The organism is Streptomyces sp. NPDC006463 (genome assembly GCF_042870715.1).
In the GTDB taxonomy this organism is placed as follows: Bacteria; Actinomycetota; Actinomycetes; order Streptomycetales; family Streptomycetaceae; genus Streptomyces.
This window is the reverse complement of sequence record NZ_JBIAHP010000004.1, coordinates 1-56,453: the sequence shown is the minus strand read 5'-3', so window position 1 is coordinate 56,453 and position 56,453 is coordinate 1. Positions and strand designations below refer to the sequence as shown.

At 72.2% G+C, this 56,453-nt stretch carries 44 protein-coding genes, 1 tRNA gene and 1 rRNA gene; 21 read left to right on the top strand and 25 right to left on the bottom strand.

Translation table 11 applies throughout. The annotated features are described in order from the left end of the window. Positions 1-168: 168 nt before the first annotated feature. Both ACFYOB_RS09485 and miaB read right to left on the bottom strand, forming a co-directional pair. A complete protein-coding gene (locus ACFYOB_RS09485; protein WP_388556933.1) occupies positions 169-876 on the bottom strand; it encodes a class III extradiol dioxygenase subunit B-like domain-containing protein in 708 nt (235 codons plus the stop codon). Between the two features lie 34 nt (positions 877-910). Next, on the bottom strand, positions 911-2,428 hold the full coding sequence (gene miaB / locus ACFYOB_RS09480) for a tRNA (N6-isopentenyl adenosine(37)-C2)-methylthiotransferase MiaB (RefSeq protein ID WP_388556931.1): 1,518 nt from the start codon (positions 2,426-2,428) through the stop codon (positions 911-913). A gap of 82 nt (positions 2,429-2,510) precedes the next feature. On the opposite strand from miaB, the gene ACFYOB_RS09475 reads away from it, so the two are divergent. Next, a complete protein-coding gene (locus ACFYOB_RS09475) occupies positions 2,511-3,506 on the top strand; it encodes a TAXI family TRAP transporter solute-binding subunit (protein WP_388556927.1) in 996 nt (331 codons plus the stop codon). 13 nt (positions 3,507-3,519) lie between these two features. Here ACFYOB_RS09475 and ACFYOB_RS09470 read toward each other — a convergent pair whose 3' ends face one another. Next, complete coding sequence (locus ACFYOB_RS09470) at positions 3,520-4,545, bottom strand: ROK family protein (RefSeq protein ID WP_388556924.1); 1,026 nt, start codon at positions 4,543-4,545, stop codon at positions 3,520-3,522. 21 nt (positions 4,546-4,566) lie between these two features. After that, positions 4,567-5,658 (bottom strand): LacI family DNA-binding transcriptional regulator, encoded by a 1,092-nt coding sequence (locus ACFYOB_RS09465; protein WP_388556921.1) that lies wholly within the window; start codon positions 5,656-5,658, stop codon positions 4,567-4,569. 285 nt (positions 5,659-5,943) lie between these two features. Here ACFYOB_RS09465 and ACFYOB_RS09460 point away from each other — a divergent pair, with 285 nt between their 5' ends. Then, the gene (locus ACFYOB_RS09460) at positions 5,944-7,197 is read left to right on the top strand and encodes a glycosyl hydrolase (RefSeq protein WP_388556918.1); all 1,254 of its coding nucleotides are present in this window, start codon (positions 5,944-5,946) and stop codon (positions 7,195-7,197) included. A 21-nt stretch (positions 7,198-7,218) separates the two neighbouring features. After that, positions 7,219-9,402, top strand: coding sequence for an endo-beta-N-acetylglucosaminidase (locus tag ACFYOB_RS09455; RefSeq protein ID WP_388556915.1), 2,184 nt, complete (start codon positions 7,219-7,221; stop codon positions 9,400-9,402). Between the two features lie 5 nt (positions 9,403-9,407). On the opposite strand, the gene ACFYOB_RS09450 is transcribed toward ACFYOB_RS09455, so the two are convergent. Together ACFYOB_RS09450 and ACFYOB_RS09445 are read right to left on the bottom strand one after the other, a co-directional pair. Next, positions 9,408-10,820, bottom strand: coding sequence for an ATP-binding protein (locus ACFYOB_RS09450; RefSeq protein ID WP_388556912.1), 1,413 nt, complete (start codon positions 10,818-10,820; stop codon positions 9,408-9,410). A 12-nt stretch (positions 10,821-10,832) separates the two neighbouring features. After that, the gene (locus tag ACFYOB_RS09445; protein WP_388556909.1) at positions 10,833-11,549 is read right to left on the bottom strand and encodes a response regulator transcription factor; all 717 of its coding nucleotides are present in this window, start codon (positions 11,547-11,549) and stop codon (positions 10,833-10,835) included. Between the two features lie 278 nt (positions 11,550-11,827). Between ACFYOB_RS09445 and ACFYOB_RS09440 the strand changes: the two genes are divergently transcribed. The 8 genes from ACFYOB_RS09440 to ACFYOB_RS09405 all read left to right on the top strand — a co-directional run bounded on the left by ACFYOB_RS09440 (position 11,828) and on the right by ACFYOB_RS09405 (position 18,102). Next, a complete protein-coding gene (locus ACFYOB_RS09440; RefSeq protein WP_388556906.1) occupies positions 11,828-12,613 on the top strand; it encodes an amino acid ABC transporter ATP-binding protein in 786 nt (261 codons plus the stop codon). Between the two features lie 119 nt (positions 12,614-12,732). Continuing rightward, entirely contained in the window at positions 12,733-13,584 is an 852-nt protein-coding gene (locus tag ACFYOB_RS09435; protein ID WP_388556903.1) for a glutamate ABC transporter substrate-binding protein, read from the top strand. 83 nt (positions 13,585-13,667) lie between these two features. After that, positions 13,668-14,342, top strand: a complete 675-nt coding sequence (locus ACFYOB_RS09430; RefSeq protein WP_388556900.1) for an amino acid ABC transporter permease — start codon at positions 13,668-13,670, stop codon at positions 14,340-14,342. Further along, positions 14,339-15,235, top strand: a complete 897-nt coding sequence (locus tag ACFYOB_RS09425) for an amino acid ABC transporter permease (protein WP_388556897.1) — start codon at positions 14,339-14,341, stop codon at positions 15,233-15,235. Before ACFYOB_RS09430 ends, ACFYOB_RS09425 begins: the two co-directional genes overlap by 4 nt. A gap of 153 nt (positions 15,236-15,388) precedes the next feature. Then, on the top strand, positions 15,389-16,978 hold the full coding sequence (locus tag ACFYOB_RS09420; protein ID WP_388556895.1) for an FAD-dependent monooxygenase: 1,590 nt from the start codon (positions 15,389-15,391) through the stop codon (positions 16,976-16,978). Positions 16,979-17,010: 32 nt separating this feature from the next. Continuing rightward, positions 17,011-17,097: a putative leader peptide gene (locus tag ACFYOB_RS09415; RefSeq protein ID WP_311318651.1), complete on the top strand. Its 87-nt coding sequence runs from the start codon at positions 17,011-17,013 to the stop codon at positions 17,095-17,097. A gap of 79 nt (positions 17,098-17,176) precedes the next feature. Continuing rightward, positions 17,177-17,710 (top strand): cysteine dioxygenase, encoded by a 534-nt coding sequence (locus ACFYOB_RS09410; protein ID WP_388556892.1) that lies wholly within the window; start codon positions 17,177-17,179, stop codon positions 17,708-17,710. Beyond that, a complete protein-coding gene (locus ACFYOB_RS09405) occupies positions 17,701-18,102 on the top strand; it encodes a rhodanese-like domain-containing protein (RefSeq protein ID WP_388557664.1) in 402 nt (133 codons plus the stop codon). The genes ACFYOB_RS09410 and ACFYOB_RS09405 overlap by 10 nt, the downstream gene beginning before the upstream one ends. Before the next feature lie 61 nt (positions 18,103-18,163). On the opposite strand, the gene ACFYOB_RS09400 is transcribed toward ACFYOB_RS09405, so the two are convergent. The 3 genes from ACFYOB_RS09400 to recA all read right to left on the bottom strand — a co-directional run bounded on the left by ACFYOB_RS09400 (position 18,164) and on the right by recA (position 22,464). Then, positions 18,164-20,716 (bottom strand): FtsX-like permease family protein, encoded by a 2,553-nt coding sequence (locus ACFYOB_RS09400; protein ID WP_388556889.1) that lies wholly within the window; start codon positions 20,714-20,716, stop codon positions 18,164-18,166. A gap of 71 nt (positions 20,717-20,787) precedes the next feature. Continuing rightward, positions 20,788-21,351, bottom strand: coding sequence for a recombination regulator RecX (gene recX, locus ACFYOB_RS09395; RefSeq protein ID WP_388556886.1), 564 nt, complete (start codon positions 21,349-21,351; stop codon positions 20,788-20,790). A 3-nt stretch (positions 21,352-21,354) separates the two neighbouring features. After that, a complete protein-coding gene (gene recA / locus ACFYOB_RS09390; protein ID WP_388556884.1) occupies positions 21,355-22,464 on the bottom strand; it encodes a recombinase RecA in 1,110 nt (369 codons plus the stop codon). A gap of 272 nt (positions 22,465-22,736) precedes the next feature. On the opposite strand from recA, the gene ACFYOB_RS09385 reads away from it, so the two are divergent. Together ACFYOB_RS09385 and ACFYOB_RS09380 are read left to right on the top strand one after the other, a co-directional pair. Then, the gene (locus tag ACFYOB_RS09385) at positions 22,737-23,060 is read left to right on the top strand and encodes a hypothetical protein (protein ID WP_388556881.1); all 324 of its coding nucleotides are present in this window, start codon (positions 22,737-22,739) and stop codon (positions 23,058-23,060) included. A gap of 46 nt (positions 23,061-23,106) precedes the next feature. After that, positions 23,107-23,862, top strand: a complete 756-nt coding sequence (locus tag ACFYOB_RS09380; RefSeq protein ID WP_388556878.1) for a Clp protease N-terminal domain-containing protein — start codon at positions 23,107-23,109, stop codon at positions 23,860-23,862. Here the strand turns inward: ACFYOB_RS09380 and ACFYOB_RS09375 are convergent. Both ACFYOB_RS09375 and ACFYOB_RS09370 read right to left on the bottom strand, forming a co-directional pair. Continuing rightward, positions 23,816-24,904 carry an AI-2E family transporter gene (locus ACFYOB_RS09375; RefSeq protein ID WP_388557661.1) on the bottom strand — a complete coding sequence of 363 codons (1,089 nt, stop codon included), beginning with the start codon at positions 24,902-24,904 and terminating at the stop codon, positions 23,816-23,818. The genes ACFYOB_RS09380 and ACFYOB_RS09375 overlap by 47 nt on opposite strands. A gap of 273 nt (positions 24,905-25,177) precedes the next feature. Then, positions 25,178-25,372, bottom strand: a complete 195-nt coding sequence (locus tag ACFYOB_RS09370) for a DUF3046 domain-containing protein (protein ID WP_030650223.1) — start codon at positions 25,370-25,372, stop codon at positions 25,178-25,180. Positions 25,373-25,453: 81 nt separating this feature from the next. Here ACFYOB_RS09370 and ACFYOB_RS09365 point away from each other — a divergent pair, with 81 nt between their 5' ends. Continuing rightward, positions 25,454-26,428 carry a hypothetical protein gene (locus ACFYOB_RS09365; protein ID WP_388556874.1) on the top strand — a complete coding sequence of 325 codons (975 nt, stop codon included), beginning with the start codon at positions 25,454-25,456 and terminating at the stop codon, positions 26,426-26,428. On the opposite strand, the gene ACFYOB_RS09360 is transcribed toward ACFYOB_RS09365, so the two are convergent. After that, positions 26,397-26,705: an AzlD domain-containing protein gene (locus ACFYOB_RS09360; RefSeq protein ID WP_388556871.1), complete on the bottom strand. Its 309-nt coding sequence runs from the start codon at positions 26,703-26,705 to the stop codon at positions 26,397-26,399. The two genes, ACFYOB_RS09365 and ACFYOB_RS09360, sit on opposite strands and share 32 nt — an antisense overlap. After that, entirely contained in the window at positions 26,702-27,418 is a 717-nt protein-coding gene (locus ACFYOB_RS09355) for an AzlC family ABC transporter permease (RefSeq protein ID WP_388556869.1), read from the bottom strand. Before ACFYOB_RS09355 ends, ACFYOB_RS09360 begins: the two co-directional genes overlap by 4 nt. 92 nt (positions 27,419-27,510) lie before the next feature. Between ACFYOB_RS09355 and ACFYOB_RS09350 the strand changes: the two genes are divergently transcribed. Beyond that, positions 27,511-30,525: a hypothetical protein gene (locus tag ACFYOB_RS09350; protein ID WP_388556866.1), complete on the top strand. Its 3,015-nt coding sequence runs from the start codon at positions 27,511-27,513 to the stop codon at positions 30,523-30,525. Here the strand turns inward: ACFYOB_RS09350 and ACFYOB_RS09345 are convergent. Continuing rightward, positions 30,461-31,303 (bottom strand): AraC family transcriptional regulator, encoded by an 843-nt coding sequence (locus ACFYOB_RS09345; RefSeq protein ID WP_388556863.1) that lies wholly within the window; start codon positions 31,301-31,303, stop codon positions 30,461-30,463. The two genes, ACFYOB_RS09350 and ACFYOB_RS09345, sit on opposite strands and share 65 nt — an antisense overlap. 107 nt (positions 31,304-31,410) lie before the next feature. Between ACFYOB_RS09345 and ACFYOB_RS09340 the strand changes: the two genes are divergently transcribed. The 4 genes from ACFYOB_RS09340 (at position 31,411) to ACFYOB_RS09325 (ending at position 38,579) form a co-directional block, all read left to right on the top strand. Further along, entirely contained in the window at positions 31,411-36,000 is a 4,590-nt protein-coding gene (locus ACFYOB_RS09340; RefSeq protein ID WP_388556860.1) for an ATP-dependent helicase, read from the top strand. A gap of 156 nt (positions 36,001-36,156) precedes the next feature. Then, the gene (locus ACFYOB_RS09335; protein WP_388556857.1) at positions 36,157-36,867 is read left to right on the top strand and encodes a hypothetical protein; all 711 of its coding nucleotides are present in this window, start codon (positions 36,157-36,159) and stop codon (positions 36,865-36,867) included. A 113-nt stretch (positions 36,868-36,980) separates the two neighbouring features. Next, the gene (locus ACFYOB_RS09330; protein WP_388556854.1) at positions 36,981-37,775 is read left to right on the top strand and encodes an Fpg/Nei family DNA glycosylase; all 795 of its coding nucleotides are present in this window, start codon (positions 36,981-36,983) and stop codon (positions 37,773-37,775) included. Positions 37,776-37,811: 36 nt separating this feature from the next. Then, complete coding sequence (locus ACFYOB_RS09325; RefSeq protein ID WP_388556850.1) at positions 37,812-38,579, top strand: SDR family NAD(P)-dependent oxidoreductase; 768 nt, start codon at positions 37,812-37,814, stop codon at positions 38,577-38,579. On the opposite strand, the gene ACFYOB_RS09320 is transcribed toward ACFYOB_RS09325, so the two are convergent. The 9 genes from ACFYOB_RS09320 to ACFYOB_RS09280 all read right to left on the bottom strand — a co-directional run bounded on the left by ACFYOB_RS09320 (position 38,527) and on the right by ACFYOB_RS09280 (position 52,800). Next, positions 38,527-38,805: a hypothetical protein gene (locus ACFYOB_RS09320; protein ID WP_388556847.1), complete on the bottom strand. Its 279-nt coding sequence runs from the start codon at positions 38,803-38,805 to the stop codon at positions 38,527-38,529. The two genes, ACFYOB_RS09325 and ACFYOB_RS09320, sit on opposite strands and share 53 nt — an antisense overlap. Before the next feature lie 171 nt (positions 38,806-38,976). After that, on the bottom strand, positions 38,977-39,354 hold the full coding sequence (locus tag ACFYOB_RS09315; RefSeq protein ID WP_328927975.1) for a helix-turn-helix transcriptional regulator: 378 nt from the start codon (positions 39,352-39,354) through the stop codon (positions 38,977-38,979). Between the two features lie 109 nt (positions 39,355-39,463). Beyond that, the gene (locus ACFYOB_RS09310) at positions 39,464-39,994 is read right to left on the bottom strand and encodes a CinA family protein (RefSeq protein WP_388556844.1); all 531 of its coding nucleotides are present in this window, start codon (positions 39,992-39,994) and stop codon (positions 39,464-39,466) included. A 24-nt stretch (positions 39,995-40,018) separates the two neighbouring features. Continuing rightward, positions 40,019-40,675, bottom strand: a complete 657-nt coding sequence (gene pgsA / locus ACFYOB_RS09305) for a CDP-diacylglycerol--glycerol-3-phosphate 3-phosphatidyltransferase (protein ID WP_376681679.1) — start codon at positions 40,673-40,675, stop codon at positions 40,019-40,021. After that, positions 40,672-42,165 carry a 30S ribosomal protein S12 methylthiotransferase RimO gene (gene rimO, locus ACFYOB_RS09300; protein ID WP_388556841.1) on the bottom strand — a complete coding sequence of 498 codons (1,494 nt, stop codon included), beginning with the start codon at positions 42,163-42,165 and terminating at the stop codon, positions 40,672-40,674. Before rimO ends, pgsA begins: the two co-directional genes overlap by 4 nt. Positions 42,166-42,291: 126 nt before the next feature. Beyond that, positions 42,292-43,188, bottom strand: a complete 897-nt coding sequence (locus tag ACFYOB_RS09295; protein WP_388556837.1) for a helix-turn-helix domain-containing protein — start codon at positions 43,186-43,188, stop codon at positions 42,292-42,294. 220 nt (positions 43,189-43,408) lie between these two features. Next, entirely contained in the window at positions 43,409-46,171 is a 2,763-nt protein-coding gene (locus ACFYOB_RS09290; protein ID WP_388556834.1) for a DNA translocase FtsK, read from the bottom strand. Between the two features lie 127 nt (positions 46,172-46,298). Then, positions 46,299-46,982 carry a two-component system response regulator gene (locus ACFYOB_RS09285; protein ID WP_388556831.1) on the bottom strand — a complete coding sequence of 228 codons (684 nt, stop codon included), beginning with the start codon at positions 46,980-46,982 and terminating at the stop codon, positions 46,299-46,301. 274 nt (positions 46,983-47,256) lie between these two features. Next, complete coding sequence (locus ACFYOB_RS09280) at positions 47,257-52,800, bottom strand: HAMP domain-containing protein (RefSeq protein ID WP_388556828.1); 5,544 nt, start codon at positions 52,798-52,800, stop codon at positions 47,257-47,259. Positions 52,801-52,966: 166 nt separating this feature from the next. Here ACFYOB_RS09280 and ACFYOB_RS09275 point away from each other — a divergent pair, with 166 nt between their 5' ends. Continuing rightward, positions 52,967-55,549 (top strand): SpoIIE family protein phosphatase, encoded by a 2,583-nt coding sequence (locus ACFYOB_RS09275; protein ID WP_388556825.1) that lies wholly within the window; start codon positions 52,967-52,969, stop codon positions 55,547-55,549. Between the two features lie 62 nt (positions 55,550-55,611). After that, entirely contained in the window at positions 55,612-56,061 is a 450-nt protein-coding gene (locus tag ACFYOB_RS09270; RefSeq protein WP_388556822.1) for a hypothetical protein, read from the top strand. Between the two features lie 54 nt (positions 56,062-56,115). Here ACFYOB_RS09270 and ACFYOB_RS09265 read toward each other — a convergent pair. Both ACFYOB_RS09265 and rrf read right to left on the bottom strand, forming a co-directional pair. After that, a tRNA-Thr gene (locus ACFYOB_RS09265) sits at positions 56,116-56,191 on the bottom strand. 5 nt (positions 56,192-56,196) lie between these two features. Further along, positions 56,197-56,313, bottom strand: a 5S ribosomal RNA gene (gene rrf, locus ACFYOB_RS09260). Between the last annotated feature and the right edge of the window lie 140 nt (positions 56,314-56,453).

Below are 56,453 nucleotides of genomic sequence, written 5' to 3'. Positions count from 1 at the left end.
ACAAGCCCCCCACCCCCCCCCCCCGGGGGGCCCCCCCCCCCCCCCCCGGGGGGCCCCCCGGCGGCCCGGGGGGGGGGGGGGGCCGCGGGGGGCCCGCCCCCCCCGCCCCTTCGTCGCGTCTGCGGGTTTCCCCGGCCGGGTGAGGCCTTTCGCGGCCCCGGGAGGCCCCTACGACCAGGCGGCGACGAAATAGCCCACGCCGTACGGGGCGTCCTCGTACAGCAGCCGCCCGTCGAGGCCCGCGCCCTCGGCGGCACCCGCCAGCACCTGCCAGGGGGCCCGGCCGGCGGCCTGGAGCTCGGCCGCGAGCCGCGCGTCGAGTGCGGCGAGCGCGGCGACGTCGGCCGTGCCCAGCGCGCGGGCGGCGGCCGCGTCGAAGGCGGCGGCGCGCTCGTCGAGGTAGCCGGGCGCCTTGAGGGTCCGGCAGGCGCTGCCGTCGCCCATGACCAGCAGTGCCACCCGGGCGTCGCGCGCGGCGAGCTCCCGGCCGGCTTCGAGGCACCGGTCGGTCTCCAGCGGCTCCCCGACCCCGAACCCCTCGACGGGGGCGGCGCCCCAGCGCGCACGGCGCAACAGCCAGGCGCCCACGGTGAGCGACGGGGGCAGCATGCGCGGCCCCTCCTCGCCCTCCCCGAGCTGTACGTGGGCCTCGACGCCGAATCCGTGGAAGGTGCCGCGGGCGCCCTGCGGGTAGGGCCCGCGGTGGTCGTGGTCGGCGGCCCCGACCACGACCAGGAGGTCGGGCCGGGAGGCGGCGAGCACGGCGAGCGCGTCGGAGCAGGCGGTACGGGCGTCGCCGAGTTCGGCGGCGGCCCCGGCGGCGACCTCCGGCACGAGCAGCGGCGGGGCGGGACAGACGGCAGCGGCTACGAGCATGATCCGCAGCCTAGCCGCCCGCGCCGGTGCCGGGTCAGTCGATCGCGCAGCCCGAGGTCGGCGCCGGCAGGGGGGCCGGGACGCCCAGGGTCGGGATGCCGAGCATGACGCCCGCCGGCTGGGCCGGGGCGGCGTTGCGCTTCGCCCAGGCGTCGCCGGCGCGGGTGCGGCGTACGGTCCGCGTGGGGCCCTCGGCGAGCAGGTGGTGGGGGGCCGCGTAGGTGATGTCCACGGTGACCACGTCACCCGGGCGGACGTCCGAGTCCGGCTTCGTGAAGTGGACCAGGCGGTTGTCGGGGGCGCGGCCCGAGAGGCGGTGGGTGGCGCCGTCCTTGCGGCCCTCGCCCTCCGCGACCATGACCTCCAGGGTGCGGCCGACCTGCTTCTTGTTCTCCTCCCAGGAGATCTCCTCCTGGAGGGCCACCAGGCGCATGTAGCGGTCCTGGACGACCTCCTTGGGGATCTGCCCGTCCATGTCGGCCGCGGGGGTGCCGGGCCGCTTGGAGTACTGGAAGGTGAAGGCGCTCGCGAAGCGGGCCTCGCGCACGGTGTGCATCGTCTGCTGGAAGTCCTCCTCCGTCTCACCGGGGAAGCCCACGATGATGTCGGTGGAGATCGCGGCGTGCGGGATCGCGGCGCGGACCTTCTCGATGATGCCGAGGAATCGCTCCTGCCGGTACGACCGGCGCATCGCCTTGAGGATCGGGTCCGAGCCGGACTGCAGCGGCATGTGGAGCTGCGGCATCACGTTCGGGGTCTCGGCCATCGCCGCGATCACGTCGTCCGTGAAGTCGCGGGGGTGCGGGGAGGTGAAGCGGACCCGCTCCAGGCCCTCGATCTGCCCGCAGGCGCGCAGCAGCTTGCTGAACGCCTCGCGGTCGCCGAGGTCCGAGCCGTACGCGTTCACGTTCTGGCCGAGCAGGGTGATCTCCGAGACGCCCTCGGCGACCAGGGCCTCCACCTCGGCGAGGATGTCGCCGGGACGGCGGTCCTCCTCCTTGCCGCGCAGCGCCGGGACGATGCAGAAGGTGCAGGTGTTGTTGCAGCCGACGGAGATCGAGACCCAGGCGGCGTACGCGGACTCGCGGCGGGTCGGCAGCGTCGAGGGGAACGCCTCCAGCGACTCGGCGATCTCGACCTGCGCCTCCTCCTGGATACGGGCGCGCTCCAGCAGCACGGGGAGCTTGCCGATGTTGTGCGTGCCGAAGACGACGTCGACCCAGGGGGCCCGCTTGACGATCGTGTCGCGGTCCTTCTGCGCGAGGCAGCCGCCGACGGCGATCTGCATGCCGGGGCGCTTGGTCTTCATCGGGGCGAGCCGGCCGAGGTTGCCGTACAGCTTGTTGTCGGCGTTCTCGCGGACGGCGCATGTGTTGAACACCACCACGTCTGCGTCCCCGTCGGAGCCTTCGGGCGCACGCGTGTAGCCCGCGCCCTCCAGCAGACCGGCCAGCCGCTCGGAGTCGTGCACGTTCATCTGGCACCCGTAGGTGCGCACCTCGTATGTTCCCTTGACGTCCACTGCCGTGCTCCGGTCGCTGCTGCTGGTCATGCAACAAGGGTAGGCGGTACCCGGGAGCGCTCCGGTCGGCGTCCTCGTGACAGGACGGCGGTCGGGTGGCAGGATCGCGCCCATGCCTCTCGTACCGCCCCGGATCAGCAGGCGCCAAGCCCTGCGGGCCCTGGTGGCCGTACTCGCCGTGCTCGGCGTCCTGCTCTGGTGGCTGAAACCGTTCGGTGAGCCGGAGCTCAAGGGTGAGCTGACCTTCAGCACGGGTGTCAAAAACGGGGTCTACCACCTGTACGGACAGCTGCTGGAACAGCGGCTGAGGCTGGACATGCCCGGGGTGAAGGTACGGCTGGAGACCAGCGAGGGCTCGCAGCAGAACCTCCAGCGGGTGGCCTCCGGGGAGGCCGACTTCACGGTGGCGACGGCCGACGCGGTCGCCAAGTACCAGCAGGAGATGAAGCCCGGTTCGGACGATCTGCGCGGGTGCGCGCGGCTCTACGACGACTACGTGCAGCTGGTCGTGCCCGCCGGCTCGCCGGTGCAGTCGACGCGGGAGCTGCGCGGCAAGCGGGTCGCGATAGGCCAGCCGGGATCCGGGGTGCGGCTCATCTCCGACCGGCTGCTGACGGCGGCCGGGCTGGATTCGGCCAAGGACATCACTCCGGTGTCCATCGGCATCGACACCATGCCCGCCGAGCTGGAGGCCGGCCGGATCGACGCGTTCTTCTGGTCCGGCGGGCTCCCCACGAACGCGGTGCGCGAGCTGTCGGAACGGTTCGACATCCGGCTCGTGCAGCTCGGCGACCTGGTGGAGCCGCTGCAGGCGAGCGGGAGCCCGGCGCGGTACTACCGGGCGGCGGTGATGCCGCAGGACGCGTACGCGCGTGCGCGCAACACCAGCGCGGTGGCGACCCTGGCGGTGCCGAACCTGCTGGTGACCACGGCGCGGACGGACCCCCAGCTGACGGAGCGGTTCACGCGCACGGTGATCCTCAGCCGCGACAGGATCGGGCAAAAGGTGCACGCGGCGCAGCTCGTGGACCTCCGGACGGCCATCTACACCGCTCCCCTCGACCTGCACGAGGGCGCGATGCGGTACTACCGCTCGGTCAAGCCCTGAGCCGCCCCGGCCGTCACGGGGACGGCAGGAGCATCGTCGCCGCGGCGGCGGCGCCGATCAGGCCCGCGTGCGTGCCCAGGCTCGCCGGGACCACCCGCACGTCGCGCACGAAGGACAGCGTGGCGTAGGCGGCGAGGTGCCGGCGGATCGGGGCGAAGAGGATGTCGCCGGAGGCGGCGACGCCGCCCCCGATGACCGCGATGTCCGTCTCGACCAGGGTCGCGGTGGCCCCGATGGCCGCCGCCAGGGCGCGGCCCGCGCGGTCGAAGGCGGCCAGGGCGACCGGGTCGCCAGCCTCGGCGGCCGCGGCCACGCCTGCCGCCGTCGCGTCGCCGCCGGGCTCCGCGGGGGTCCAGCCCTGAGTCAGGGCCCAGCGGGCGATGGCGGTGCCGGAGGCGATCGACTCGACGCAGCCGTGGCCGCCGCAGGCACAGGGCTCCCCGTCGAAGGCGACGCTGATGTGGCCGATGTGACCGGCGTTGCCGGTGGGGCCGGGGTGGAGCTTGTTGTTCAGGATGAGGCCGCCGCCGACGCCCGTGGAGACCACCATGCAGAGCGCGTTCGCGTGCCCCTGGGCCGCGCCCAGCCAGTGTTCCGCCGCGGTCATCGCCACGCCGTCACCGGCCAGTACGGTCGGCACCGCCGCCCCGTCGGCTCCTCGTGCCCCGTGCGCCGCGAGCTCCGCCTCGACCCGGGCCTGGACCGGGAACTCCCGCCACGCCCCGATGTTGACCGGGCTGACCGTGCCCCGGGAGGCGTCCACCGGGCCCGCGCTGCCGATCCCGCAGCGGACCGCCGACGACCACAGCGGCGAGCGGGACAGCTCGGCGACGACCTCGGTCACCGCCGCCATGACGGCGTCCGCGTCCCTGTCCGCGCCGCGCGGGGTCGGGCGCCGCGTCGTTGCCGACATCGTGCCGTCGGGGTGGACCAGCGCCCCGGCGATCTTCGTTCCGCCGATGTCGATCGCCACCGTCAGCCCGTCCGCCGCGGCTCCGGCTCGCGGTGTGGGGCAGGGGGTGGTGGTGGGCGTGGTCACGGTGGCGGCTCCAGGAAGGGGTCAGGAATCAGTATGCGCCGCGGCTGCGGCCGTACTCTCGCGCGGCTCCAGGCGCGGCTGCTCGCTCTGGCGCACCCCGGCCGGCCTTCCGTCGAGCACGGCGAGGAGCTCCTCGGCGGCAAGTCGGCCGAAGCCCGCGGTGTCCCGCACGAGGGCGGTGAGCCGGGGGTGGGTGACCCGGCAGAGCGCGGAGTCGTCCCAGGCCACGACCGAGAGCCTGCCCGGTACGGGGATGGCCAGTTCGGCGGCGACCGCGATCCCGGCGACGGCCATCACGTCGTTGTCGTAGACGAGCGCGGTGGGGGGCTCGGGCTCGGCCAGGACCCGGCGGGTGGCCGCCGCGCCCTCGGCATCGGAGTAGTCGGTGACCACGGAACGCACCCGGTCGGGTCCCAGGCCCCGCCGCGCGGCCTCGGTCCGCAGCGACTCGATCCGGCGGGCCGTGTGGGCGAGGCCGGGGAGCCCGGCGATGTGCGCGATCCGGCGGTGGCCCAGCCCGTGGAGGTGGTCCAGGACCTGGGCCATGGCTCCGGCGTCGTCGGCCCGGACCGAGGAGAGCGTGCCCGCGGGGTGGGAGTGACCGTGGGCGTGGCCGTGGGAAGGGGCCTGGGAAGGACCGGGGGAAGGTGCCTCGCCCACCATGACGGCCGGCAGGGCCAGCTGTCCTAGGAGATCCGGCCGCGGGTCCGTCGTGCGCGGGTCGACGACGAGGACTCCGTCGACCCGCCGCTCGGCCCACCAGCGGCGGTAGACGGCGCATTCGGCGTCGATGTCCTCGACGACCTGGAACAGCAGGGCGGTCCGGGCTGCGGAGAGGACCTCCTGTATCCCGGAGACGAGCTGGAGGAAGAAGGACTCGACGCCGAGTGTGTGGGCGGGCCGGGCCAGCACGAGTCCGACGGCCCCGGAGCGCTCGCCGGACAGGGCGCGCGCGGCGCTGTTGGCCTGCCAGCCGAGCTCCTCGGCGACGCGGCGGATCCGGGCGCGGGTGTCCTGGGAGACCCCCGGCCGGTCGTTGAGCGCGAACGACACGGCACTTTCCGACACCCCGGCCTGGCGGGCGATGTCCTTGATCGTGGGTCTACGGGCCATGGCCTGCCTCATCCTCCGGTGACGCGGACTGCGATGGCCAGACCGTACGCGATCTCGCCCCGGCGGGACGCCGTGACCGAAATATCGCTGTCCATTTCCACACACCGCCTTGCGGCCGTTCACAACTAAAGCGCATTAGTTTCGCCAGGCCAAGATGGACAGAACCCTTGTGCCAACAGGGCTGAAGCGCATAAGTAGGCGGCCGGGAGGCCCTGTTGACTTTCCTCATCCGCACCGGCAGGTTGTGGCCCACCCGGTGAATTCCCCAGAACTCCAGGACGCCTTGTGCACGAACACGCGCTCCGATTCGGTGCCAACTACACGCCGTCCCGCGGCTGGTTCCACCACTGGCTGGACTTCGACCTCGACGAGGTCAGGGCCGACCTCGACTCGATCGCCGCGCTCGGGCTGGACCACATCCGCGTGTTCCCGCTGTGGCCGCTGTTCCAACCGAACCGGACGCTGATCCGGCCGCGCGCGGTCGAGCAGCTCGTCGAGCTCGCCGACGCGGCCGCCGAGCGCGGGCTCGACGTCGACGTGGACGGCCTGCAAGGTCACTTGTCGAGTTTCGACTTCCTGCCCGCCTGGACCCGGACCTGGCACCGGCGCAACATGTTCACCGACCCCGACGTGGTCGCCGCCCAGGAGGAGTACCTGCGCACGCTGGCCGGCGCCCTGGCTGACCGGCCGAACTTCCTGGGCATGACGGTGGGCAACGAGATCAACCAGTTCGCCGGCGCCCCCCACCCGGACCCCGACGAGATCACCCGGGAGCAGGCGGGCCACTGGCTGGAGCGGATGCTCGCCGCCTGCGAGGAGGGGGCGCCCGGCCGGTTCCACGTGCACGCCGAGTACGACGCCGCCTGGTACCAGGACGGGCACCCCTTCACCGTCGCCCAGGCCGCGCGGCTGGGCGCGGCAACCGCCGTGCACTCCTGGGTGTTCAACGGCACCGCGCAGCGCCATGGCCCGGCGGGGACGGCTACCGAACACCACGCCGCGTACCTGATCGAGCTGTCGAAGGCCTGGGCCCGGGACCCGCACCGGCCGGTGTGGCTCCAGGAGGTCGGCGCGCCCGCGCCGCTGATCGGGCCGGAGCGCGCGGCCCGGTTCACCGAGGCCACCGTGGCGAACGCGCTGGACTGCCCGGACCTGTGGGGCGTGACCTGGTGGTGCTCGCACGACGTGTCGCGCGGGCTCGCGGACTTCCCGGAGCTGGAGTACGGCCTCGGCCTGCTCACCAACGACCGCCGGACCAAGCCGGCCGGCGCCGCCATCGCGCGTATCACCGAAGCGTGGCGGGGCCGCGAGCACCGCCCGGCCGTACGGTCCACCGCGCTGGTGGTCGACGTCGGCGGGGCGGAGGCGGCGCCACGGCGTTCGGTCTGCGCTCCCGGCGGCGCGTTCTTCGAGGCCTGGGCGGCACTCACCGCGGACGGAGTGCGGCCCGCCGTCGTGCTGGCCGAGCTCGCCGAGGACCCCGCGCACCTTTCCGCGCGCGGCATCACCGAGGTACTGCGCGTCCCCGACCTGACCTGACGCCTATCCGGAGGAGCCCGCATGTCCGAGACCGACGACGGAGTCGACCCTCGTACGCACGTGCCCACACCCGCGCCCGTGCACCCGCCCGGGCCCGCCTCCGTACGGCCGCCGACCCGGCGCGCGGTACTGGCCGCCGGGGCCGGGGCGGCCGCGCTGCTGGGCGCCCCGGCCCCGGCGTCCGCCGCCTGGGCCGGGCCGACCGCCCCCGCCACCCCGGCCCCGTCGGCCCCGCCGGACCCGCCGGACCCGGCCGACCTGACCCCGTACGCCTCGTACTGGTTCCCCGACTCGCTCCCCAAGGGCGTCCCCGGCCCCGGGATCGTGTGGCGCTCGCTCAAGCGGTGGACTCCCGAGAGCGACCCCGATCTCGCCCACAACACCGCGACCGTGCCGCTCGCGCCGCGCTTCACGCCGGTCCCGCCGCACCCGGGCGCCCGGGCCGGCCAGGCCCGGATCGCCTCTCTCGTCTCCTTCGGGCCCACCGCGCAAAACCCGTCCCAGGGCTCGGCCACCGCCGACTACTACGCGCTCACGCACTGGGCGTACATCGACGAGCTGGTCTTCTGGGGCGGCTCCTCCGGCGAGGGCATCGTGCTCGCGCCGAACGCGCCCGTGATCGACGCCGCCCACCGCAACGGGGTCCGCGTCCTGGGCAATGTGTTCCTGCCGCCCGCGGCTTACGGCGGGGACCTCCAGTGGACCCGCGACCTGGTCCAGCGGGACTCCCTGGGCCGCTTCCCCATCGCGGAGCAGCTGGTGCGGGTGGCGACCGCGTACGGCTTCGACGGCTGGTTCGTCAACGCCGAGACCGACGGCGGTGACAGCGAACTCGCCTCCAGGATGCGGGAGTTCCTGCGGGCCCTGCGAGCGGCGGGCGAGCCGCACGGTCTGCGGATCACCTGGTACGACGCGATGGACACGACCGGCCGGGTCGGCTGGCAGGGCGCCCTCAACGAACTCAACCAGGAGTTCTTCGAGGGCCGCGCCGGGAAGGTCGCGGACACGATGTTCGTGGACTTCCGCTGGACGCCGCAGAGCCTGGCCGAATCCGGCGCGCTCGCGCAGCGCCTGGGCCGCTCCCGCCACGAACTGTGGGCCGCCGTGGACACGGAGGCCAACGGCTGGAATTCCGCCGTCCGCTGGGACGCGATCATCCCGCGCGGGGGCGACCACGTCGTCAGCTACGGCTTCTACCGGCCCGAGTGGACCCGCAACCACCTCACCGACCGCTCCCCCGGCGCCTTCCACCGGGCCGACGACCGGTTCTGGACGGGCGAGTCCCTGGACCCCGCCCGGCCGGCGCCCGAATCGGGCTGGCGGGCACCCGCCACGGCCGTCGCCGACCGGTCCACGGTCACCTCGCTGCCCTTCGCCTGCGCCTTCAACACCGGGCACGGGGAGCGCTGGTACGAGGACGGCGCGGCGGTCTCCGACACCCCCTGGAACCACCTCGGGCTCCAGGACCGGCTCCCGGGCCGCCGCTGGGTCGTGGACACCGCCGGGGAGCGGCCCGCCGTGACCCTGGACTTCGCGCGTGCCTGGCGCGGCGGCTCCAGCCTGCTGGTCGCGGGCACCCTGACCGCCCCGGCAGCGGTGGGGCTGCACGCCACCCGGCTCCCCCTCACCCGCTCCACCGTCCTGGAGCTGGTGCACGCCGCCGAGTCGGGCCCGGTCGCGGTGGAGGTCGGCGTTGCCACCCGCGAGCCGGCCACTTCGGGCGAACCGGTCCCGTACACCTGGATCCGCGCGGACTCCCGCGGCACGGGGCAGGCCTGGCGCCGGTCGCGGGTCGGGCTCGCGGCCCTGGCCGGGAAGACGGCGTACGGACTGGCCGTACGGATCACCGGGCTCGGGAAGAGACCCGTGGTGTGGCGGCTCGGGGCCCTGTCGCTACGTGAGGCCGCCGCCGACCGGCGCCCGGCGTCTCCCGCCGCCCTGACCGTGGACGCCTCGGCCCGCCGGGAGGACCGGGCCTGGCTGCGCCTGTCGTGGCGCCGGGCGGCCGGGCCGGTCCGGCACTACGAGGTGTCCCGGGTCCTGCCCGGCGGCAGCCGCCGCTTCCTCGGCGGCACCTGCGGCGCCGCCCTCTACGTGGCCTCCGTGCGCCGCTCCGGCCGGGAGCGGGCGGCCGCCTTCGAGGTCCGGGCCGTGAACGAGCTGTACGCGGTCTCCGCCCCGGCCCGTACGGCCCTCGCCTGGTAGCGGCGTCAGGAGGTGTGGGGGTCGGTGCGCGGCACGGCCACCGTCACCCGCAGCCCGTGCGGCGGGTTCGTCTCGTAAGTGAGCGACCCGCCGCCCGCGGCGAGCAGGGCGCGGGAGATCGACAGGCCGAGCCCGGAGCCCTTGATGTTCTGGTGGCGGCCGCTGCGCCAGAACCGGTCGCCGACGCGGAGCAGCTCGTCCTCGTTGAGGCCGGGACCGCGGTCGGCGACGACCACACGGACGGTACGTCCGGCGGCCTCGACGGAAACCTCGACGTCCGCACCCGCGGGGGTGAACTTCAGGGCGTTGTCGATGACGGCGTCGAGCGCGCTGGACAGGGCGATGGGGTCGGCCCAGCCGGTGACGGCGGACCGGCCCGTCTCCGTGAGCCGTACGCCCTTCTCCTCGGCGTACGGACGCCAGGCGGCGACCCGCTCGGCGGCCAGTGCCCCGATGTCGGTGAGGCTGATCTCGGCGGAGGCGTGCTCGGCCAGCGCCAGGTCCAGCAGGTCGTCGAGGACCTGCGTCAGGCGCTTGCCCTCGGCGCGCACGGAAGCGATCTCCTCGTTGCCCTCGGGGAGTTCGAGGGCGAGCAGCTCGATCCGCAGGAGCAGCGCCGCGAGCGGGTTGCGCAGCTGGTGGGAGGCGTCCGCGACGAACGCGCGCTGCTGTTCCAGTACCTCTTCGACGTTGTCGGCCATCTCGTTGAACGAAGCGGCCAGGCGTTGGAGTTCCGGCGGTCCGCCGGCGGCCGCGACCCGCGAGTTCATCCGGCCGGTGGCGATCCCGTGGGCGGCGGCGTCGAGGGTCCGCACGGGCTTGAGGACCCAGCTGGTGAGCCGCAGGGCGGCGCCGAAGGCGACCAGCATGGCGGCGGCGAGCCCGCTCGCGATGAGCAGCCAGCCCCTGAGGATCCGGCCCCGCATGAGGTCGGTGGGTGATTCGGTGGCGACGACGGCGACCACGTCCCCGTCGAGGACCACCGGGGAGGCGACGATCAGCTTGCCGTGGGTCTGCCAGGGCCACACCTGCGGGGGATCGTGGCTGCGCCGCCCGGCGAGCGCCTCCTGGAAGGCGCGGCGGCCCTCGCCGGTTTCGGGGAGCTCCCACCAACTGGGGGACCGGGCGATGGCGTTGTCGTCGCGGCGGAAGATGCCGACGCGCACGCCGTACAGCTCCTGGTAGCGGGCCAGTTCGAGCTGGAGGATCGCGTGGCGCTCGTCGGAGCCGTTGGATCCGGCGCCTTCGGCGTCGATGACGAACTGGGCCAGGGCGGCGAAGCGGGCACTGTCGTCGATGCGGTCGACGACGACCCGCTGCTGCTGCCCGGCGGCCAGGCTCACGGCGAGCGGGAAGCCCAGCGCGAGGAGGGTGCCCGCCATCAGGACGACGAGCAGCGGGAGGAGCCTGGCGCGCACGACAGGACCCCGCTAGGGCGCGGCCGGGGCGACGAGCCGGTAGCCCACCCCGCGGACGGTCTCGATGAGGGCGGGCATGCGCAGCTTGGAGCGCAGCGAGGCGACGTGGACCTCCAGGGTCCGCCCGGTCCCCTCCCAGCTGGTGCGCCACACCTCGCTGATGATCTGCTCGCGGCGGAAGACGACACCGGGCCGCTGCGCGAGCAGCGCCAGCAGGTCGAACTCCTTGCGGGTGAGCGGTACGTCGACGCCGTCGACGCTGACCCGGCGGGTGGGCAGCTCGATGCTGACGGGGCCCATCCGGACGACGGCGGGGGCGCCCGTCCCGGTGGCGGCGGCCTCCTCGGAGGCGCCGGTGCGCCGGGCGACGGCGTGGATGCGGGCGAGGAGTTCGCCGGTGTCGTAGGGCTTGGTCACGTAGTCGTCGGCGCCCATGTTCAGGCCGTGGATGCGGGAGCGCACGTCGGCCCGCGCGGTCACCATGATGACGGGCGTGGCGGTGCGCTTGCGGATCTTGCCGCACACCTCGTAGCCGTCCTGGTCGGGCAGGCCGAGGTCGAGCAGGATCACCCCGTAGGGATGGGCGGCGGGCTGGGCTCCGGCGGGCAGCAGGGCCTGGAGGGCCTCCTCGCCGTTGCGGGCGTGGGTGACCTGGAAGCCGTGCCGGGCGAGGATCGCGGACAGGGCGGCGGCGACGTGGTCGTCGTCCTCGACGAGCAGCAGTCTCATGTCGTCCCCCTCTCCTTCTCTCGGTCTTCGGATTCCGTACGTTGCAGGGCCACCCTGCATTCCCGCCGATGCGGACGCCCACGTCAAGGGGGTTCCGGTCCGGCGCGCCTTCCGTTATGCACCCGGTACGACCACACCGGTGGCCACGCCGAAGACGCGCACGGAGCGTATCCGGGCGAGGCCGGATCGTTATGCTCAATATTCCCTCAGATGTGATGACGTTGTGCGCGTCACCTCACTACTGTCCTCCCAACCGAGGAGGACGGAGCAAGAAGCCGATGAGCGGAGTATCAGTGACCAAGGACGTGCAGGACGCGGCCGGTACCGCGGACGACCTGGTCGTACTGAGCAACGTCAACAAGCACTTCGGCGCGCTGCACGTGCTTCAGGACATCGATCTGAGCATTGCCCGCGGTGAGGTCGTCGTGGTGATCGGTCCTTCGGGATCGGGCAAGTCCACGCTGTGCCGGACGATTAACCGGCTGGAGACGATCGACTCCGGCACCATCACGCTCGACGGCAAGGAGCTGCCCTCCGAGGGCAAGGAACTCGCCCGACTGCGCGCCGACGTCGGCATGGTGTTCCAGTCGTTCAATCTCTTCGCGCACAAGACGGTGCTGGAGAACGTCATGCTGGGCCAGATCAAGGTCCGCAAGACGGACAAGGCCGCGGCCCATGAGAAGGCCGTGGCCCTGCTGGACCGGGTCGGCGTCGGCACTCAGGCCGACAAGTACCCGGCACAGCTTTCCGGCGGCCAGCAGCAGCGCGTGGCGATCGCCCGTGCGCTGGCCATGGAGCCGAAGGTGATGCTCTTCGACGAGCCGACCTCGGCGCTCGACCCGGAAATGATCAACGAGGTGCTGGAGGTCATGCAGCAGCTCGCCCGGGAGGGAATGACGATGGTGGTCGTCACGCACGAGATGGGCTTCGCCCGCTCCGCGGCCAACCGCGTCGTCTTCATGGCCGACGGAAAGATCGTCGAAGAGGCCGCCCCCGAGCAGTTCTTCAGCAACCCGCGCAGCGACCGGGCCAAGGACTTCCTGTCGAAGATCCTGCACCACTGAGTGTCCGGTCTGGTAGTCATCCGGTGACGGACCACCGCCGGGCCGGCTTCGGCTGCCCGCGCATGCGCCCGTACGCGTCGCTCGTCGTTCAACAACGTCTCATCCGAGGGAAGTTCACCATGAAGATCTCCAAGGCCGCTGCGGCCGCGGCCGTCGCCGTCGCCCTTGCCCTGACCGCGACCGCCTGTGGCGGCAGCGACAAGGCCGCCAGTGACGGCGGGGCGTCCGGTGACGCCAAGAAGGACAAGATCGTCGTCGGCATCAAGTACGACCAGCCGGGTCTGGGCCTGAAGACCCCCGACGGCAAGTTCACCGGCTTCGACGTCGACGTCGCGACGTACGTGGCCAAGGAGCTCGGCTACGAGCCGAACCAGATCGAGTTCAAGCAGGCCGTCAGTGCCGAGCGCGAGAACCTGATCGCGAACGGCGACGTGAAGTTCATCGTCGCGACCTACTCGATCAACGACAAGCGCAAGGAGAAGGTCGACTTCGCCGGCCCGTACTTCCTCGCGCACCAGGACCTGCTGGTCCGCGCCGACGACTCGTCCATCACCAAGGTCGAGGACCTGAACAAGAAGAAGCTCTGCTCGGTCACCGGCTCCACCTCGGCGCAGAACATCAAGAAGACCCTGGCCCCCGAGGCCGACCTGCTGGAGCTCGGCGGCTACTCCGAGTGCCTCACCGGCCTGGAGAACAAGAAGGTCGACGCCCTCACCACGGACAACTCGATCCTGGCCGGCTACGCCGCACAGGAGAAGAACAAGGGCAAGTTCAAGCTCGTCGGTCTGACCATGAGCAACGAGAACTACGGCATCGGTCTGAAGAAGGGCGACAAGGAGCTCCAGACCAAGATCAACGCCGCGCTCAAGAAGATGGTCGAGGACGGCAGCTGGCAGAAGGCCGTGGACGCGAACCTCGGCCCGGCCAACTACAAGAACGAGCCTGCTCCGCAGATCACCGAAGGCAGCTGATTCACCGGTGAGAAGCGTCGCCGCCCGCCTGCCGCGGGCGGCGGCGCACCTCACCGGCCATCCTGGGGAGAGCGCAGGGCAACGTGTTCGATTTTCTTGATTCCGGGCAGTACGACGTGCTCGGAGCCTTTTGGGTGACGGTTCAGCTCACCCTCTACTCGGCGGTCGGGTCCCTGATCTGGGGCACCGTCCTGGCGGGGATGCGGGTCAGCCCGGTCCCGCTGCTGCGGGGCTTTGGCACCGCGTACGTCAACATCGTGCGCAACACGCCGCTGACCCTGCTGGTCCTGGGCTGCTCGCTGGGTCTCAGCCAGACCCTCGGCATCGATCTGGGCGGCGAGACGTTCAAGGAGACCGGCTTCCGGCTCGCGGTCCTCGGACTGATCGCATACACCGGAACCTTCGTCTGCGAGGCCCTGCGCTCCGGCATCAACACCGTGCCCGTCGGCCAGGCCGAGGCGGCCCGCGCGCTGGGCCTGAGCTTCTTCCAGGTGCTCACCCTGATCGTGCTCCCCCAGGCCTTCCGAGCGGTCATCGGACCGCTCGCCAACGTACTGATCGCCCTCACCAAGAACACCACGGTGGCGGCAACCATCGGCGTGGCCGAGGCGGCCCTGCTGATGAAGGAAATGCTGGAGAACGAGGCGCAGGCGACCTTCGCCGTCTTCGCGGTCTTCGCCCTCGGTTTCGTCCTGCTGACCCTGCCGACCGGCCTGCTCCTGGGCTGGGTGGCCAAGCGAGTGGCGGTGAAGCGATGAGCTCCGTGCTGTACGACGCCCCGGGCCCCAAGGCCAAGGGACGCAACTGGATCTACAGCGGGATCTTCGTCGTGCTGTTCGGGCTCGTCCTGTGGTGGGCACTGTCCCTCATGGCCGAGAAGGGCCAGCTCGACGCCGACAAGTGGACGCCGTTCGTCACCGACAGCCGGATCTGGACCACGTACCTGCTGCCGGGCCTGATGGAGACCCTGAAGGCGGGCGCGCTCTCCATGGTGATCGCCCTCCCGCTGGGAGCGGTGCTGGGCATCGGCCGACTGTCCGACCACGCCGGGGTGCGCGCGCTGGTCGGCGCGTGGGTGGAGTTCTTCCGCGCTATCCCGGTGCTGATGCTGATGCTGTTCAGCAACGCGCTGTACGCGCCGCAGTTCATGGATGTCCCGTCCGACACCCGGCCGTTCTGGGCCGTGGTCACGGGCCTGGTCCTCTACAACTCGGCCGTCATCGCGGAGGTCGTCCGGGCTGGTGTGCTCTCCCTGCCCCGCGGTCAGGCTGACGCGGCGAAGGCGATCGGCATGCGCAAGAGCCAGACCATGACCTACGTGCTGATCCCGCAGGCCGTCACGGCGATGCTGCCGGCCCTGGTCAGCCAGCTCGTCGTGATCCTCAAGGACACCGCGCTTGGTGGCGCCCTGCTCGGCTTCGCGGAGCTGCTCGCCACGAACCGGCAGATCTCGGCGAACTACAGCAACACGATCGCCACCCTCGTCGTGATCGCCCTGATCTACATCGTGGTCAACTTCGCCCTCACCAGTCTCGCCTCCCAGCTGGAAGGCCGGCTGCGGAAGTCGAAGAAGGGCACCGGTGCCGTCGTCGAGGCCGACGTGGCCGAGGTCGACGCGGGCGGCGCGGCCGGCGTGGGCAAGGCCCCCTGACGCGCGGTCAGTACACTGACGTAACACGTGTGGTGCGGCGGAACTCTTCCGCCGCACCACACGGCGTTGTCCGGACCGGCGTCACTTGACGCGGGCACCTTCAGTCGGTTGCATACGTTCTGTGATCACATACCGGACACTGGGAGCCACATCATGGACCCGGTGATCGTCGTCGGCGCGGGGCCCGTCGGCCTGGCGCTGTCCCTCGCCCTGGCCGGCCAGGGCGTGCCCTCCGTCGTGCTCGACGAAGGGCCCGGCAAGGAGGAGTCCCGGCCCGCCCGCACCGTCGTCCTGCACGCCGACACGGCGGCCATGGCGCACCGGCTCGGCTGTACGACCCTGCGCTACGAGGGGGCGTACTTCGCCGCCTGGCGCACCATGCGGCGGGGCCGCCCCGCGCAGCGCAGCACCTTCGACGAGGGACCGGCCCCGCTGCACCTGCCGCAGCACGCCCTGACTCGTGGGCTGCGCGACGCCGCCACCGCGCACCCGCTCGTCCAGCTGGTCACCGACAGCAAGCTGGACTCCGTGGAGCAGGACGACCGCGGGGTCACCGCGCACACCCGCGGCGCGGAGACCACGTGGTGGCGCGGGAGTTACCTGGTCGGCTGCGACGGCGCCCGCTCCACCGTGCGCAAACTGCTCGGCATCCGCTTCCCCGGCCGCACCGCCGTGGAGCGGTACGCCGTAGCCGCACTGCGCACCGAACTCCCGTGGCCCGGGGAGGCCTTGCTGCACCGCAACCCGCCGTCCGGACCCGAGGAGGTCACCTGCCGGCCGCTGCCCGGCGGGGTGTGGCGCCTCGACTGGCTGCTCCCGGCACGCGGGGAGCTCGTCACCCCCGACGCGCTGGTGACCCTCATCCGCGACACCCTCGCGGTGTGGTGCGGGGGCACGACTCCCCCATACGACCTCCTCGACACCGGGGTCAACACCCTGCACCACCGCCTCGCCCGGCGCTGGCGCGACGGCCGCGCCTTCCTCGCCGGGGACGCCGCGCACCTGCTGGGCGCGCTCGGCACCCAAGGGGTCGAGGAGGGGCTGCGGGACGCCGAGAACCTCGCGTGGAAGCTGTCCCTGGCCTGGCACCAGGGAGCCTCCGAGGAACTGCTCGACAGCTACGAGGACGAGCGGCGCACCGCGGTCGCCGCCCGGCTGCGCGCGGCCGACCAGGCGATGCCGGTGCTGCGGGCCGGTGGCGGCCTGCGCACCTACCTGCCCGGCGCCTCGCGGTCCGCCGAATCCCTGCTCACCGACGGCCACGTGGGGCGGGGACCGCTGGGCGCTGCGCCGGCGTACGCCCCGCCGGTGGCCGTACGGGAGGTCCCGACGGCCACGGAACCGGGCGGTGCGGTGGCGAACGTACCGGTGACCGCGCCCGACGGGGCGACCGTGCCGCTGCGCGACCTGCTGGGGCAGGGCCGGCTGCTGGTGGTCCTGGTCGCGCCGGGCACCGGGGTCTGGGACCGCCGCCACTGGCTCGGCGCCGGGCTGATGCCCCGCCTCGCGGCGGCGGTGAGCGCACTGCCGGTCCGCACCGATCTGCTGGTGGCGGACAGCTACCCGGGGGCCCCAGCGCACACCGTGCTCCTGATCCGGCCGGACGGGCACCTGGCGGCGACCTTCGCGGGCGTACGGCCGGCGGAGCTGTACGAGGCGGCGGACGCGGTCCGGGCGGGCGCGCCCGTGTCCCGGGTGCCGGCGCCCTCGTCCGCCGCGACACCGACCGCGGTGATCGATTGACCGTCCCGCGGTCCCGTGGTTCACTCGCGGACATGACCGGCAACGACGTGCGCCTGTGGCGGAGGGTCCACATGGACCTGCTCCGCTACGCGGGCTGCGTGTGTCGCCCTTCCTGCTGATTCGCCTTTCCCCCTGCGCGCCCCCGTGCCGTCACCGGCCTGCGCGCACTTCCGCGAACCCCAGGAACGGTCCACTTTCATGTCTGCACCCGCGTACACCCATGAGCCCGTGCTGGCCGGGGGCCCCACGGCCGCCGAACTCCTCGACTTCGCCCTGCGCGCCGCGGCCGACGCCGAGCTCGTCGCGTCCCTGCCGCTCGACCCGGAAGGCCGCACCTGGATCCGGCTGGACGGGCCGTCCGGCAGCGAGGCGTGGCTGATCGGCTGGCCCCCGGGGACCGGCACCGGCTGGCACGACCACGCCGAGTCGCGGGGCGCGTTCGCCACCGCCCGGGGCCGGCTCACCGAGCACTCGCTGGCCGTACGCCTGCCATCGGAGGGGTGGCGGTCGCTGGAGCTCGACTCCGGGCTGGACCGCAGCCGCAGCCTGGGGGCGGGCACCGGGCGGGCCTTCGGGGAGCACCACGTGCACGAGGTCCTGAACGAGTCCACGGCCGAGCACGCGATCTCCGTGCACGCCTACTACCCGCCGCTTCCGCTGATCCGCCGCTACAGCCGCAGCGGACCGGTGCTCAACCTGGAGCACGTCGAGCGTCCGGCGGACTGGCAGTGAGCGCCCAGGTCGGCATCGACGAACTGCTGGAGCGGGTCCGCGCGAAGTACACCCGCATCGGCCCGCGGGAGGCCTACGCCGCCTTCCGCTCCGGCGACGCGCTCCTGGTGGACATCCGCTACCAGGCCCTGCGGGACCGCGACGGCCTGATCCCGGGCGCGCTGGTGGTCGAGCGCAACGAACTGGAGTGGCGCCTGGACCCCCGGGGCAGCCACCGCGCCGCGCAGGCCACGAGCCACGACCTCCAGGTGGTGGTGATCTGCAACGAGGGTTACGCCTCCAGTCTCGCGGCGGCCTCCCTCCACGCCCTGGGCCTGCACCGCGCCACGGACCTGACCGGCGGCTTCCAGGCCTGGAGGTCGGCGGGCCTCCCGGTGACGGCTCCTTCCTGACACGCCCGTGCCCCTGCCCCACGCGGGGCAGGGGCACGGGCAGGGGCGGGACGGGCAGCGGTCAGCCCTTGGCCGTGGCCACGTCGACCGGCGGGACGCGCAGCGCGACCCGGCCCGGGAGGGCGGTGGCCGCCAGGGCCAGCAGCCCGGCCACCCCCACGACCACCGCGTAGGCGACCGGAAGTACCGCAGGTGCCGCGACCCCCGTCATGCCCACGCTGAACGCGGTCAGCACGGCCAGCGCGATCCCCGATCCCAGCACCACCCCGATCAGTACGACCGCCACCGCCTCCGCACGGAGCATCCGCAGCACCTGCCGCCGCTTCGCCCCGGCCAGCCGCAGCATCGCGAACTCCCGGACCCGCTCGGCCGTCGACATCGCGAGGGTGTTCACCACGGCGACGGCGGTGAAGGCCAGTACGAGCCCCATCGCCAGCAGGTTGATCTCCGCTCCGGCGTCCTGCCGCTCCGCCCGTACCTCGTCGGCGTCGCGCGCGGACAGCACGGCCACCCCGGGGTAGCCCCGTACGGCCGCGGCCAGCTGGTCCCGTCCGACTCCCGGCTCCGCCGCCACCAGGACGCTGCCCGCCAGCGGATTGTCCACGTGCGCGGCGACCAGCGCGTGCGGCAGGGTCAGGTCCCCGAAGCCCAGCCCGCGCGCGTACACGGCCGAGACCGTCAGGGTGACCGGTGTCCCGTCGCCCAGCGTCAGCCGCAGCGGGCTCCCCGGCTTCAGCCCGAGCTGGTCGGCGGCGAGTTCGCTCACGGCCGCGTTCCCCTCGCCGAAGCCGGCCAGGCTCCCGCCGGTGACCCGGGGGTCCCACGTCCGGGTCAGCCCGGCCGGGGTCACGCCCTGGGCGCCGTACTTGACCAGCCCCACCCGGACGGAGGTGTGCACGATCTCGGTGGCCGCCTCGACCCCGGGGGTCCGGCGGATCCTGTCGGCGGCCTCCGCAGTGACGCCCGGTCCCTGCGCGGCCAGTACCCATCCGGCCCGGATCCCGTCGTGGGCCTGTGCCCGCGCCGCGTCGCCGAGGGTGGGGGTGATGAAGAGCACGGTGCACGTCATGCCGACGAGCAGCGCGAGCGGGGTGACGGCGGAGGCCATCCGGGTGGCGTTGCCGCGCAGGTTCGCGGTGGCGAGGTGGCCGCCCGCCCCGGCGAGCCGCAGCGGACCGGCGAGCAGCGCGGTGGCTCCCCGTACGAGCAGCGGGCCGAGCAGCGAGACCGCACCGGCCAGGACCACGACGGCCAGGAAGGTGACCGGGGTGGAGGCCGGCTCGGTGCGCAGTGAGGCGAGCACCACGACCAGCACCGCCCCGCCTGCCAGCAGCAGCATGCCGAGCGCGGTGCGGATCCAGGAGGGCCAGCGCGCTTCGAGCGCGGCTTCGGCGAGCGCCTCGGCGGGGCGGATCCGGGCGATCCGCCGCCCGGTGATCCGCGCGGCGGCCCAGGCGCCGAGCAGGCTGGCGCCGACAGCGGCGAACATCGGGAAGATTCCGGCGGTGCGCTCCAGGGCCGTGGGGACGACGCCGCTGTCGACGAAGCGTCCGTACAGCCAGGCGGCGAGCGGCAGTCCCGCGAAGGACCCGGCGATACCGGCGGCCAGGCCGACGAGCAGCGCCTCCCGGCCGATCATGCGCCGCAGCTGCCGGGGAGTGGCGGCGATCGCCCGCAGCAGGGCGAGTTCACGGTGACGCTGCTGGACGGAGAGGGCGAAGGTGCCGACGACCACGAGGATCGCGACGAGCAGCGAGGTGCCGCCCATCGCACCGCCCATGGAGACCAGCTTGATCCGGGCCCCGGCGGCGTCGAGGAACTCCACCGGCCCGCGCTCGTCCCCGGTGGCGACCTGCGCCGTGGCCGCCGTGGTGCCCTTCAGTGCCTGCTCGATGCGGCCGGCCAGTTCACCTGCGTCGACGCCGGGCCGGGGCAGTACGCCGATCGCGCTGACCTGGCCGTCGCGTGCGGCGAGCCGCTGGGCCTCGGCCTCGCCGAAGAAGAGGGCGCTCTGCTGGGCGAGGTCCCCGCGAGGGGTCGTGGCGATCCCGCTGACCCGGTACGTCTTCGGCTCGCCGGTGGACTGCACGGCGAGTTCGGAGCCGGGCTTCAGCGCGGCGCGGGCTGCCAGCGCGCGGTCGACGACCACCTCGTCGGCGCCCTGTGGGGCGCGGCCCTCGGCGAGCGTGAACGGGGTGAGGGCGGCGGAGGCCCAAGCGTGCCCGTACGTGGGCTTCGCCGCGCTGCCGGCCTTGACCAGCGGGACGGCCTGGAAGGTCAGCTCGGGCACGGCCCGCTCGACGCCGGGCACGGACCGTACCGCGTCCAGGGCGGCGGCGGGGAGCCAGGCCCGCTCGGCGACGGGCTTGGCCTTGTGCTTCGTCTTGGTCTTGCCCTTCTTCTCCTTGACCGTCGTCTCGTGGACGTTCTGGTCGGCGGAGACGAGGACCGGCGTGGCCGCGTAGCGCTCGGTGCCGATCTTGCCGCGGAGTCCTGTTTCCAAGAGCGTCCCGCACGCGGTGACGAGGGCGGCCGCGCACAGCAGCGCGACGAAGGCTCCGAGGAAACCGGCCTTGCGGTCTCTCACGGTCTGGAAGGCGTAACGCAGCATCATGCGGCCAACTCTGCCGCCGGGCACGCCTCCTGACATTGGCGCACTCCGGCATGTGCGGCCGGGGGCTAGCCCTACCCCGGGTACCCCAGATCGTCGGCGTCCTCGCCCTCCGCCTCCAGCGCACGGCGGACCACTCGCAGGGCCATGCCCTCCGGGTACCCCTTGCGGGCGAGCATCCCGGCGAGCCGCCGGATCCGCTTGTCGCGCTCCAGGCCCCGGGTGGCGCGGAGCTTGCGCTCCACGAGCTCCCGGGCGGTCTGTTCCTCCTGGTCGGAGTCGAGCTGTTCCAGGGCCTCCTCCACCAGGGTGGCGTGTACGCCCTTGGTCCGGAGCTCCTGCGCCAGCGCCCGCCGGGCCAGGCCCCGGCCGCGGTGCCGGGACTCGACCCAGGCCCCTGCGAAGGCGGCGTCGTCGATCAGGCCCACCTCCTCGTACCGGGAGAGGACCTGCTGCGACACCTCCTCGGGAATGCCCCGCTTGTCCAGGGCGTCCGCGAGCTGGCGCCGGGTGCGCGGGCTCCCCGTGAGCAGGCGCAGGCAGATCGCCCGCGCCTGCTCCTCGGGGCTCTGGGGCGGGAGTTCCTGGCGGCGCTCACGGCCGCTGCGGTTCTCACCGCCCCCATCCTGCTCCCGCACGGGTCAGCTCTTGGCCACGGCGGCCTTGGCCGTCGTCTTGGCCTTCGTCGCCGGGGCGGGCACGGCGGTGGCCGTGGCGTCGGCCGTGGCAGCACCCTCGGTGGTCTCGGCATCCTTGCGGATCCCGACGCCCAGCTTCTCCTTGATCTTCCGCTCGATCTCGTCGGAGAGGGCGGGGTTGTCGCAGAGGAACTTCCGCGCGTTCTCCTTGCCCTGGCCGAGCTGGTCGCCCTCGTACGTGTACCAGGCGCCGGCCTTGCGGATGAAGCCGTGCTCTACGCCCATGTCGATCAGACCGCCCTCGCGGCTGATGCCGTGGCCGTAGAGGATGTCGAACTCGGCCTGCTTGAACGGCGGCGCGACCTTGTTCTTGACCACCTTGCAGCGGGTGCGGTTGCCGACCGCTTCCGTGCCGTCCTTGAGGGTCTCGATGCGGCGGATGTCGATACGCACCGAGGCGTAGAACTTCAGCGCGCGGCCACCGGTGGTGGTCTCCGGCGAGCCGAACATCACACCGATCTTCTCGCGGAGCTGGTTGATGAAGATCGCGGTGGTCTTGGACTGGTTGAGCGCACCGGTGATCTTCCGGAGCGCCTGGCTCATCAGGCGGGCCTGGAGACCCACGTGCGAGTCGCCCATCTCACCCTCGATCTCGGCGCGCGGCACCAGGGCCGCCACGGAGTCGATGACGATCAGGTCGAGGGCACCGGAGCGGACGAGCATGTCCACGATCTCCAGCGCCTGCTCGCCGGTGTCCGGCTGCGACAGGATGAGGTTGTCGGTGTCGACGCCGAGGGCCTTCGCGTACTCGGGGTCGAGCGCGTGCTCGGCGTCCACGAAGGCGACGGTGCCGCCGGCCTTCTGCGCGTTGGCCACGGCGTGCAGGGTCAGGGTCGTCTTACCGGAGGACTCCGGCCCGTACACCTCGATCACGCGGCCGCGGGGCAGCCCGCCGACGCCGAGGGCGATGTCCAGCGCGGTCGACCCGGTGGGGATGACCTCGATGGGGTCGTTCGGCTTGTCGCCGAGGCGCATGACCGCACCCTTGCCGAATTGCCGTTCAATCTGTGCGAGCGCGGCGTCGAGAGCCTTCTCGCGGTCGGTGCCTGCCATGGGTTCCACCCGGTTTGCTTGAGTCGATCGCTTCACGCCATTGACGCTAATGCCTGCCACTGACAATGCGCCTCCACGACCGGTTCGGCTGTGGATAACCCATCAGAATGGATGTTCGATTTCCCTGTCAAGCGCGCCACGCCCGGGCGTGACCCGGTCGCGCAGCGGCGCGGTCCCGGCCGTTCCGCTGCCGCCCGGCCGACCTCATACTCGCGGACACGGAGCGCACCGGGCGCACCGCATGCACGGAACGCGCGGAGTCGGGAGCAGCCGTGTGGGTCTTGATCTTCCTGGCAGCGGGGGTGCCGCTGCTCACGGCGACCGCCGTCCGCGTCCTGCTGCACCGCAGCCCGGGGAGGCGGGCCGAGTGCGCCGACAGGATCCAGGCGGCGCTGGCGCGGGCCGCCGGACTGGCCGCCCTCGCCGCGTGCGTCACGGACTCGGCGCGCGGCGAGGGCGTCGGCCTGCACCCCTTCCTCGCGTTCACCGCCCTCGGCGTGGTGACGGGCCTCCTGAGCCTTCTCTGCGGCCCACCCCGACCACCTCGGGAGCCCCCGGAGCCCCCCGCCCACGCCGCCCGACGCACCCAGGACTGACAACCCGAGGTTGACACCTCTCGACTGTCAACCTAGGGTTGCACTCATGACGAACCCTTCAGTGGAACCCGTTCGCATGACCAATCCGGTACGCCTCGACGACCTGATCGAGGCCATCAAGAAGGTCCACACCGACACGCTGGAGCAGCTCAGCGACGCCGTCGTCGCCGCCGAGCACCTCGGTGACGTGGCGGACCACCTCATCGGACACTTCGTCGACCAGGCCCGCCGCTCCGGTGCCTCCTGGACCGACATCGGGCGGAGCATGGGCGTCACCCGCCAGGCCGCCCAGAAGCGCTTCGTCCCCAAGGCCGACAAGGAGGGCGACCCCGGCCTCGACCCCAACCAGGGCTTCGGCCGCTTCACCCCGCGCGCCCGCAACGTCGTCATGGCCGCGCAGAACGAGGCCCGCGCCGCCGGCGGCACCGAGATCCGCACCGAGCACCTCGTCCTGGGCCTGCTGTCCGAGCCCGAGGGCCTCGCGGCTCTCGCCGTGAACGCCCAGGGGGTCGCGGCGGACGACGTACGCGCCGCCGTGGCCGCCGTACTGCCCCCGGGCCAGGCGGAGGTGCCCGACCTCATCCCGTTCGACGCGTCCGCGAAGAAGGTCCTGGAGCTCACCTTCCGCGAGGCCCTGCGCCTGGGCCACGGCTACGTCGGCACCGAGCACATCCTGTTCGCGCTCCTGGAGCTGGAGAACGGCGAGGGCCTGCTCAGCGGCCTCGGCGTGGACAAGGCCGCCGCCGAGGCGACCGTCACCGACGCCTTGGCAGCCGTACTCGGCGCCGCGGACGGGAAGTAGCGGCGGCCGCGCCCTCCGTCAGCGCGTACCGCTTCACGTACGCGCCGAGGAACGCCTGCAGCGTGGCGACGGCCGGGATCGCGACGAGCGCCCCGACCGCGCCCAGCAGGGCGGTACCCGCGATGACCGACCCGAAGGCGACCGCCGGGTGGATGTCCACGGTCTTCGAGGTCAGCTTGGGCTGCAGGACGTAGTTCTCGAACTGCTGGTAGACCACCACGAATCCGAGGACGTACAGCGCGTACCAGGGATCGACGGTGAAGGCGATCAGGACCGGCAGCGCGCCCGCGAGATAGGTGCCGATGGTGGGGATGAACTGGGAGACCAGCCCCACCCACACGGCGAGCGCGGGCGCGTACGGCACGCCGAGGACCGCCAGCACGATGTAGTGCGCGATGCCGGAGATCAGCGCCATCAGCCCGCGCGAGTAGATGTAGCCGCCCGTCTTGTCGACCGCGATCTCCCAGGCGCGCAGCACCTCGGCCTGCTTGGCGGGCGGCAGTACGGAGCACAGCGCGCGCCGCAGCCGCGGTCCGTCGGCGGCGAAGTAGAAGGAGAAGAGCCCGATCGTCAGCAGCTTGAAGAGCCCGCCGAGCACGGTGGCGGACACGTCGAGCACGCCGGTCGCGCTGTTCTGCACGTACTTGCGCAGCCAGTCGGAGCGCAGCAGGCTGTCCTGGATCTCCAGCCGGGACAGCTCGGTGTGGAACGTGGTGTTGATCGATTTGATCACCGAGTCGAGGTAGCCCGGGAAGCCCTCCACCATCTCGACGATCTGCCCGGCGAGCATCGAGCCGAGCAGCGCGAGGAAGCCCGCGGTCACCACGAGCACCAGGAGGAACATCAGGAAGGTGGCGAGCCCGCGGCGCATGCCGCGGGCCGCCATCCGGTCCACTGCGGGTTCGATCGCGAGCGCGAGGAAGAACGCGATCAGGATGTTGACGAGCAGCCCTATGAGCTGGTGGAAGGCCCAGCTGCCGAGCTGGAAGCAGGCCACGAGGGCGAGTACGAGGACCACGGCGCGCGGCAGCCAGCGCGGCATCCGCGCGTCCGCCCCGTCGGGGGCCGTCCCGGCGGGAGGACTCCCCGGCCCGGCGGGCCCTTCGGCGCCTGGCGACGAGGCGGGGCCTGCGGGGCCGCCGGGGCCGGTGGCCCCGGCCGGATCCGCCGGCCGCGGCGGCGCGCCCTGGGCGTCTGCGGGCTCATCGGTCGTCATCTCATCACTGGCTGCCACGCCGCCAAGTCTGTCCCACCGGTGGCGCGTACCGCGAAGCGGTGCCCCGGAGCCCCGTCAGCGCCCGGTCGGCGCGCGGCGTCACCTCAGCGAGGCCGGCACGTCCATCGCCGAACACACCGCGCGCCACACGTCCTTGGCCTCCCAGCCCGCTTCGAGCGCCTGGTGGACCGTGCGCCCGCCGAGCTCCGTCATGACGTGGTCCCGCGCGAAGGAGTCCGCGTAGCCCGCACCGAAGTGCTCCGCCATCCGCTCCCAGAAAATCGTCAACCGCATGCCTCCAGTATCCCGCCCCGGAGAGTGCACCCGCCCCGTTCGTCCCCCGTCGCCGCACCAGGGCGTCCTACGGTTTCTCGCATGCCTGGAGACGAAGCTCCCCCAGCGGCCGCCGCGGCGGCCACGGCCCCGCTGCCCCGCGCCGAGCGGTTCATCTGGCTCACGGCCCGCGTGCTGGAGCAGCGGCGGTTCGCGTTCCACTTCCTCGGCGGGGACGCCGACGCGGTGGACACCGCCCTCGGCTCCTACCTCAACGACGACGGCGGCTACGGACACGCCCTCGATCCGGATCTGCGCGGCCCGCTCAGCCACCCGCTGCACACCGCGCACGCGCTGCGCGTCCTGGACAGCCTGGGCCGCTGCGCCGGGCAGCGCATCGAGAGGCTCTGCCGCCACCTGACCCGGGTCTCCACCCCGGAGGGCGCCCTTCCGGTGGTTTCGGCAACCCCGCACGGCTACCCCGCCGCCCCCTACCACCCGGTGTACGACGACCCGCCGGGCGAGCTGCTGACCACCGGCCCGGTCGTCGGCCTGCTGCACCGCAACCGGATCTGGCACGCCTGGCTCTTCCGGGCCACGGACTTCTGCTGGGAACGGGTCGAGAGCCTGCACCACTCGCATCCGTACGAGGTCCAGAGCGCGGTGGCCTTCCTCGACGGCGCCCCCGACCGGGCACGGGCCGTGGCGGCCGCGGACCGGCTGGGGCGGCTGGTGCGCGAGCGGCGGCTCGCCGTGCTCGATCCGGTGCGGCGGGCGGAGTACCCGGCGGCCCCCGGTTACGCGCCCGGCGAGCAGCTCTTCCCGCACGACTTCGCGAAGCGGCCGGAGTCGCTGGCGCGCGGCTGGTTCACGGACGAGGAACTGCGCCGCTCCCTGGACTTCCTGGCCGCGGAGCAGCAGCCGGACGGCGGCTGGCCGGTACGCCGCAGGGCGTGGGCGCCGGGCAGTTCGCTGGAGCGGCGCCCGATCGCCACGCTGGAGGCCCTGCTGACGCTGCGCGCGTACGGGCGCCTGCCGGCCGGGGTCAGCCGCCCAGGGCCCGTAGCCCCGCGGTGACGACGACGGCGGCCGCGACCACGAGGAGGAACGGCGCCCGCAGCAGCAGCGCGAGCGCGGCGGCCGCGAGGCCGGCGGCGCGGGCGTCGAGGACGAGCTCGTGCCCGGTGCTGAAGGTCTGCTGGGCGGTGAGCGCGGCGAGCAGGGCCACGGGCAGCAGGGCGGACAGCCGGCGCACCAGCGGCCGCTCCAGGGCCCCGGCGGGGACGAGCAGCCCGGCGAGCTTGACGGCGTAGCAGCCGAGGACGGTGAGTCCGATGGCGATCCAGACGTTCACGAGCGGCGTCCCTTCATCCACAGCACGGCGGGCGCGGCCAGAGCGGCGATCAGCACGGGCACCCCGGCGGGCAGCACGGGCAGGAATCCCAGTCCGAGGACGAGCGCGAGCCCGGCGGCGGCCCGTTCGGTGGAGGTCTTCAGCATGGGCGCGAGGAGGGCCAGGAAGACGGCGGGTCCGGCGGCGTCCAGTCCCCACGCGGCGGTGTCCCCGATGGCCTCGGCGCCGAGCGCCCCGAGCAGGGTGGTCAGGTTCCACAGGACGTAGAGGCTGAGCCCGGTGACGGTGAAGCCGAGCCGGGCCGACCTGCGGTCCCGCTGCGCCAGCGCCACGGCGGTGGTCTCGTCGATCACCCAGTGGGCGGCGAAGGGCCGCACGGCGCGCGGCAGCGCGAGCAGTTGCGACAGCCGCAGCCCGTAGAAGGCGTTGCGCGTCCCGAGGAAGAAGGCCCCGGCGGCCGCGGTGAACGGGTTGCCACCGGCCGCCAGTGCCCCGACCAGCGCGAACTGCGAGGCGCCGGTGAACACGAGCAGGCTCAGTACGCAGGCCTGCAGCACGCTGATCCCGGCTCCCGCGGCGGTCACCCCGAACGCGAACCCGGACAGCCCGACCGCCACCCCCACCCCGAGCGCGTCCCGCACGACGGCGGCGCGCGGCCGCCCGGCGACGACCCCCTCGGGGGCCTCCTGGATCACCGTCTGATGTTCTTCCACGCCCCGAAGCTACGCAGGGCGCGGTGTCCGGGTCTTGTACGTTCTTGCGCGCGCATCGTCACACTCCGAATCCGGCTCGCTACGGTGAGCGCATGAAGAGTGCTCCGACAAGAGTTGTTGTACGTCCTTCATATGCCAAGTGGGCCGTGTGGCCGTGCTGCATCGGCCTGATCGCCGGCGGCGTTCTCATCGGCCTGTACTTCGAGCGGCACGGAACGCTCCCCGGCGAGGTGCCGCTCCAGCTCGCGGGCACGTGGGACCGGGCCTGCCGGATCATCTGCGGGCAGAGTCTGTGGTGCCCGCTCCCCGGCGGACACCGCGAGCCGTTCCGCAGGGCCCTGTGGCTCGATTCGTTCCTGTTCGTCCCGGGATACACGCTGGTGCTGCTCGCGGTGTTCGGTCTGGGCAGCTGCTTCCTGTACCGCAAGATGTCGCGGCGGTTCATGCTCCGGGGCCTCGCCGCCACGGGGGTTACGGCCGCGGCGGACATCTGCGAGAACGTCCTCCTCTACCGGGCCATGGACGGGCTCGGCACGGGCGCGGACGGCGACTGGCAGAAGGCGTCCTGGTTCGCGCTGCTGAAGTGGGCGCTCGTCGGACCGGTGACGGTGGCGGCGCTGTGGATCGCCCTCACGCTGGCGGCCCGGCTCCTCCTGTTCCCCAGGGCCGCGGTGAAGACCGCCGGGACCACACCGCCGGCCGTGCAGAAGGCCCACGAGCTCGCGAACCGCGGTGTGCCCTGGGAGGACCCGGACATCGTCACTCCGCCCGCCGCGCCGCACGCCACCACCCCCGTGAGCGAGTGGCCGGATCCGGCCGTGACGGCGGCACCGTCGGACAGCGTCAAGGAACGCTGGCGCACCCGCGCGCTCCAACTGCCCGGGCGGAAACCGGCGGAGGTGGGCATCTGCGTCTCCGGCGGCGGCATCCGCTCCGCGTCGATCACCCTGGGCGCGCTGCAGGCCCTGCGCGAGGGGGGCGTGTTGGCCAAGGCCCGCTACCTGGTTTCCGTTTCGGGCGGCGGCTACACGTCCGGGGCGTTCCAGCTCGCCCTCACCGACGAGCAGCCGGGGTATCTCGCCGACGCCCCTCTCGCGACAGTACGCGACGTGTTCGCGCCCGGCAGTCCCGAAGAGGACCACATCCGGCGACACGCGAAGTACCTGGCGGACAGCCCGAGGGAAAAACTGCTCGCGGCGGGCATCGTCGTGCGCGGCCTGTGCGTTTCGCTGGGTCTGCTGGCGCTGGCGTTCGTCGTCGTGGGCGTCTATCTGAGCGCGTTCTACGATCGCGTCCCCCTGACGGATCTGGACCGGTTGCGGACGGACCCGGCCACTGCCTTCCCCACGCTGTCCGACCAGTTGCACGATGAACTGAGTACGCCCCTCATCACCCTCGTGGCACTCGCCGCCGTGGTGTCCGTGGTGGCGTCGCTGGTCAGGGGGCGCGAGGGGAAGTCGCGCCCGGCCTGGGTGCGCACCACCGTGAAGTTCGTCCTGGCCCTGGCGGCGGCCATCGCCGTGTTCGCCGTGATCCTGCCGACGGTGCTGTGGTTCTTCGCCTGGCTGGCCAACCGGGAGGACATCTTCCCCGAGGGCCCCAAGGGCATCTCGATCTTCGGTGCGCTGACGGCCGCCGCGACCGGGCTGGGCGGTCTGTTCACCGCCACCAAGGACCGGGTGACGAAGGTGAAACCGGACGGCGACAAGGCGGGCCGGTTCTCGGGAGCCAGCTCGATCGTGACCCGGACCGGCGCCGGCTGGGCGCAGACGCTCGTGGTCTGGCTGGTCCTGACCCTGGTCGCGTTCTTCGGTCTGGCGCTGCTGTCCTGGTCCGCCGTCTACGCGGGCGACTGGAGCGGGTGGTGGCGGTGGGGCCTGGCGGCCCTGCTGCTCTTCTCGGCCCTCGCCATCGACCAGACCACCTTCAGCCTGCACCCCTTCTACCGGCAGCGGCTGGCCGGCGCGTTCGCGGTGCGCCGGGCCGTGCTGCGCGACGGCTCGGTCGGCGCCCTGCCGTACGACTACAACGCCGAGCAGACCAAGCTGTCCACGCACGGCCGGCGCGTGGACGGCGACAAGGGCACGTTCCCGCAGACCATCTTCGTCGCCTCGGCAGCCCTGTCCCTGCGCAACCGCACCGCGCCGGGGCGGCCCGCGGTGCCGTTCACCTTCTCCCACGACTACGTGGGCGGTCCGGACACCGGCTGGGTACGGACGACCACGATGGAGGACACGGCGCCCCCGCTGGTCGGTCGCGACCTGACCGTGCAATCGGCCGTCGCGGTCTCCGGTGCCGCGTTCGCCTCGGCTATGGGCACCCAGTCGATGGCCGCACAACGGCTGCTCGCCCTGTCCAACCTGCGCCTGGGCACGTGGGTGCCCAACCCGCTGTACCTGGCGGAGGTGGCCCGGCGGGGCCCGGACTGGGTCATGCCGCGGCTGCCCCGGGTACGCCGGCTGCGCTACCAGCTCCAGGAACTCGTCGGCCGGTACTCGGACTCCAGCCCCATGCTGCTGTGCACCGACGGCGGGCACTTCGACAACCTGGGACTGGTGGAGCTGCTGCGGCTGCGCTGCCGGACGGTGTACGTGATCGACTCCTCGGGGGACTCGCCTCCGCTGGCCACGACCCTCGCTCAGGCGGTCACGCTCGCGTACGAGGACCTCGGCGTGCAGATCACCTTCGACCAGAAGGAGGTGCTGAAGCTGGTGCCGGGCAGCGCCGAGAAGGTGGAGCCGACGGAGCCGATGGCCGCCCTCAACACGCGGTTCTCCGCGAGCTGCCTCGTCAAGGGCGTCATCAAGTACCCGGAGGACGTGGAGTTCGAGGAGGGCAAGCCGGGCGCCAGCTCGGGCACCATCATCTTCGCGAAGGCCAGCCTGACCCCGGACATGCCGTACGAGCTGCTGAGCTACGCCCTCAAGGAGAAGGCGTTCCCGCGCCAGAGCACCATGGACCAGTGGTTCGACCACACCCAGTTCGATGCCTACCGTGAACTGGGCTACCACCTCGGCGCCGCGGCCGTGTGGCCCGCGCCTGTCAAACGGCGCCGCCTGTTCGACCGCGCCGATAGGCCCCCGGCGGCACCCCCACGATCCGAGTGAAATGCCGGTTCAGGTGCGGCTGGTCGGTGAAGCCGACCAGCACGGCCGCCTCCGCCGGCGCGGTGCCCGCGTCCAGCAGGCGGCGGGCGCGGCGGACGCGGGCGTCGGTCAGCCAGGTGTGCGGGGGCATGCCGTAGCGGTCGCGGAAGGCGCGCAGCAGCGCGAAGGGGCTGGTGCCCAGTTCGGCCGCGAGCTGCTCCAGTGACGGCGGGTCCGCGAGGCGTCCCTCCAGGACGGCCCGGGCCCGCTCGGCGTCGGCGGTGCCCGCGCGCCGTACCGTACGGCCGGGCAACGGGCCCGCGTGGCTGCGGAGCATCCGAGCCACCACGCCCCGCAGCAGTGTGTCGGCCGCCAGCGCGTTCCCGGCCTCGGCGGCCCGGTGGACTTCGCTGATCGCCTGGGAGCCCTGCGGGTCGGCGACCATGTCGGCGGTGAAACCGGGGGTCCCGCGCAGGGTGCCAATCTCGGCGGCGACCTCGGTGATCAGCGCGCGGGAGGGGTAGAGGGTCGCGTACGCCCAGCCCTCGGGCACCCCGGCGCGCGCCGTGTGCGCCACCTCCGGGTTGATCAGGACCACGCTGCCCGGCCCCGCCCGTACGGTGCCGCCGGGGAGCCCTATCTCCTCGATGCCGCCGGTGACGGCGGCGATGACGTACCCGTCGTGGGCGTGACGCGGGAAGGTGTGGCGCACGTAGTGGGCGCGCAGCAGGTCCAGCCCGGGCAGTTCCGGGTACTGCCAGTGCCGGGCCCACTCCCGGCGCCCCTCGTCCGTCCCCATCTCCCCATTCTGCGCTCCCCCGGTCACGGCATAGTGGCGGCCTCCGGCCGGGAGGGGTGTTCCCGCAGGTCCGGCCCGTTGTCAGTGCCGGGGTGCACGATGGGGGCATGTCCGGCTCCGCGCTCGCATCGTTCTCCCCCGCGACCCGCTCCTGGTTCACAGGGGCCTTCGTCACGCCCACCTCCGCGCAGGAAGGCGCCTGGCGGGCCATCGGGGAGGGGTCGGACGTGCTGGTCGTGGCGCCCACCGGCTCGGGCAAGACCCTGGCCGCCTTCCTCGCCGCCCTCGACCAGCTGGCCTCGGTCCCGCCGCCGGCCGAGCCGAGGAAGCGCTGCCGCGTGCTGTACGTGTCGCCCCTGAAGGCCCTGGCCGTGGACGTGGAGCGCAATCTCCGCAGCCCGCTGACCGGTATCCGCCAGGAGTCCGTCCGCCTCGGCCTGCCCGAGCCCGAGATCCGGGTCGGGATCCGCTCCGGCGACACCCCGCCGGCCGAGCGGCGGGCGCTGGCCACCCGCCCGCCGGACATCCTCATCACCACGCCCGAGTCGCTGTTCCTGATGCTGACCTCGGCCGCCCGGGAAGCCCTGACCGGGATCGAGACCGTGATCCTGGACGAGGTGCACGCCGTGGCGGGGACCAAGCGCGGCGCGCACCTGGCCCTGTCCCTGGAGCGGCTGGACGAGCTGCTGCCGCGCCCGGCACGCCGGATCGGGCTGTCGGCGACGGTCCGGCCGGTGGACGAGGTGGCCCGGTACCTCGCGCCGCGCGGCAGGGTGGAGATCGTCCAGCCGCCGTCGGCCAAGGAGTTCGACCTGTCGGTGGTCGTCCCGGTGCAGGACATGGGGGAGTTGGGCGGCTCTCCGGCGACCGAGGGCCGTGAGGGCGGCGACAGGCCTTCCATCTGGCCGCACGTGGAGGAGCGGATCGCGGACCTGGTGCAGGCGCACCGCTCCACGATCGTGTTCGCCAACTCCCGCCGCCTCGCCGAGCGGCTCTGCAACCGGCTCAACGAGATCGCGTACGAGCGGGCCGTGGGCGAGAAGCTGCCCGAGGGCTCCTCGCCGGCGGAGATCATGGCCCAGTCCGGCGCCGCCCGGGGCGCGCCGCCGCTGCTGGCCCGCGCCCACCACGGCTCGGTCTCCAAGGAGCAGCGGGCCCTGGTGGAGGAGGACCTGAAGGCGGGCCGGCTGCCCGCCGTCGTCGCCACCTCCAGTCTGGAGCTGGGCATCGACATGGGCGCCGTGGACCTGGTGGTGCAGGTGGAGTCCCCGCCGTCGGTGGCCTCCGGGCTCCAGCGGGTGGGCCGCGCCGGGCACCAGGTGGGCGCGGTCTCCACCGGTGTGGTCTTCCCCAAGTACCGGGGCGACCTGGTGCAGGCGGCGGTGGTCACCGAGCGGATGCGCACCGGCTCGATCGAGTCCCTCCGGATCCCGTCGAACCCCCTGGACGTCCTGGCACAGCAGCTGGTCGCGATGGCCGCGATGGACACCTGGCAGCTGGACGACCTGCTGGCCCTGGTGCGGCGGGCGGCGCCGTTCGCCGCGCTGCCGGAGTCGGCGTTCACCGCGGTGCTGGACATGCTGGCGGGCCGCTACCCCTCGGACGCGTTCGCCGAGCTCAGACCGCGGGTCGTGTGGGACCGCGTCGCCGGGACGGTCACCGGCCGGCCGGGGGCGCAGCGTCTCGCGGTCACCTCCGGCGGCACCATCCCCGACCGCGGCCTCTTCGGCGTCTTCCTCGCGGGCTCCGACCCCAAGAAGGGCGGCGGCCGCGTCGGCGAGCTCGACGAGGAGATGGTCTACGAGTCGCGCGTCGGGGACGTCTTCACCCTGGGCACCACCTCCTGGCGGATCGAGGACATCACCCGCGACCGCGTCCTGGTCACCCCGGCGCCCGGCGTGCCGGGCCGGCTGCCGTTCTGGAAGGGCGACCAGCTGGGCCGCCCCCTCGAACTGGGCCGCGCGGTGGGCGCGTTCCTGCGCGAGCTGGGCGGCCTCACCGACGAGGACGCCCGGCTGCGGCTGCTGGCCGCCGGCCTGGACGCGTGGGCCGCCGAGAACGTCCTGGCGTACCTCGCCGAGCAGCGCGAGGCCTGCGGCCACGTGCCGGACGACCGGACCATCGTGGTCGAGCGCTTCCGCGACGAGCTCGGAGACTGGCGGGTGGTCGTCCACTCGCCCTTCGGCGCGCAGGTGCACGCCCCGTGGGCGCTGGCGCTGAGCGCCCGCCTCGCGGAGAAGTACGGCATGGACGCGCAGGTGATGCACGCCGACGACGGGCTCGTGCTCCGCCTCCCCGACGCCGACCTGCTGTCCATGGACCTCCTGGACCACGACCCGTCCCGTCCCGTCGGCTTCGAGTTCGACGACGAGCAGGCCCCGTTGGGCGCGGCCGATGTCGCCTTCGACCACGGTGACATCAACCAGGTCGTCACCGAACAGGTCGGCGGCTCGGCGCTGTTCGCCTCCCGCTTCCGCGAGTGCGCGGCCCGCGCGCTGCTGCTGCCCCGGCGCAGTCCGGGCAAGCGCACCCCGCTGTGGCAGCAGCGTCAGCGCGCCTCCCAGCTGCTCCAGGTGGCCTCGGAGTTCGGCTCCTTCCCGATCGTGCTGGAAGCCGTACGCGAGTGCCTCCAGGACGTCTTCGACGTGCCCGGCCTGACGGAGCTGATGGCGGACATCGAGGCACGCCGCGTCCGCCTGGTCGAGGTCACCACCCCCGAACCCTCCCCCTTCGCCCGCTCGTTGCTCTTCGGGTACGTCGCCCAGTTCCTCTACGAGGGCGACTCGCCCCTGGCCGAGCGCAGGGCGGCCGCGCTGTCGCTGGACTCGCGCCTGCTGGCCGAGCTGCTCGGTCAGGCGGAGCTGCGCGAACTGCTCGACGCGCAGGTACTGGAGGAGCTGGAGCGGGAGCTCCAGTGGCTCACCGAGGACCGGCGGGCCAAGGACCCCGAATCGGTGGCCGATCTGCTGCGCCTGCTGGGCCCGTTGACGCAGGACCAGCTGGCCGAGCGCGGGGCCGATCCGGCCTGGGTGCGGGAGCTGGCGTCGGCCCGCCGCGCCATCCAGGTCCGGATCGGCGGCGCCGACCACTGGGCGGCGATCGAGGACGCCGGCCGGCTGCGGGACGCACTGGGCACGGCGCTGCCGGTCGGCGTCCCGGAGGCGTTCACCGAGCCGGTCAAGGACCCCCTGGGCGATCTCCTGTCCCGGTACGCCCGCACTCACGGGCCGTTCACCACGGCCGCCGTCGCGACCCGATTCGGCCTCGGCCCTGCGGTCACCGAGGGCGCCCTGCACCGGCTCGCCGCGGCCGGGCGGGTGGTCCAGGGCGAGTTCCACCCGGCGGGCATCGGCCAGGAGTGGTGCGACGCGACGGTGCTGCGCAGGCTCCGGCGCCGTTCGCTGGCCGCGCTGCGCCAGGAACTGGAACCGGTCCCGCCGACCTCGCTGGCCACCTTCCTCCCGCAGTGGCAGCACCTGGGCGGAGCCCTGCGCGGCATCGACGGCCTGGCCCGGGCGGTCGAGCAGCTGCAGGGCGCCCCGGTCCCGGCCTCCGCGCTGGAACGCCTGATCCTCCCGTCCCGGGTGAGCGGCTACTCCCCCGGCCTGCTGGACGAGCTGACCACCGCGGGCGAGGTGGTCTGGGCGGGCGCCGGCGCGCTCCCGGGCAAGGACGGCTGGATCTCCCTCTACCTGGCGGACACGGCCCCGCTGCTCCTGCCGCCGCCGCACCCCCTGGAGCTGACCCCCCTCCACCAGGCCGTCCTCGACCGCCTGTCGGGCGGGTACGGCCTGTTCTTCCGCCAGATCGCCGAGGCGGTCCGCGGGGCGTTCCCCGAGGTGTCCGATGTCGCGCTCTCCGAGGCGGTGTGGGACCTCGCCTGGTCGGGCCGGCTCACCAACGACACCCTGAGCCCCCTGCGGGCCCTGCTGGGCTCGGGCCGCACGGCCGGCTCGACGGCCCACCGGGCCCGGCGGACGGTCCCGCGCGGGCGGTACGGCACGCTCAGCGCGACCGTGTCCCGTACCGGCCCGCCCACGGTCTCGGGCCGCTGGTCGCTCCTGCCCTCGCAGGCCCCCGACCCGACCCACCGGGCCCACGCCCTGGCCCGCACCTTGCTGGACCGGCACGGGGTGGTGACCAGGGGCGCGGTCTCGGCGGAAGGGGTGGAAGGCGGCTTCAGCGCGGTCTACCGCGTCCTGTCGGCCTTCGAGGACAGCGGCCAGGCCCGCCGGGGCTATGTGGTCGAGGGGCTCGGCGCGGCCCAGTTCGCGATGGACGGCGCGGTGGACCGCCTGCGGGCCGCCGAGCGGACACCGCCCCCGCTGGCGGCGGTGGTGCTGGCCGCCGCCGATCCGGCGAACGCGTACGGCGCGGCGCTGCCCTGGCCGGAGCCGCCGGGCGGAGCCACCCACAAACCCGGCCGCAAGGCGGGCTCCCTGGTGGTCCTGGTCGACGGCGAGCTCATCCTGTATCTGGAGCGCGGCGGCAAGACCCTCCTGGCCTGGCCCGACCCCGGCGACCCGCGCCTCATCGCCGCCGTCGAGGCCCTCGTCACAGCCTCCCGCACGGGCACCCTCCCGGCCCTCACGGTGGAACGGATCAACACCGCCGCGGCCCTGAGCTCGCCCCTGGGCGGCGCCCTGGAGGCGGCCGGCTTCCACGCCACCCCGAGAGGTCTGCGCCTGCGCTCCTGATGGCTCCGTACGGTCTCGACTGAGCCACTTATGTCTTGGGCATGTCACGAAACGGCTGCCGCCCCCGGCTCAGCTGGCAAAGATCCTTATCCATGCTTTATCAAGATGATCACAGGCATCGCACTGGACGATGCGTAGTCATGGGGGAGAAGAAAAGTGAGCACCATCAGCATGCGCAAAACCACCCTGGGCGCGGTCGGCCTGGCGGTCGCCGGAACCCTGGCCCTCACCGGCTGCAAGAGCGGCAACGAAGAGCTGGCCCCCGCACAGTCGAGCGCTCCGGTCTCTCCGTCGGCCCAGCCCTCGCAGGGGGGAGATTACGCGCAGCCGAGCACCTCGGGCAGCCCCTCGGCCGGCGGCTACGACGGCTCCGCCGGCGCCCCCGGTGGCGCCGGCGGCGCGGTGGCGAAGCCCGGCCAGACCTTCAAGATCGGCGAGACCGCGACGGTCCCGTTCAGCTACGGCAACAACAAGGGCGGCACGATCGCCCTCACCGTCACCGGGGTCGAGCAGGGGCAGCCCGCCGACCTGGACCCGCTCAAGCTCGGTGACAAGGTGAAGGGGATGGTCCCTTACTACATCCGCTACACGGTCAAGAACGTCGGCACCACCGACCTGTCGTTCTCCTCCGTGGGCCACATCAAGGGCACGCTGCCGGACGGCACCGAGGCGCAGGGCGTCTCGATCATCGGCAAGTTCGAGAAGTGCAAGGACGACGCTCTGCCGAAGGGCTTCACGAACGGCCAGACGCAGACCAACTGCGTGGTCGCCCTGGCGCCGTCGGCGCAGACGAAGGTGGCCGGCGCCGAGTACTGGGGCGACCCGTACAACAACCTGAACAACGGCAAGAGCCTCTTCTGGAAGTAGCGGGAGCGCAGGGCCCATCAGGCCCGCACCGTCCCTGAATCGCAGAACCCCTGTGGCGGCCACCCCGCCGCAGGGGTTCGCGCCGCTCCGCGCCTCCGGGGGACAATGGGCCCATGCCCGAGGGAGACAGCGTCTGGCGCGCCGCGGCGCGGCTGCACGCGGCCCTGGCCGGCCGGGAACTCACGCGCTGCGACCTGCGCGTCCCCCGCTTCGCCACCGCCGACCTCACCGGCCGCACCACCCTCGACGTCACCCCTCGCGGCAAACACCTCCTGGCCCGCTTCGAAGGCGGGCTCACCCTCCACAGCCACCTGCGCATGGACGGCGCCTGGCACGTCTTTCCCGCAGGCGCGAAGTGGCACGGCGGCCCCGCCCACGAGATCCGGGCGATCCTCGGCACCGCCGGCCACACCGCGGTCGGCTACCGCCTCCCCGTCCTGGAGCTGATCCGCACCGCCGACGAGGACCGGGCCGTGGGCCACCTCGGGCCCGACCTCCTCGGCCCCGACTGGGACGCAGACCGGGCCGCCGCCAACCTCCTCGCCGCCCCCGAACGGCCCCTCGGCGAGGCCCTGCTCGACCAGCGCAACCTCGCCGGGATCGGCAACATCTACAAGGCCGAGCTCTGCTTCCTGGCCCAGGTCACCCCCTGGACCCCGGTCGGCGCCCTGCCCGAGACCGCCCTCCCCCGCCTCGCCGCCGCGGCCCGCCGCCTGCTTTCCGCGAACACCGGTGAGCGGCCGGGCCCCCGCAACACCACCGGCAGCCGCCGCCCCGGCCAGGACCTCTTCGTCTACGGCCGCGCCCACCGGCCCTGCCTGCGCTGCGGCACCCCGATCCGCGAGGCCCCCCAGGACGGCCGCCCCACGTACTGGTGCCCCCGCTGCCAATCCGGCCCGGCAGGCTAGTTGACGGACCGTCAGGTCCGCTCGTACGGTCCCGGCATGCCCACAGCCTCGTACGACCTCACCGGCCGCACCGCCCTGATAACCGGCGCCGCCAGCGGCATCGGCCGCGCCACCGCCGTCCTCCTCGCCGGGGCGGGCGCGCACGTGCACTGCGCGGACCGCGACGAACAGGGCCTCGCCGAGACCGCAGCCCTCGTCGGCAAGGCCGGCCACGGCGCCGCCACCGTCCACCCGCTCGACGTCACCGACCGGGCGGCCCTGCGGGCCGCCGTCACCGCCGCCGGGCCGCTCGACATCGCCGCCGCCATCGCCGGGGTCATGCACACCAGCAGCGTCCTGGAGACCTCCGACGAAGACCTCGACCGGATCCTGGACGTCAACTTCAAGGGAGTCCTGCGCACATGTCAGGAAGCCGCGCGATCCATGATCGCGTCGGGGCGCCCCGGCTCGATCGTCACGATGGCCTCCGGAGCCGTGGACGCCGCCCAGCCCGGCCTGCTCTGCTACAGCGTGGCCAAGGCAGCCGTCGTCCAGCTGACCAAGACGCTCGCCACCGAGGCCGGCCCGCACGGCATCCGAGTCAACGCCGTCGCCCCCGGGTGGATCCGTACCCCGATGACCGGCCGCCACGGTCCCGAAGTCCAGGACCGGACCGAGGCGATGATGGTCCGCATGTCCCCGCTGCGCCGCGTCGGCGAACCCGAGGACGTCGCCCGGGCCGTGCTCTACCTGGCCTCGGACGCCTCGTCCTTCATGACGGGCCAGATCCTTCGCCCGAACGGCGGAGTGTCGATGCCCTGGTAGCCCCAGTAGCCCCAGTGGCCCTGGTGGCCCTGGTGGCCTTGCGCGCCGGGCACGGGACACAGTGCACCGGCAGCAGCCCCAGCCCCCAACCGCCCACGGCCACTGCGCCCTCCACGGGCCCGGCGTCCGCAGGCGCCAGGACCAGCCGCAACACGGCCCACCACCACAGCACGCCCACGGCCAGCGCCAGGGCCGAAGCCACAGGCGTGCGCAGTAACCGCCGCACGGCTACCTCCCTGGGGGTACCCCCGGACGGAGTCTGGGGAAGGGCCGGGACCCGGACGGCCCCATCCTCCCGCACCCCTCCTGCGGCCGCACCCAGAACGGCCGGGAGCCCCGGCCGGTGCTTCACGCACCGGCCGGGGCTCCGGCCACACTCACACGCTCACGTACTCGCTCACGCGGCTACGACATTCACCGCTTCCGCAGGCGCCTTGATGGTCACCCGCTCCGGTCCCGCGACCGAAGTCATGGAAACCGAATTGAGCATCGGGCGGACCGGCACACTGACCGGTTCGCTTGCCGCGGCCGACTGTGCCAGCTCGGCCAGCGACAGTTCATCGCTGACTTCGCGCATCAGCTCGGACATCCGTACGTCCAACGCGTCGCAGATCGCGGAGAGCAGCTCGGAGGATGCCTCCTTCTGCCCCCGCTCCACCTCGGAGAGATAGCCGAGCGAAACTCGGGCCGACGAGGAGACTTCGCGCAGAGTACGGCCCTGGCGCTGGCGCTGCCGACGCAGCACGTCACCCAGCAGGCGACGGAGCAGAATCATCGGTGGCTCCCTCCTCTGACCGTGTAGCCGCATCCTTCACGCCCCACCGTACCGCCTCGCGCCGCGGCCGTGCGGGGAGCGATGTCGTGTTCACTCAGGGCTGCAAACATCAAATCCCCCCGTTCTGTTCCGTATCCTGCCCCCGCGCATTCTCACGAAGTTGGCTTGAGAGCAGTTCGAGCACTGTCCGTGCACTCTCCCTACGAATTTCCGCACGGGAGCCGTTCAACCTCAGCTGGGCCGTTTTCCTGCCCCCCGGGCCCTCCACGGCGACGAAGACCGTGCCCACCGGCTGCCCGTCCTGCGGGTCCGGGCCGGCCACTCCGGTCGTCGCAATTCCCCACGAAGCACCCATCACGCGCCGCACCCCGGCGGCCATCTCGGCCGCGACCTGGGCGTTCACCGCACCTTCGGCGGCCAGCAGCCCGGCGTCCACCCCGAGGACCCGGTGCTTGAGCTCCGTGGCGTACGCCGTGACCGAGCCGCGGAAGGACCGCGAGGCCCCGGGGACGGCGGTGAGCTCCGCGGCCACCATGCCGCCCGTCAGCGATTCGGCGACGGCGAGGGTCTGGCCACGCTCCGTGAGCAACCGCAGCACGTCCGTGGCCACGGCAGCCGTACCGGCTCCCCCCTCAGCCACCGGAAAATTCCCCCGCCGCGTCTGTCACGTCGCGGCCCGCTCCGCAGCGAGGCCCTTGCGACGCAGCACGACCGCCTGCCGGATGTAGTCCAAACCGGTGACGACGGTCAGCACGACGGCGAGCGCCATCACCCAGAAGCGCATGGTCGCCAGCGCGCCGGTCAGCGCGAGCACGTACATGCCCACGGCCGTTCCCTGCGCCAGGGTCTTGAGCTTGCCGCCCCGGCTGGCCGGAATCACTCCGTAGCGGATCACCCAGAAGCGCATGAGCGTGATCCCGAGCTCCCGCCCGAGGATCAGCCCCGTCACCCACCAGGGCAGGTCGCCCAGCCAGGAGAGGCAGATCAGCGCGGATCCCATGATCGCCTTGTCGGCGATGGGGTCGGCGATCTTGCCGAAGTCCGTGACCAGGTTGTACGTCCGGGCCAGGTGCCCGTCGAAGATGTCCGTGATCATGGCGACGGCGAACGCCGCCCAGGCCCAGGCGCGCCAGGCCGGGTCGTAACCGCCCTCGGCCAGCAGCAGGAAGACGAAGCCCGGCACCAGCACGAGCCTGATCATCGTCAGGATGTTGGCGATGTTCCACAGGCTGGCCTGATTGACCGCCGCGGCTCCCAGCTTCGCGCCGGGCGCGGGCCGGCGGCCGGTCCCGCCCGCCGCAGATGCCGGGACTCCGGTCATCCGGCCGCCTCCTCAAATTCCGTGCCCAGGGGCTCGGCCACCAGGTCCACACCCAGGGTGCCGACCACCTTCGCCGTGACGATACGCCCGGGGACCAGTCCCGTGCCGTCCGTGAAGACGACCTGGCCGTCGGTCTCGGGGGCCTGGTGGGCGGCGCGCCCGTAGGCGCCCTCGCCTTCCTCCGCCTCGTCCAGGGGGACGACGGTCTCGACGAGTACCTCCAGGGTCTCCCCGATCCGCTCCTCCGCGCGCTGCGAGGTGAGCTCCTCGGCGAGCCGCTGCATGTGCGCGAGCCGCTCGGCGATGGTGTCCTCGTCCAGCTTGTGGTCGTAGGTGACGGCCTCGGTGCCGTCCTCGTCGGAGTAGCCGAAGACACCGATGGCGTCGAGGCGGGCGTGGGTGAGGAAACGCTCCAGCTCGGCGAAGTCCGACTCCTTCTCGCCGGGGAAACCGACGATGAAGTTGGACCGGACACCCGCCTGCGGGGCCTTGGAGCGGATGGTGTCCAGCAGTTCCAGGAACCGGTCGGTGTCACCGAAGCGGCGCATGGCGCGCAGCACGTCGGGGGCCGAGTGCTGGAAGGAGAGGTCGAAGTACGGGACGACCTTCGGGGTCGAGGTCAGTACGTCGATCAGGCCGGGCCGCATCTCGGCGGGCTGGAGGTAGCTGACGCGGACGCGCTCGATGCCGTCCACCTCGGCCAGCTCGGGCAGCAGGGTCTCCAGCAGCCGGATGTCGCCGAGGTCCTTGCCGTACGAGGTGTTGTTCTCGGAGACCAGCATGATCTCCTTGACGCCCTGCTCGGCGAGCCAGCGGGTCTCGCCCAGCACGTCGCTGGGACGGCGGGAGATGAAGGAGCCGCGGAAGGACGGGATGGCGCAGAAGGAGCAGCGCCGGTCGCAGCCGGAGGCCAGCTTCACCGAGGCCACGGGGCTCTTGTCGAGGCGGCGGCGCAGGGGTGCGCGCGGCCCGGAGGCGGGCGCGAGCCCGTCCGGCAGGTCAGCGGGGGCCTCGGCGGGCTCCTGCGCGTGGCCGGGAAGCGCCACCTCGGCGTCCTGGCGCTCCGCCGGGCTGATCGGCAGCAGCTTGCGCCGGTCGCGCGGGGTGTGGGAGGCGTGGATGCCGCCGTTCAGGATGGTCTGGAGGCGGTCGGAGATGTCCGCGTAGTCGTCGAAACCGAGGACTCCGTCGGCCTCGGGAAGCGCTTCGGCGAGCTCCTTGCCGTAGCGCTCGGCCATACAGCCGACGGCGACGACGGCCTGGGTCTTGCCGTGATCCTTGAGATCGTTGGCTTCCAGCAGGGCGTCTACGGAGTCCTTCTTGGCGGCTTCGACGAAGCCGCAGGTGTTGACGACGGCTACGTCCGCATCGGCGGCATCCTCGACGAGCTCCCAGCCATCCGCCGCCAAGCGGCCTGCGAGCTCCTCCGAGTCCACCTCGTTACGGGCGCAGCCAAGAGTGACAAGGGCGACGGTACGGCGTTCGGGCATGGACTCAAGACTACTTCGTCCCGGCGGCGGCCCCCGCCTCAAGTCCCCTTGCAGCAAGATCCCCGGGGTGCGGTGCGGCACCCCGGGGATCCGGATCAAAGCGTTCCGCCCTAGGGCGGCCTCGGGTCAGCCCGCCTGGGGCTGTCCCTGGAGGGGGTCTTCCTTCGTGTATGTGAGACGTTCCACCTGACCCGACTGGAAGTCGTCCTTGATCTCCTTGCCGTTCACGAACAGCTTCAGGGCGCCGGCATCGCCGAGCACGAGGTCGACGGACTCCTTGTCCGTGAAGGTCTTGGACTCACCCTGGGCGAGGGTGCCGTCGAAGAGCAGGCGGCCGCTGTGGTCCTTCGCGGAGATCCAGCTCTCGCCGGTGTCGGCCGTCAGGACGACCGTGACGAGGTCCTTGGGCGCGGCGGCGATGGCACTGTCGGAAGGCTCCGGCTTGGGCGCCTGCGGGGTCTGCGGGGGCTGGGCAGCCGGCTTGCCGCCGGACTGCTTGGGCGCGGGCTTCGGGGAGGCGGAACCTTCCGCCACCGGCCGCTTGGTCTTCTCGTCGCCACCGCTGAAGGCGGTGAAGCCCACGAAGCCGATCACGGCGACGATGGCGGCGACCATGGCGGCGGTCCAGTTGGGCCGCTGCCTCTCGGGGCGGATCCGCTCGGCATCGAACATCGGCGCGGCGGGGGTGGGTGCCGGCCGGCCGCCATGGGCCGCGTCGTAGGCCTCGACCAGGGGTTCCGGATCGAGGTGTACGGCGCGGGCGAGCGTACGGATGTGACCGCGGGCGTAGACGTCGCCGCCGCAGCGCGTGAAGTCGTCCTCTTCGATCGCGTGCACGATCGGGATGCGCACGCGGGTGGTGGAACTGACCTCTTCGACGGTGAGCCCGGCGGCGATCCGGGCCTTCTTGAGGGCCGTCCCGATGGACGGTCCTTCGACGGGGCGTTCGACGATGCGGTCCTCGGACCGGTCGTCGGTCGAAGGCCGCTCTTCTTCGGGGGAGTTGGCGTTGCCGATGGACACGAGTGCGCCTTTCGAGCGTGTAGCCACCTGCTGGATGTCCAGTCTAGGGGGGTGACGAAAGGGTGGAGCAACCGGAGGGTGCACTTCCTACGCCATCCGAATGGCGCGGAAGCATCCCCTCCGGTGCGGCGGCCCCGCGCCGTACGTGATGCCGTACGCGGTGTCGCCACCTTCCTTCAACTGGACGCGGGCCCAAGGGAAACGGTTGCCCGCCGTTTCCTTACGGTTGTGTCTCTCCGCGGATGACGGCGAGCACTCCGTCCAGCTCATCGGCCTTCAGCAGGACGTCGCGCGCCTTCGAACCCTCGCTCGGGCCGACGATTCCCCGCGATTCCATGAGGTCCATGAGCCGGCCGGCCTTGGCGAAACCCACCCGCAGCTTGCGCTGGAGCATCGAGGTGGAGCCGAACTGGGTGGAGACCACCAGCTCCGCCGCCTGGCACAGCAGGTCCAGGTCGTCGCCGATGTCCTCGTCGATCTCCTTCTTCTGCTTCTGCCCGACCGTGACGTCGTCCCGGAAGACGGGCGCCATCTGGTCCTTGCAGTGCTGCACGATCCCGGCGATCTCGTCCTCGGTGACGAAGGCGCCCTGCAGGCGGACCGGCTTGTTCGCCCCCATCGGCAGGAACAGCCCGTCACCCTTCCCGATCAGCTTCTCCGCGCCCGGCTGGTCCAGGATGACCCGGCTGTCGGCGAGCGAGGAGGTGGCGAAGGCCAGACGCGAGGGCACGTTCGCCTTGATCAGGCCGGTGACCACGTCCACCGACGGCCGCTGGGTCGCCAGCACCAGATGGATGCCGGCCGCGCGGGCCAGCTGCGTGATGCGGACGATCGAGTCCTCCACGTCACGCGGGGCCACCATCATCAGGTCGGCCAGCTCGTCGACGATCACCAGCAGGTACGGGTACGGGCTGAGCTCCCGCTCGCTGCCCGGCGGCAGTTTGATCTTGCCGTCCCGGATGGCCTGGTTGAAGTCGTCGATGTGCCGGTAGCCGAAGGCGGCCAGGTCGTCGTAGCGCAGGTCCATCTCGCGCACGACCCACTGGAGCGCCTCGGCGGCCCGCTTGGGGTTGGTGATGATCGGCGTGATCAGGTGCGGGATGCCCTCGTAAGCCGTCAGCTCCACCCGCTTGGGGTCCACCAGCACCATCCGCACGTCCTCCGGGGTCGCGCGGACCATGACGGAGGTGATCAGGCAGTTGATGCACGAGGACTTTCCGGAACCGGTGGCTCCGGCCACCAGCACGTGCGGCATCTTGGCGAGGTTGGCCATGACGTAGCCGCCCTCGACGTCCTTGCCGAGCGCGACCAGCATCGGGTGGTCGTCCTCGGCGGCGTCCGCGAGCCGCAGCACGTCGCCCAGGTTGACCATCTCGCGGTCGGTGTTCGGGATCTCGATGCCGACCGCCGACTTGCCCGGGATCGGGCTGATGATCCGCACGTCCGGCGAGGCCACGGCGTAGGCGATGTTCTTGGTCAGCGCGGTGATCCGCTCGACCTTGACCGCCGCGCCGAGGGTGACCTCGTACCGGGTGACGGTCGGGCCCCGGGTGAAGCCGGTGACGTCCGCGTCGACCTTGAACTCGGTGAACACGTTGCGCAGCGACGCCACCACCGCGTCGTTGGCGGCGCTGCGGGTCTTGCCCGGCCCGCCCTTCTCCAGCAGGTCGAGCGAGGGCAGCGCGTACGTGATGTCCCCGCGCAGCTGGAGCTGCTCGGCGCGCGGCGGCAGGGGCTGGGCCTGCGGCGGGGCCTTGGTCAGGTCGGGCACCGCCAGCGTCCCGGAGGCCGCGGAGGTGGTGGCGTGCGGCTTCTCGGCGGCGGGCGCCGTGGACGGTGCGGGGCGCTCCTCGCGGGCGGGCGGCACGGGAGCGGTGTTCTCCCCGGTCTCCCGCGGGGCGGAGATGCCCTGGGTGAGGTCTGCGACGAGCGGCGAGGGCGGCAGCCCGCCGTAGACCGCGCCGTCCAGCGCGGCGGCGGCGGCCGCGGCCACGTCGACGGCGTCCATCTCCCGGTTCATGGCCGGCCGGGCCGGGGCCCGCTTCGGCCGGCGCCGCCGGGCGAGGGCCTCCTCCTCGGCGGAGTCCACCGGATCGGCCGGACCGGCGCCGGCTCCGGTACGAGCCCGCCACTGCTCCGGATCGTGCCGGTCGGCGCCCGCCTCGGCCTCGCCGTAGCCCTCGTCGTACTCGTTCGGGGCGATGATGCCGAGCTTGATGCCCAGTCGCCGCAGCCGCTGCGGGATCGCGTTGACCGGGGTCGCGGTGACCACGAGCAGGCCGAAGACCGTCAGCAGCACCAGCATCGGTACGGCCAGCGGCGCGCCCATGGTGAAGATCAGCGGCTTGGAGGCGCCCCAGCCGATGAGCCCTCCCGCGTTCTGCATCGCGGTGGTGCCCTCGTCCCGGCCGGGCGCCCCGCAGGCGATGTGGACCAGGCCCAGCACCCCGATGACGAGGGCGGAGAGCCCGACCCCGATCCGGCCGTTGGCGTCGGTCTGTTCGGGATGGCGGATGAAGCGCACCGCCATGACGCCGAGCAGGATCGGGACGAGCAGATCCAGTCGTCCGAACGCACCGGTGATCAGCATGGTGACCAGATCGCCGACGGGACCGCTCAGGTTCGACCAGGTCCCGGCGGCCACGATCAGTGCGAGGGCGAGCAGCAGCAGCGCGACGCCGTCCTTGCGGTGGGCGGGGTCGAGGTTCCTCGCACCCTGGCCGATCCCCCTGAAGATCGCGCCGACCGCGTGCGCGCAGCCCAGCCAGACGGCGCGCACCAGCCGCACCACGCCCCCGGTCGGGGACGGCGCGGGCTTGGGCGCGGCCTTCTTGGCGGGGGCGCGCCTGGCGGCGGCGGCCTTCTTCGCTGGGGGCTTGCGCACAGGAGCCGCCTTCTTCGCCGGCGCCGACGTACGGCCGGTGCGGCCCTTCGCGGTGCCCGCGGTGCTCTGGGAACCCTTGCCGGACGTACGTGAGGCCATGGGCCCGAGATTACCGGTGTCCGTGCCGGTGGACACGCGTGCCCACCCCTTCACCCGTTCGTGTCGCCCGTCCCGTGGCCGCTTTGACGCACCACCAGACCTGACGCACCACCAGACCGCTTGCCGCTCAGCCCTGCAGCGGCAGTACGGGCGCTCCCCCGCCGGTCCCGGGCTCCAGCGCGTCGAGCGCCCGCCGCAGTCCGGTCAGTTTGCGCTCCAGATGGGCCGCGGTCGCCACCACCGCCGCCTCGGCCGAGTCCTCGCCGAGCTGCTTGGTCAGCGCCTCGGCCTGCTCCTCGACCGCCGCGAGCCGCGCGGAGAGCTCGGCCAGCAGACCGGCCGTCTCCTTGCTGCCGTCCACACCGGTCGGACCGCCGCCCTCCAGCTGGAGCCGCAGCAGGGCCGCCTGCTCCCGGAGCTGGCAGTTCTTCGTGTACAGCTCCACGAAAACCGAGACCTTGGCCCGCAGCACCCACGGGTCGAAGGGCTTGGAGATGTAGTCCACCGCGCCCGCCGCGTAGCCGCGGAAGGTGTGGTGCGGACCGTGGTTGATCGCGGTCAGGAAGATGATCGGGATGTCCCGGGTCCGCTCCCGCCGCTTGATGTGCGCAGCGGTCTCGAATCCGTCCATTCCCGGCATCTGCACATCCAGCAGGATCACCGCGAAATCGTCCGTCAGCAGCGCCTTGAGCGCTTCCTCCCCTGACGACGCCCTGACCAGTGTCTGATCGAGCGCGGAGAGGATGGCCTCCAGCGCCAGCAGATTCTCCGGCCGGTCGTCGACCAGGAGGATCTTGGCCTTCTGCACCATGCCCTGTCCTCCTCGCCCCGGCATGGGGCCTCCCCGGCTCCAGGCTCCGGCCTGTACGCCGAGCCCCGCCCCAGAGGACGGCATCCTTGCGCCGTCCGTCCTTGTGCCGGTCATCGTAGCCCCAGTCCCGAGATCGCCACACCCTGTCACCAAGATGTCACTGTGCACGAAGCAGAAACGCGGTGGGAGAGCGGAAGGTTCCCCGTCTGCCACCCTCCCACACCGCGTCGGGCGCGGTCAGTCGGCAACCGGCGTCGGTCCACTCCCCCGCCGATCACTTACCGCGCATCCACTGTTCCATCACCGACAGCAGATAGTCGGGGTCGACCGGCTTGGTGACGTAGTCGGAAGCACCGGAGTCGATCGCCTTCTCCCGGTCCCCCTTCATCGCCTTCGCCGTCAACGCGATGATCGGCAGCCCCGCGAACTGCGGCATCCGCCGGATCGCCGAGGTCGTCGCATAGCCGTCCATCTCCGGCATCATGATGTCCATCAGCACGACCGTCACGTCGTCGTGCTGCTCCAGGACCTCGATGCCCTCCCGCCCGTTCTCCGCGTACAGCACGGCCAGCCCGTGCTGCTCCAGCACGCTGGTCAGCGCGAAGACGTTGCGTACGTCGTCGTCCACGATGAGCACCTTCTCGCCGTGGAAGTCGTACGTCCGGGGCGCGGCCGGAAGCTCCGCCTCCGGGTTGCCCCAGGCGTCCTCGGCCCCCACCGCGCCCGGCTGCCCCGGCACGGCCGTACGGGGCTCCAGGTCGCTCAGCGGCTTGCGCCGCCGCCGGAACAGCGCGGCGCCGCCGCCCTGGCCCTGTCCGGCCTGCTCGGAGCCCGCCAGGCCCGCCCGCTCCGCCCTCGCGGGCTGAGCCTGCACCGGAGCCGTCGGTACGGGCGCCACCGGAGCCGTCGGCAGCGCGGGCCTCGCGTCCTCGGCCGGCCTGCGGTACAGCTCCGCGCGGCCACCGCCGGGCGTGGGCGGCGCGTACCCCTGCGGGGGCAGCTCGCTCGGGTGCAGCGGCAGGTACAGCGTGAAGGTGGACCCGCGGCCGGGCTCGCTGGCCGCGTGGATCTCCCCGCCCAGCAGCCGGGCGATCTCCCGGCTGATGGACAGGCCCAGGCCCGTACCCCCGTACTTGCGGCTGGTCGTCCCGTCGGCCTGCTTGAACGCCTCGAAGATCACCAGCATCTTGCTCGCCGCGATCCCGATCCCGGTGTCGGTCACCGAGAAGGCGATCAGGTCCGCGTCGGCCTCCCGCAGCGAACCGGCCTCCAGCAACTGCTCGCGGATCGCCGTCGGCACATCGGCCCCGGCGGGCCGGATCACCAGCTCCACCGCCCCGCTGTCGGTGAACTTCACCGCGTTCGACAGCAGGTTGCGCAGCACCTGCAGGAGGCGCTGCTCGTCCGTGTGCAAGGTGGCCGGCAGCTCCGGGGAGACGCGTACCGAGAAGTCGAGCCCCTTCTCCGCGGTCAGCGGCCGGAACGTCGCCTCCACGTAGTCCACGAGCTGGACCAGCGCGATCCGGGTCGGCGAGACGTCCATCTTCCCGGCCTCGACCTTCGACAGGTCCAGGATGTCGTTGATCAGCTGGAGCAGGTCCGAGCCCGCGCCGTGGATGGTCTCCGCGAACTCCACCTGCTTCGGCGAGAGGTTCTCGTCCGCGTTGTCGGCGAGCAGCTTGGCCAGGATCAGCAGCGAGTTGAGCGGGGTCCGCAGCTCGTGCGACATGTTCGCCAGGAACTCGGACTTGTAGCGCATCGAGACCGCGAGCTGCTCGGCACGCTCCTCCAGGACCTGCCGGGCCTCCTCGATCTCGGTGTTCTTCACCTCGATGTCCCGGTTCTGCTGCGCCAGCAGCTCGGCCTTCTCCTCCAACTCCGCGTTGGCGGCCTGCAGGGCCTTCTGCCGGTTCTCCAACTCGTCGGAGCGCTCCCGCAGCTGCTCGGTCATCTCCTGCGACTGCTTCAGCAGCATCTCCGTCTTGGAGTTGACGCTGATGGTGTTGACGCTCGTACCGATCATCTCGGCGATCTGGCTGAGGAAGTCCTTCTGGATCTGCGTGAAGGGCGTGAACGACGCCAGCTCGATGACGCCGAGCACCTTCCCCTCGAAGAGCACCGGCAGCACGATCACGTGCGCGGGCGGCGCCTCACCGAGCCCGGAGGAGATCTTCAGGTAGCCGGGCGGGGTGTTCTCGACGAGGATCGTCCGCTTCTCCTCGGCGACGGTCCCGATCAGGCCCTCCCCGGGCCGGAAGGAGGTGGGCACCTGGCCTCCCGCGTACGCGTAACTCCCGCGCATCCGCAGCTCGTACGAGCCGTCCGCGCCGCCCTCCGTCCCGATCTCGTTGGTGCCGCCGGCCGGCAGGGCCAGGAAGAACGCGCCGTGCTGCGCCGAGACCACCGGAGTGAGCTCGCTCATGATCAGCGAGGCCACGTCGTCGAGCTCCCGGCGACCCTGCATCAGCGCGGAGATCCGGGCCAGGTTGCCCTTGAGCCAGTCCTGCTCCTTGTTGGCCAAGGTGGTGTCGCGCAGGTTGACGATCATCGTGTTGATGTTGTCCTGGAGGACCTGGATCTCGCCCGCCGCGTCCACGTCGACCTTCAGGCTCAGGTCGCCGCGGGTCACCGCGGTGGCCACGGCCGCGATCGCGCGCACCTGCCGGGTGAGGTTCCCGGCCATCTCGTTCACGGACTCCGTCAGGTCCCGCCAGGTGCCGTCGACGTCCCGGACGCGGGCCTGGCCGCCCAGGATGCCCTCCGTACCCACCTCGCGGGCCACCCGCGTCACCTGGTCGGCGAAGGAGGACAGCTGGTCGACCATCGTGTTGATGGTGGTCTTCAGCTCCAGGATCTCGCCCCGGGCGTCGATGTCGATCTTCTTGGTCATGTCGCCCTTGGCGATGGCGGTCGTGACCATGGCGATCTGCCGCACCTGGCCGGTGAGGTTCGAGGCCATGAAGTTCACCGAGTCGGTGAGGTCCTTCCACGTCCCCGAGACGCCCGGCACGTGCGCCTGGCCGCCGAGCCGGCCCTCCGTACCCACCTCGCGGGCCACGCGCGTGACCTCGTCGGCGAACGACGACAGGGTCTTCACCATCGTGTTGACGGTGTCGGCGAGCTGCGCGACCTCGCCGCGCGCCTCGACGGTGACCTTCTTCGTCAGGTCGCCGTTGGCGACCGCCGCCGAGACCTGCGAGATGTTGCGCACCTGCGACGTCAGGTTGTTGGCCATCAGGTTGACGTTGTCGGTCAGGTCCTTCCAGATGCCCGTCACCCCGCGCACCCGGGCCTGTCCGCCCAGAATGCCCTCGGAGCCCACCTCGCGGGCCACCCGCGTCACCTGCTCCGCGAACGACGACAGCTGGTCCACCATCGTGTTCACGGTCGTGACGAGTTCGAGGATCTCGCCCTTCGCGTCGACCGTGATCTTCTTGGAGAGGTCGCCCATCGCGACCGCGGTGGTCACCTCGGCGATGTTGCGCACCTGGGACGTCAGGTTGTTCGCCATGAAGTTGACGGACTGGGTGAGGTCCTTCCAGGTGCCGGAGACACCCTTCACCTCCGCCTGACCGCCGAGGATGCCCTCGGTACCCACCTCGCGGGCGACCCTCGTCACCTGCTCCGCGAAGTTCGAGAGCTGGTCGACCATCGTGTTGAGGGTGTTCTTCAGCTCCAGGATCTCGCCCCGGGCGTCCACGTCGATCTTCTGCGACAGGTCACCGCGCGCCACCGCCGTGGCGACCTGCGCGATGTTGCGCACCTGCGAGGTCAGGTTCCCGGCCATGCCGTTCACGGAATCCGTCAGATCCCGCCACACGCCCGCCACGCCCGGCACCTGCGCCTGGCCGCCGAGCCGGCCTTCCGTACCCACGTCCCGGGCGACCCGCGTGACCTGCTCCGCGAAGGCCGAGAGCTGGTCGACCATCGTGTTGATGGTGTTCTTCAGCTCCAGGATCTCGCCCCGGGCGTCCACGTCGATCTTCTGCGACAGGTCACCACGGGCCACCGCCGTGGTCACCTGGGCGATCTGGCGCACCTGCGAAGTCAGGTTCCCGGCCATGAAGTTGACGGAGTCGGTGAGCTCCTTCCAGGTGCCGGACACCCCCTCCACCCGGGCCTGGCCGCCGAGCCGGCCCTCCGTACCCACGTCCCGGGCCATCCGCGTGACCTGGTCGGCGAAGGACGACAGCTGGTCCACCATCGTGTTCACGGTGTTCTTCAGCTGGAGCATCTCACCCGAGACGTCCACGGTGACCTTCTGCGACAGGTCGCCGTTGGCCACCGCCGTCGTCACCTGCGCGATGTTGCGGACCTGACCGGTGAGGTTGCGGAAGGCGGTGTTCACCGAATCGGTGAGGTCCTTCCACGTCCCCGCGGCGCCCGGCACCTGCGCCTGACCGCCCAGTTCACCCTCGACGCCGACCTCACGGGCCACACGTGTCACTTCCGCACCGAAGGACTGGAGCTGGTCCACCATCGTGTTGACGGTGTTCTTCAGCTCCAGCATCTCGCCGGCCACGTCCACGGTGACCTTCTGCGACAGGTCGCCGTTGGCCACCGCCGTCGTCACCTGCGCGATGTCCCGCACCTGCGTGGTGAGGTTGCGGAAGACCGTGTTCACCGAATCGGTGAGGTCCTTCCACGTCCCCGCGGCGCCCGGCACCTGCGCCTGGCCGCCGAGCAGACCCTTCGCCCCGACCTCGCTGGCCACACGTGTGACCTCGTCCGCGAAGGTCCGCAGCGTCTCGGTCATCTGATTGATCGTTTCGGCCAGCTGCGCCACCTCGCCGCGCGCGCTCACCCGTACCTTCTGCGACAGGTCACCGTTCGCGACCGCCGTCGTCACCTGCGCGATCCCGCGCACCTGGGCCGTCAGGTTGCCGGCCATGGTGTTGACGGAGTCGGTCAGGTCCTTCCACACACCCGCGACCCCGGGCACCTTCGCCTGGCCGCCCAGCTCGCCCTCCGTACCCACCTCGCGGGCGACCCGGGTCACCTCGGAGGAGAAGGACGACAGCTGGTCCACCATCGTGTTCACGGTGTTCTTCAGCTGGAGCATCTCGCCGGCCACGTGCACCGTGACCTTGCGCGACAGGTCGCCCTTCGCCACCGCGGTCGTGACGAGGGCAATATCACGCACCTGAGCGGTGAGCCGGTACGCCATCGTGTTGACGGAGTCGGTCAGATCCTTCCAGGATCCGGACATTCCGCGCACCTGGGCCTGGCCGCCGAGCTTGCCCTCGGTACCCACCTCCAGCGCCACGCGCGTCACCTCGTCGGTGAACGCGGACAGCTGGTCGACCAGGTTGTTGACCGTACGCCCGACCTTCAGGAACTCGCCGCGCAGCGGATGCCCGGTCCCCTCCGCGGTCTGCGTCCGCAGGTCCATCCGCTGGTCCAGATCGCCCTCGGCCACCGCCGACAGCACCCGGCCCACCTCGGACACCGGCCGGGCGAGATCGTCCACCAACTGGTTCGAGGCGTCGATGGCGGCCGCCCAGGAGCCCTCACAGGCACCTGTTTCAAGCCGTTCGCTCAGCTTGCCCTCTCGGCCCACCATCCGCCGCACCCGGGACAGCTCCCCGGTCAGGTGCAGATTGCGGTCGGCGACCTCGTTGTAGACGGCGGCGATCTCCGCCATCACGCCCTCGCCGGACACCGTCAGCCGCTTGCGGAAGTTCCCGTCCCGCATCGACACCAGGGCCGTGAGCAGCCGGTTCAGAGCGGCGGTATCGACCTCCGTCGTGCCGCCTCGCCGGGACCGCCCGCCCTTCGGCCGCGTTCCCGTACGCCGCACCGCTGCGCCAGACTCCACCGTGTCCCTCCCGAAAGGGTCGACCGCTGTTCCACCGGGTGTTGACTGTCCTGCCCGGCTCTTCAAGCCTGCCCAGTGTTTCACCCTGGCCGAACCAGGCCATAACACTTCGGCACCATCGCACACCGGCCGTACCCTGCGGGGTGGATTCCCAGACGACGGCACCATGCCGACCGCGAAGGTAAGTAACCTGGCACCCGTTGTCCAACCGCGTCGAAGGAGAATCGTGATCACGGCACGGGCGGCTGCCAGCTTCGACCCCCTCGGGCGCTCGGTCGCCGCTGCCCGCACGTTCGTCCGCGACACCCTGCAGGGCTGGGGCTTCGCGGACATCGTCGACGACGCGGTGGTACTCACCAGCGAGCTCGTCACCAATGCCGTGGTCCACGCCGGAACCCGGGCCGAGGTCCTGTGCCTGCGCACCGAGGACGGCGTACGGGTCGAGGTCGCCGACCGGTACCCGGAGCGCGAGCTGCCCCTCCAGCACCCCGGCGAGCGCCCGTACGCCGACCCCGACCGCGAGAGCGGCCGCGGCCTGATGCTCTGCGCCGCCCTCGCCACCCGCTGGGGCGTCGAGTACACCGCCACCCACAAACACGTGTGGTTCCGCCTCGACCTCCCGGACCGGCCGGTCGGTACCCGGTCCGCGGGGCCCGTCGTCCCCGACCAGCTGCTCCCCCTCGCCGACAACCGGGTCCGCGTCGCCGTCGTCCAGATCGACTCCGCCGATGCCGTCTCCGCCTGGAACGAGGACGCCGAGCACATCTTCGGCTACCCCGCCGAGAAGGCCGTCGGCCGCCCGCTCGCCGAGCTCGCCGCCTGGCCCCAGACCCCCGGCACCGGCACCGGCATCGCCGAGGCCCTGCGCCTGTCCCGCTGGGAGGGCAGTTACGGGATCCGCGGCGCCGACGGCCGGGTGATCCCCGTTTACGCCTCACACCTGCGGGTACGCGATGCCCATGGCGAGCCCTCCATCGTCTGCCTGCTCGTCCACGACGACGAGCGCGCCCTGCTCCAGACGCCGGTACGGGTCCCGGCGGACGGCGGCCAGCTCACCGAGCCCCGCCCGACGGACCCCTTCGAGGTCTTCATCGGCTCCCCCGCCCCCGACGATCTCGACGGCCTCCTCCAGCGCACCGTCGAACGGGCCCGCGACCTGCTCGACGCAGACGCCGCCTTCCTGCTGCTGGCCACCGACGACGAGACCGAGCTGGAGGTCCGCGCGACCACCGGCCTGCCCTCGACCCGTCAGCGCTTCGCCCGCGTCCCCGTCGAGGCGGGCACCAACCGGTACGGCTCCGCCCGCATGCCCGCCGTCCACGACGACCTCACCGCCGTCCCCGGAGCCGTCCCGCTCCTGGAGTCCACCGGCATGCGCTCCGTGGTCACCGTCCCCCTCAAGGTCGAAGGCCGGCTCACCGGTTCCCTCGGCGTCGCCGCCGAGGTCCCCGGCCGCTACTCCAACGAACAGGCCCTGCGCCTCCAGTTCGCCGCAGACCGCATCGCCCTCGCCGTCGAGTCCGCCCGCCTCGGCGAGCTGGAACGCCTGCGCCGCGGCTCCCTCTCCTTCCTGGTCGAGGCCTCCGACCTGCTGGCCGGCACCCTGGACCGGGACCAGACCCTGGCCCTCATGGCCCAGATGACCGTCCCCACCCTCGCCACCTGGTGCGCCGTCTACACCATCGCCGACCAGTCCTCGGACCCGTACCTCTCCTACGTCCTCCACGAGGACGAGGAGCGCATCGACGGCCTCAAGGACCTGCTCTCCCGGGTCAGCCCGCCCGAACCGGTCCGCGAGGCCGGCGCCCGCCCGTGGCCGGAAACGGCTCTCGCGGTCGGCGGCGAGACGGTGGTCCTCCCCCTCCTCGCCCGCAACCGCGTCATCGGCATGCTCACCCTCGGCAAGCCCAGCGAGGAGCACTTCCGCCAGGAGATCCTCGAACTCGCCGAGGACCTCTCCCGCCGGGCCGCCCTCGCGCTCGACAACGCCCGCCTCTACTCCGAGCGCACGGCCATCAGCCGCTCCCTCCAGCGCAGCCTGCTCCCGCCCGGTTCCCCCGCGATCCCCGGCATGGAGGTCGAGGTCATCTACCGCGCGGCCGGCGAGGGCAACGAGGTGGGCGGCGACTTCTACGACGTCTTCCCGATCCGCGACGGCGCGTACGGCTTCGCCATCGGCGACGTCTGCGGTACGGGCCCCGAGGCGGCCGCCGTCACCGGCCTGGCCCGCCACGCCCTGCGCCTCCTGGCCCGCGAGGGCCTCGGCGGCCCGGCGGTCCTGGAGCGGCTCAACGCGGCCATCCTCGACGAGGGCGCCCGCAGCCGCTTCCTCACCCTCCTCTACGGAGAACTCCACCCCCAGCCCGACGGCGGCGCCCTCATGAAGGTCGTCTGCGCCGGCCACCCGCTCCCGCTGCGCCTGCGCCCGAACGGCGAGGTCAGCGCGGCCGCGGAGCCGCAGCCCCTGCTGGGCGTGATCGACGACCTGGACCTGTACGAGCAGACGCTCACCCTGGACCCGGGCGACGTGCTGCTCTGCGTCACGGACGGCGTGACCGAGCGCCGCGAGGGCACCCGCATGCTCGGCGACGACGGCCTCGCGGAGGTCCTCACCACGTGCACGGGCCTCACTGCGGGCGCGGTCGCCTCCCGCGTCCTGCGCGCGGTGGAACGGTTCGCGGCGGAACCGGCCTCGGACGACATGGCGATCCTCGCCTTCCGCGTCCCGCACCAGCGCGAAGGCGACTAGTCTCTGGCCCCGCGTGGTCGTGATGTGCTCAACTCACCACCGTGGACACAGTCTTGACGAGTGTGGTGGCCGTCGCCGGCACCTTGATCGGCTCCCTGAGCACCTACCTTTTCCAGCGCCGCACGGCCGAACGGACAGAGGCCGTGGCCCGCCGGGAACGACTGCGCCAAGAGCGCCTCGCCGCGTACAGCGGCTACGCGGCGGCGGTCACGGATCTCAAACGCGCGAAGATCACCCTATGGTTCCGCCAACGGCGCTCCCCACGCGACGAAGAGTTGCTGCTGGCGGCTTTCCTGGAGAGCGACCGTCTGGGAGCCGCGGCCGAAACCGCCGCGTTCCGTATCCAGCTCGTGGCCGACGATCCGCAGCTGCGCCGACTGGTGGAAGCCGTGTTCGCGAAGGTCGGTGAGATCACCCATGCGGAGGACCGGCAGGTGGTCATCAGGATCGAGTCCGAGTTCGAGCAGGCTGTGCGCTCCTTCATCGACGCGGCGGCCGGCCAGCTGCGATGAAAGAAGCCCGCAAACGCAAAAAGGCCCCCGCCTATTGGCGGGGGCCTTCTTTGTTGGAGCCCTTTAACGGAATCGAACCGTTGACCTTCTCCTTACCATGGAGACGCTCTACCGACTGAGCTAAAAGGGCGGGTTGTTCGGCGGCGTCCTACTCTCCCACAGGGTCCCCCCTGCAGTACCATCGGCGCTGAAAGGCTTAGCTTCCGGGTTCGGAATGTAACCGGGCGTTTCCCTAACGCTATGGCCACCGAAACACTATGAAATTTGAACGCTGGCGTTGACACAGCCGTTCGTTATTTCAGAACTAACACAGTGGACGCGAGCAACTGAGGACAAGCCCTCGGCCTATTAGTACCAGTCAGCTTCACCCGTTACCGGGCTTCCACATCTGG

Bases quoted from the DNA above. Each gene is read 5' to 3' on its own strand.
- ACFYOB_RS09485 (WP_388556933.1), bottom strand. From the start codon at position 876: ATGCTCGTAGCCGCTGCCGTCTGTCCCGCCCCGCCGCTGCTCGTGCCG.
- miaB (WP_388556931.1), bottom strand. From the start codon at position 2,428: ATGACCAGCAGCAGCGACCGGAGCACGGCAGTGGACGTCAAGGGAACA.
- ACFYOB_RS09475 (WP_388556927.1), top strand. From the start codon at position 2,511: ATGCCTCTCGTACCGCCCCGGATCAGCAGGCGCCAAGCCCTGCGGGCC.
- ACFYOB_RS09465 (WP_388556921.1), bottom strand. From the start codon at position 5,658: ATGGCCCGTAGACCCACGATCAAGGACATCGCCCGCCAGGCCGGGGTG.
- ACFYOB_RS09455 (WP_388556915.1), top strand. From the start codon at position 7,219: ATGTCCGAGACCGACGACGGAGTCGACCCTCGTACGCACGTGCCCACA.
- ACFYOB_RS09445 (WP_388556909.1), bottom strand. From the start codon at position 11,549: ATGAGACTGCTGCTCGTCGAGGACGACGACCACGTCGCCGCCGCCCTG.
- ACFYOB_RS09440 (WP_388556906.1), top strand. From the start codon at position 11,828: ATGAGCGGAGTATCAGTGACCAAGGACGTGCAGGACGCGGCCGGTACC.
- ACFYOB_RS09435 (WP_388556903.1), top strand. From the start codon at position 12,733: ATGAAGATCTCCAAGGCCGCTGCGGCCGCGGCCGTCGCCGTCGCCCTT.
- ACFYOB_RS09425 (WP_388556897.1), top strand. From the start codon at position 14,339: ATGAGCTCCGTGCTGTACGACGCCCCGGGCCCCAAGGCCAAGGGACGC.
- ACFYOB_RS09420 (WP_388556895.1), top strand. From the start codon at position 15,389: ATGGACCCGGTGATCGTCGTCGGCGCGGGGCCCGTCGGCCTGGCGCTG.
- ACFYOB_RS09415 (WP_311318651.1), top strand. From the start codon at position 17,011: ATGACCGGCAACGACGTGCGCCTGTGGCGGAGGGTCCACATGGACCTG.
- ACFYOB_RS09410 (WP_388556892.1), top strand. From the start codon at position 17,177: ATGTCTGCACCCGCGTACACCCATGAGCCCGTGCTGGCCGGGGGCCCC.
- ACFYOB_RS09400 (WP_388556889.1), bottom strand. From the start codon at position 20,716: ATGATGCTGCGTTACGCCTTCCAGACCGTGAGAGACCGCAAGGCCGGT.
- recA (WP_388556884.1), bottom strand. From the start codon at position 22,464: ATGGCAGGCACCGACCGCGAGAAGGCTCTCGACGCCGCGCTCGCACAG.
- ACFYOB_RS09380 (WP_388556878.1), top strand. From the start codon at position 23,107: ATGACGAACCCTTCAGTGGAACCCGTTCGCATGACCAATCCGGTACGC.
- ACFYOB_RS09375 (WP_388557661.1), bottom strand. From the start codon at position 24,904: ATGCCGCGCTGGCTGCCGCGCGCCGTGGTCCTCGTACTCGCCCTCGTG.
- ACFYOB_RS09370 (WP_030650223.1), bottom strand. From the start codon at position 25,372: ATGCGGTTGACGATTTTCTGGGAGCGGATGGCGGAGCACTTCGGTGCG.
- ACFYOB_RS09365 (WP_388556874.1), top strand. From the start codon at position 25,454: ATGCCTGGAGACGAAGCTCCCCCAGCGGCCGCCGCGGCGGCCACGGCC.
- ACFYOB_RS09350 (WP_388556866.1), top strand. From the start codon at position 27,511: ATGAAGAGTGCTCCGACAAGAGTTGTTGTACGTCCTTCATATGCCAAG.
- ACFYOB_RS09345 (WP_388556863.1), bottom strand. From the start codon at position 31,303: ATGGGGACGGACGAGGGGCGCCGGGAGTGGGCCCGGCACTGGCAGTAC.
- ACFYOB_RS09340 (WP_388556860.1), top strand. From the start codon at position 31,411: ATGTCCGGCTCCGCGCTCGCATCGTTCTCCCCCGCGACCCGCTCCTGG.
- ACFYOB_RS09330 (WP_388556854.1), top strand. From the start codon at position 36,981: ATGCCCGAGGGAGACAGCGTCTGGCGCGCCGCGGCGCGGCTGCACGCG.
- ACFYOB_RS09325 (WP_388556850.1), top strand. From the start codon at position 37,812: ATGCCCACAGCCTCGTACGACCTCACCGGCCGCACCGCCCTGATAACC.
- ACFYOB_RS09315 (WP_328927975.1), bottom strand. From the start codon at position 39,354: ATGATTCTGCTCCGTCGCCTGCTGGGTGACGTGCTGCGTCGGCAGCGC.
- pgsA (WP_376681679.1), bottom strand. From the start codon at position 40,675: ATGACCGGAGTCCCGGCATCTGCGGCGGGCGGGACCGGCCGCCGGCCC.
- rimO (WP_388556841.1), bottom strand. From the start codon at position 42,165: ATGCCCGAACGCCGTACCGTCGCCCTTGTCACTCTTGGCTGCGCCCGT.
- ACFYOB_RS09290 (WP_388556834.1), bottom strand. From the start codon at position 46,171: ATGGCCTCACGTACGTCCGGCAAGGGTTCCCAGAGCACCGCGGGCACC.
- ACFYOB_RS09285 (WP_388556831.1), bottom strand. From the start codon at position 46,982: ATGGTGCAGAAGGCCAAGATCCTCCTGGTCGACGACCGGCCGGAGAAT.
- ACFYOB_RS09275 (WP_388556825.1), top strand. From the start codon at position 52,967: ATGCCGACCGCGAAGGTAAGTAACCTGGCACCCGTTGTCCAACCGCGT.